The organism is Spongiactinospora rosea (assembly GCF_003315795.1).
In the GTDB taxonomy this organism is placed as follows: domain Bacteria; phylum Actinomycetota; class Actinomycetes; order Streptosporangiales; family Streptosporangiaceae; genus Spongiactinospora; species Spongiactinospora rosea.
Genome location: NZ_QMEY01000035.1, coordinates 1 through 56,772, shown reverse-complemented (window position 1 = coordinate 56,772; position 56,772 = coordinate 1). Strand labels below are relative to the sequence as shown.

The 56,772-nt window shown below is 70.4% G+C and carries 53 protein-coding genes (1 of these 53 only partly in view); 34 read left to right on the top strand and 19 right to left on the bottom strand.

All coding sequences use genetic code 11. The features are described from left to right. Positions 1-257 carry the 3' portion of a tRNA 2-thiouridine(34) synthase MnmA gene (mnmA, locus tag DP939_RS41495; protein ID WP_113986338.1) on the top strand. The gene continues 817 nt to the left of window position 1, outside the view, so only the last 257 of its 1,074 coding nucleotides appear in the window; its start codon lies off the left edge, out of view; it ends in the stop codon at positions 255-257. Between the two features lie 9 nt (positions 258-266). Here the strand turns inward: mnmA and DP939_RS41490 are convergent, their stop codons facing one another. Together DP939_RS41490 and DP939_RS41485 are read right to left on the bottom strand one after the other, a co-directional pair. Next, the gene (locus DP939_RS41490) at positions 267-701 is read right to left on the bottom strand and encodes a GNAT family N-acetyltransferase (protein WP_199565750.1); all 435 of its coding nucleotides are present in this window, start codon (positions 699-701) and stop codon (positions 267-269) included. A gap of 70 nt (positions 702-771) precedes the next feature. After that, the gene (locus tag DP939_RS41485; RefSeq protein ID WP_113986336.1) at positions 772-1,416 is read right to left on the bottom strand and encodes an MBL fold metallo-hydrolase; all 645 of its coding nucleotides are present in this window, start codon (positions 1,414-1,416) and stop codon (positions 772-774) included. A 19-nt stretch (positions 1,417-1,435) separates the two neighbouring features. Here DP939_RS41485 and DP939_RS41480 point away from each other — a divergent pair, with 19 nt between their 5' ends. From DP939_RS41480 to DP939_RS41440, 9 genes are all read left to right on the top strand, one after another. Then, positions 1,436-2,443 carry a methionine synthase gene (locus DP939_RS41480; RefSeq protein ID WP_113986335.1) on the top strand — a complete coding sequence of 336 codons (1,008 nt, stop codon included), beginning with the start codon at positions 1,436-1,438 and terminating at the stop codon, positions 2,441-2,443. Between the two features lie 101 nt (positions 2,444-2,544). Then, positions 2,545-4,875, top strand: a complete 2,331-nt coding sequence (ligA, locus tag DP939_RS41475) for an NAD-dependent DNA ligase LigA (protein WP_113986334.1) — start codon at positions 2,545-2,547, stop codon at positions 4,873-4,875. Between the two features lie 307 nt (positions 4,876-5,182). Further along, positions 5,183-7,363: a putative bifunctional diguanylate cyclase/phosphodiesterase gene (locus DP939_RS41470; RefSeq protein WP_113986333.1), complete on the top strand. Its 2,181-nt coding sequence runs from the start codon at positions 5,183-5,185 to the stop codon at positions 7,361-7,363. Positions 7,364-7,463: 100 nt separating this feature from the next. Further along, positions 7,464-7,763 carry an Asp-tRNA(Asn)/Glu-tRNA(Gln) amidotransferase subunit GatC gene (gene gatC / locus DP939_RS41465; RefSeq protein WP_111165868.1) on the top strand — a complete coding sequence of 100 codons (300 nt, stop codon included), beginning with the start codon at positions 7,464-7,466 and terminating at the stop codon, positions 7,761-7,763. Then, entirely contained in the window at positions 7,760-9,250 is a 1,491-nt protein-coding gene (gene gatA / locus DP939_RS41460) for an Asp-tRNA(Asn)/Glu-tRNA(Gln) amidotransferase subunit GatA (protein ID WP_113986332.1), read from the top strand. Before gatC ends, gatA begins: the two co-directional genes overlap by 4 nt. Positions 9,251-9,271: 21 nt before the next feature. Then, positions 9,272-10,324: an AAA family ATPase gene (locus DP939_RS41455; RefSeq protein WP_113986331.1), complete on the top strand. Its 1,053-nt coding sequence runs from the start codon at positions 9,272-9,274 to the stop codon at positions 10,322-10,324. Further along, positions 10,321-10,923 carry a DUF4276 family protein gene (locus DP939_RS41450; protein ID WP_113986330.1) on the top strand — a complete coding sequence of 201 codons (603 nt, stop codon included), beginning with the start codon at positions 10,321-10,323 and terminating at the stop codon, positions 10,921-10,923. The genes DP939_RS41455 and DP939_RS41450 overlap by 4 nt, the downstream gene beginning before the upstream one ends. Positions 10,924-10,987: 64 nt before the next feature. Beyond that, positions 10,988-12,493, top strand: coding sequence for an Asp-tRNA(Asn)/Glu-tRNA(Gln) amidotransferase subunit GatB (gene gatB / locus DP939_RS41445; RefSeq protein ID WP_113986329.1), 1,506 nt, complete (start codon positions 10,988-10,990; stop codon positions 12,491-12,493). A 505-nt stretch (positions 12,494-12,998) separates the two neighbouring features. Next, the gene (locus tag DP939_RS41440) at positions 12,999-14,861 is read left to right on the top strand and encodes a VanW family protein (protein WP_147268343.1); all 1,863 of its coding nucleotides are present in this window, start codon (positions 12,999-13,001) and stop codon (positions 14,859-14,861) included. Positions 14,862-14,873: 12 nt separating this feature from the next. Here the strand turns inward: DP939_RS41440 and DP939_RS41435 are convergent, their stop codons facing one another. After that, on the bottom strand, positions 14,874-15,995 hold the full coding sequence (locus DP939_RS41435; RefSeq protein ID WP_113986327.1) for a PQQ-dependent sugar dehydrogenase: 1,122 nt from the start codon (positions 15,993-15,995) through the stop codon (positions 14,874-14,876). 185 nt (positions 15,996-16,180) lie between these two features. Between DP939_RS41435 and DP939_RS41430 the strand changes: the two genes are divergently transcribed. The 7 genes from DP939_RS41430 (at position 16,181) to ilvC (ending at position 25,231) form a co-directional block, all read left to right on the top strand. After that, a complete protein-coding gene (locus DP939_RS41430) occupies positions 16,181-16,948 on the top strand; it encodes a MerR family transcriptional regulator (protein ID WP_113986326.1) in 768 nt (255 codons plus the stop codon). 61 nt (positions 16,949-17,009) lie between these two features. Beyond that, positions 17,010-17,582: a DUF421 domain-containing protein gene (locus DP939_RS41425; protein ID WP_113986325.1), complete on the top strand. Its 573-nt coding sequence runs from the start codon at positions 17,010-17,012 to the stop codon at positions 17,580-17,582. Positions 17,583-17,660: 78 nt separating this feature from the next. After that, the gene (locus tag DP939_RS41420; protein WP_113986324.1) at positions 17,661-18,596 is read left to right on the top strand and encodes a 2-hydroxyacid dehydrogenase; all 936 of its coding nucleotides are present in this window, start codon (positions 17,661-17,663) and stop codon (positions 18,594-18,596) included. A gap of 439 nt (positions 18,597-19,035) precedes the next feature. Then, the gene (locus DP939_RS41415) at positions 19,036-21,687 is read left to right on the top strand and encodes a putative bifunctional diguanylate cyclase/phosphodiesterase (RefSeq protein WP_225878845.1); all 2,652 of its coding nucleotides are present in this window, start codon (positions 19,036-19,038) and stop codon (positions 21,685-21,687) included. Positions 21,688-21,877: 190 nt separating this feature from the next. Then, positions 21,878-23,671 (top strand): acetolactate synthase large subunit, encoded by a 1,794-nt coding sequence (locus DP939_RS41410; RefSeq protein ID WP_113986323.1) that lies wholly within the window; start codon positions 21,878-21,880, stop codon positions 23,669-23,671. A 4-nt stretch (positions 23,672-23,675) separates the two neighbouring features. After that, positions 23,676-24,200 carry an acetolactate synthase small subunit gene (gene ilvN, locus DP939_RS41405; protein WP_113986322.1) on the top strand — a complete coding sequence of 175 codons (525 nt, stop codon included), beginning with the start codon at positions 23,676-23,678 and terminating at the stop codon, positions 24,198-24,200. A gap of 44 nt (positions 24,201-24,244) precedes the next feature. After that, positions 24,245-25,231 (top strand): ketol-acid reductoisomerase, encoded by a 987-nt coding sequence (gene ilvC, locus DP939_RS41400; protein ID WP_113986359.1) that lies wholly within the window; start codon positions 24,245-24,247, stop codon positions 25,229-25,231. 78 nt (positions 25,232-25,309) lie between these two features. Here the strand turns inward: ilvC and DP939_RS41395 are convergent, their stop codons facing one another. Together DP939_RS41395 and DP939_RS41390 are read right to left on the bottom strand one after the other, a co-directional pair. Beyond that, positions 25,310-26,137 (bottom strand): CAP domain-containing protein, encoded by an 828-nt coding sequence (locus tag DP939_RS41395; protein ID WP_113986321.1) that lies wholly within the window; start codon positions 26,135-26,137, stop codon positions 25,310-25,312. Between the two features lie 272 nt (positions 26,138-26,409). Beyond that, positions 26,410-26,961, bottom strand: coding sequence for a DUF1707 and FHA domain-containing protein (locus DP939_RS41390; RefSeq protein ID WP_113986320.1), 552 nt, complete (start codon positions 26,959-26,961; stop codon positions 26,410-26,412). 152 nt (positions 26,962-27,113) lie between these two features. Between DP939_RS41390 and DP939_RS41385 the strand changes: the two genes are divergently transcribed. The 4 genes from DP939_RS41385 to DP939_RS41370 are packed head-to-tail and all read left to right on the top strand — an operon-like array spanning position 27,114 to position 30,696. Beyond that, positions 27,114-27,761: an ABC transporter permease gene (locus DP939_RS41385; protein WP_113986319.1), complete on the top strand. Its 648-nt coding sequence runs from the start codon at positions 27,114-27,116 to the stop codon at positions 27,759-27,761. 13 nt (positions 27,762-27,774) lie between these two features. Next, positions 27,775-28,950 carry an ABC transporter ATP-binding protein gene (locus DP939_RS41380; protein WP_113986358.1) on the top strand — a complete coding sequence of 392 codons (1,176 nt, stop codon included), beginning with the start codon at positions 27,775-27,777 and terminating at the stop codon, positions 28,948-28,950. Next, positions 28,947-29,723: an ABC transporter permease gene (locus DP939_RS41375; protein WP_113986318.1), complete on the top strand. Its 777-nt coding sequence runs from the start codon at positions 28,947-28,949 to the stop codon at positions 29,721-29,723. Before DP939_RS41380 ends, DP939_RS41375 begins: the two co-directional genes overlap by 4 nt. A gap of 1 nt (position 29,724) precedes the next feature. Then, complete coding sequence (locus DP939_RS41370; protein ID WP_113986317.1) at positions 29,725-30,696, top strand: glycine betaine ABC transporter substrate-binding protein; 972 nt, start codon at positions 29,725-29,727, stop codon at positions 30,694-30,696. A 7-nt stretch (positions 30,697-30,703) separates the two neighbouring features. Here the strand turns inward: DP939_RS41370 and DP939_RS41365 are convergent, their stop codons facing one another. The 3 genes from DP939_RS41365 to DP939_RS41355 form a co-directional block, all read right to left on the bottom strand. Further along, a complete protein-coding gene (locus DP939_RS41365) occupies positions 30,704-31,462 on the bottom strand; it encodes a class I SAM-dependent methyltransferase (protein WP_113986316.1) in 759 nt (252 codons plus the stop codon). Continuing rightward, a complete protein-coding gene (locus DP939_RS41360) occupies positions 31,459-32,808 on the bottom strand; it encodes an MFS transporter (protein ID WP_113986315.1) in 1,350 nt (449 codons plus the stop codon). The genes DP939_RS41365 and DP939_RS41360 overlap by 4 nt, the downstream gene beginning before the upstream one ends. Positions 32,809-32,881: 73 nt before the next feature. After that, a complete protein-coding gene (locus tag DP939_RS41355) occupies positions 32,882-33,769 on the bottom strand; it encodes a hypothetical protein (RefSeq protein WP_113986314.1) in 888 nt (295 codons plus the stop codon). A gap of 235 nt (positions 33,770-34,004) precedes the next feature. Here DP939_RS41355 and serA point away from each other — a divergent pair, with 235 nt between their 5' ends. After that, positions 34,005-35,594, top strand: coding sequence for a phosphoglycerate dehydrogenase (gene serA, locus DP939_RS41350; RefSeq protein WP_113986313.1), 1,590 nt, complete (start codon positions 34,005-34,007; stop codon positions 35,592-35,594). A 29-nt stretch (positions 35,595-35,623) separates the two neighbouring features. Here the strand turns inward: serA and DP939_RS41345 are convergent, their stop codons facing one another. Continuing rightward, on the bottom strand, positions 35,624-36,517 hold the full coding sequence (locus DP939_RS41345) for a hypothetical protein (protein WP_158578961.1): 894 nt from the start codon (positions 36,515-36,517) through the stop codon (positions 35,624-35,626). Between the two features lie 130 nt (positions 36,518-36,647). Between DP939_RS41345 and DP939_RS41340 the strand changes: the two genes are divergently transcribed. From DP939_RS41340 to DP939_RS41315, 6 genes are all read left to right on the top strand, one after another. Beyond that, positions 36,648-37,574 carry an ABC transporter ATP-binding protein gene (locus DP939_RS41340; protein ID WP_113986311.1) on the top strand — a complete coding sequence of 309 codons (927 nt, stop codon included), beginning with the start codon at positions 36,648-36,650 and terminating at the stop codon, positions 37,572-37,574. A 2-nt stretch (positions 37,575-37,576) separates the two neighbouring features. After that, positions 37,577-38,305 carry an ABC transporter permease gene (locus DP939_RS41335; RefSeq protein ID WP_113986310.1) on the top strand — a complete coding sequence of 243 codons (729 nt, stop codon included), beginning with the start codon at positions 37,577-37,579 and terminating at the stop codon, positions 38,303-38,305. Between the two features lie 456 nt (positions 38,306-38,761). Further along, on the top strand, positions 38,762-39,892 hold the full coding sequence (locus DP939_RS41330; RefSeq protein ID WP_158578960.1) for a sensor histidine kinase: 1,131 nt from the start codon (positions 38,762-38,764) through the stop codon (positions 39,890-39,892). Further along, complete coding sequence (locus DP939_RS41325) at positions 39,889-40,488, top strand: response regulator transcription factor (RefSeq protein WP_113986308.1); 600 nt, start codon at positions 39,889-39,891, stop codon at positions 40,486-40,488. Before DP939_RS41330 ends, DP939_RS41325 begins: the two co-directional genes overlap by 4 nt. A gap of 536 nt (positions 40,489-41,024) precedes the next feature. Then, positions 41,025-41,252 carry a DUF397 domain-containing protein gene (locus tag DP939_RS41320; protein ID WP_113986307.1) on the top strand — a complete coding sequence of 76 codons (228 nt, stop codon included), beginning with the start codon at positions 41,025-41,027 and terminating at the stop codon, positions 41,250-41,252. An 88-nt stretch (positions 41,253-41,340) separates the two neighbouring features. Further along, a complete protein-coding gene (locus DP939_RS41315; protein ID WP_113986306.1) occupies positions 41,341-41,700 on the top strand; it encodes an antibiotic biosynthesis monooxygenase family protein in 360 nt (119 codons plus the stop codon). 16 nt (positions 41,701-41,716) lie between these two features. On the opposite strand, the gene DP939_RS41310 is transcribed toward DP939_RS41315, so the two are convergent. Beyond that, positions 41,717-42,823 carry a Uma2 family endonuclease gene (locus tag DP939_RS41310; RefSeq protein WP_113986305.1) on the bottom strand — a complete coding sequence of 369 codons (1,107 nt, stop codon included), beginning with the start codon at positions 42,821-42,823 and terminating at the stop codon, positions 41,717-41,719. A gap of 213 nt (positions 42,824-43,036) precedes the next feature. Between DP939_RS41310 and DP939_RS41305 the strand changes: the two genes are divergently transcribed. Further along, positions 43,037-44,725 (top strand): heparinase II/III family protein, encoded by a 1,689-nt coding sequence (locus DP939_RS41305; RefSeq protein ID WP_225878843.1) that lies wholly within the window; start codon positions 43,037-43,039, stop codon positions 44,723-44,725. A 26-nt stretch (positions 44,726-44,751) separates the two neighbouring features. Here the strand turns inward: DP939_RS41305 and cimA are convergent, their stop codons facing one another. After that, a complete protein-coding gene (cimA, locus tag DP939_RS41300; RefSeq protein WP_113986303.1) occupies positions 44,752-46,329 on the bottom strand; it encodes a citramalate synthase in 1,578 nt (525 codons plus the stop codon). Between the two features lie 271 nt (positions 46,330-46,600). On the opposite strand from cimA, the gene DP939_RS41295 reads away from it, so the two are divergent. Next, the gene (locus DP939_RS41295) at positions 46,601-47,254 is read left to right on the top strand and encodes an O-methyltransferase (protein WP_113986302.1); all 654 of its coding nucleotides are present in this window, start codon (positions 46,601-46,603) and stop codon (positions 47,252-47,254) included. 51 nt (positions 47,255-47,305) lie between these two features. Here the strand turns inward: DP939_RS41295 and DP939_RS41290 are convergent, their stop codons facing one another. The 8 genes from DP939_RS41290 to DP939_RS41255 form a co-directional block, all read right to left on the bottom strand. Further along, entirely contained in the window at positions 47,306-48,403 is a 1,098-nt protein-coding gene (locus DP939_RS41290) for a branched-chain amino acid aminotransferase (RefSeq protein ID WP_113986301.1), read from the bottom strand. A gap of 305 nt (positions 48,404-48,708) precedes the next feature. Further along, the gene (locus tag DP939_RS41285; RefSeq protein ID WP_113986357.1) at positions 48,709-49,749 is read right to left on the bottom strand and encodes a 3-isopropylmalate dehydrogenase; all 1,041 of its coding nucleotides are present in this window, start codon (positions 49,747-49,749) and stop codon (positions 48,709-48,711) included. An 87-nt stretch (positions 49,750-49,836) separates the two neighbouring features. Then, positions 49,837-50,415 (bottom strand): alkaline shock response membrane anchor protein AmaP, encoded by a 579-nt coding sequence (locus DP939_RS41280; protein ID WP_113986300.1) that lies wholly within the window; start codon positions 50,413-50,415, stop codon positions 49,837-49,839. Next, positions 50,405-51,034 (bottom strand): DUF6286 domain-containing protein, encoded by a 630-nt coding sequence (locus DP939_RS41275; RefSeq protein ID WP_113986299.1) that lies wholly within the window; start codon positions 51,032-51,034, stop codon positions 50,405-50,407. The genes DP939_RS41280 and DP939_RS41275 overlap by 11 nt, the downstream gene beginning before the upstream one ends. Then, positions 51,031-51,405 (bottom strand): Asp23/Gls24 family envelope stress response protein, encoded by a 375-nt coding sequence (locus DP939_RS41270; RefSeq protein ID WP_113986356.1) that lies wholly within the window; start codon positions 51,403-51,405, stop codon positions 51,031-51,033. The genes DP939_RS41275 and DP939_RS41270 overlap by 4 nt, the downstream gene beginning before the upstream one ends. 8 nt (positions 51,406-51,413) lie before the next feature. Continuing rightward, positions 51,414-51,602: a hypothetical protein gene (locus DP939_RS41265; protein ID WP_113986298.1), complete on the bottom strand. Its 189-nt coding sequence runs from the start codon at positions 51,600-51,602 to the stop codon at positions 51,414-51,416. Between the two features lie 40 nt (positions 51,603-51,642). Continuing rightward, positions 51,643-52,047 carry an Asp23/Gls24 family envelope stress response protein gene (locus tag DP939_RS48345; RefSeq protein WP_225878842.1) on the bottom strand — a complete coding sequence of 135 codons (405 nt, stop codon included), beginning with the start codon at positions 52,045-52,047 and terminating at the stop codon, positions 51,643-51,645. Then, complete coding sequence (locus DP939_RS41255) at positions 52,044-52,541, bottom strand: Asp23/Gls24 family envelope stress response protein (RefSeq protein ID WP_113986354.1); 498 nt, start codon at positions 52,539-52,541, stop codon at positions 52,044-52,046. Before DP939_RS41255 ends, DP939_RS48345 begins: the two co-directional genes overlap by 4 nt. A 293-nt stretch (positions 52,542-52,834) precedes the next feature. Here DP939_RS41255 and DP939_RS41250 point away from each other — a divergent pair, with 293 nt between their 5' ends. From DP939_RS41250 to DP939_RS41235, 4 genes are all read left to right on the top strand, one after another. Next, complete coding sequence (locus DP939_RS41250; RefSeq protein ID WP_113986297.1) at positions 52,835-53,611, top strand: fumarylacetoacetate hydrolase family protein; 777 nt, start codon at positions 52,835-52,837, stop codon at positions 53,609-53,611. A gap of 28 nt (positions 53,612-53,639) precedes the next feature. Next, positions 53,640-54,971 carry a glutamate--tRNA ligase gene (gene gltX / locus DP939_RS41245; protein WP_263972381.1) on the top strand — a complete coding sequence of 444 codons (1,332 nt, stop codon included), beginning with the start codon at positions 53,640-53,642 and terminating at the stop codon, positions 54,969-54,971. A 784-nt stretch (positions 54,972-55,755) separates the two neighbouring features. Further along, the gene (locus tag DP939_RS41240; protein ID WP_113986295.1) at positions 55,756-56,232 is read left to right on the top strand and encodes an SRPBCC family protein; all 477 of its coding nucleotides are present in this window, start codon (positions 55,756-55,758) and stop codon (positions 56,230-56,232) included. 343 nt (positions 56,233-56,575) lie between these two features. Next, positions 56,576-56,772, top strand: a 197-nt coding sequence (locus DP939_RS41235; RefSeq protein ID WP_147268273.1) for a transposase, incomplete at its 3' end; no start/stop codon positions are given.

Genomic DNA, 56,772 nt, shown 5'->3' with positions numbered 1-56,772 from the left:
AAGCGCTCAAGGTCGGGTCGATCACCTGTGCGCGTCCGGTCTGGAACGGCCCGGTCGCGGCCCCGGTCGAGCCCCGCGCCTGCACGGTGCAGCTTCGCGCGCACGGCGAGGTGTACGGCTGCCGGGCCCAGCTCACCGGCGACACCCTGCACGTCGAGCTGGGCACACCGGCCACCGGCGTGGCGCCCGGCCAGACGGCCGTCCTGTACGACGGCGACACCGTGATCGGATCGGCGACCATCTCGGCCGCCGCCTGAGGCCCCGAGTCAGGTTTCCAGCCGCTTGAACAGGTACACGTCCTCGTGGCCGCCGGGGACGCCGGGCACCCGGCTGATCTCGGCGTAGCCGTTCCGCTGGTAGAAACCGGGCGCCTGGAAGGTGTACGACGAGACGACGACCTGGTCGCACCCTCGCCGCCCGGCCTCCAGCTCGGCGGCCTTGAGGATCTCGCCGCCCCAGCCGTGCGCGCGGCTGTCCTCGCGGACCCAGAGCAGCGAGATCACGCACTGCGTGCCCCAGGTCCAGGCGGTCAGTCCGCCGACCAGTTCGCCGTCGTCATCGACGACCTTGACGGAGAACGAATCGCCGTAGATCGCGCCGGTGGCGGCCTCGTTGAACGCGGTCAGCTCCCGGTCGAGCCGTTGTTCGAGCTCGCGGTCGTCGCCGCCTACGGTCAGGATCGGGGAAGGCTCTGCTGTCACGCTGCCGGAGTATGGCAGCCGTGCCGGTTTAGGGGCGACCGAATTTCACCCGCCGACGGCTCCCGAAGCCTTATACGCGGACCGTCTCGCCGATCGCCAGCCTGCGGAACTCCGCCTTCTGCTCGTCGCCCTCACCGGCGAGCCAGTTGTCGACCAGCCCGAGACCGGCCTCGCTGTAGAGCGCGTCGTGCGTGGAGTACGCGCGCTCCGGTCGTACCTCGCGCAGGTAGCCGATCATCTCGGCCAGCTTCAGCCACGGGCCGCCGGTCGGTACCAGCAGCGTGTGCACCTCCACGCCGGGCACGGTGAGGGCGTCGCCCGCGTAGAAGAGCTGCTCGTCCACCAGGAACCCGACGTTCTGCACCTGCGGCAGGTCGGGGTGGTTCTTGGCGTGCAGTTCGCCGAACGCCCGGACCCGGAAGCCCGCCGTCTCGAACGCGTCGCCGTGCCGGACGGTCTGGACCTGCGCGGACACGCCCGCGTCCGATAGGACGCTCGCGACCGCGCCGCACGTCCAGATGGACAGCCCTGGCTCGGCCGCGGCGGCGGCGCGCAGCCGTTCGGGCTCCACGTGGTCGAAGTGCTCGTGCGTGATCAGCACCGCGTCCGCGCCCTCCAGGGCCGACTCCTCGCTGAACGCGCCGGGGTCGATCACCAGGACCTTGCCGTCCTTCTCCAGGCGGACGCACGCGTGTGTGAACTTGGTCAGTTCCATGGGGCCTACGCTAGCTGCCGTGAGTGAGTATCCCTGGAGTGAGGCCACGGCGACCGGAGTCGGGTCGCATCCGGGCGAGGACCACCTGGAGGCGGCGCGGGTCGTCTTCGGCGAGGTGCCGGCGCTCCCGTACCTCCCGGAGCTGCCCGCCCGGGGCGTCGGCGCGGACATGATCGGCAGGTCGGCCGGGCTGCTGGTGGAGCTGCCGGTGGAGGTCCAGCCGTCCGGATGGAGGTTCGCCGACCGGCCGGGGCGCGACGCCCGCCGGGCGCGCGACCACCTGGTCAGAGACCTCGACGGGCTGGAGGAGGTCGCCCAGGACTATGAGGGTCCGCTGAAGCTGCAGGTCTGCGGGCCGTGGACGCTCGCCGCCGCGATCGAGCTGCGGCACGGGGACAAGGCGCTGGCCGACCCGGGGGCCGTGCGCGACATGGCGGGCTCGCTGGCCGAGGGGGTCGCCGCGCACGTGGCCACGGTACGCCGGCGCGTGCCCGGCGTGACCGGCATCGTCCTGCAGGTGGACGAGCCCGGCCTGCCGGGCGTACTCGCCGGTACGGTCCCCACCGCCTCCGGCTTCGCCCGGCTGCCCGCCGCCGAGCCCGACATCGTGGCGCAGCACCTGACCACCGTGTTCGAGGCCACGGACGCGTTCCCCATCGTGCACTGCTGTGCGCCCGGGGTGCCGTTCCGGCTGCTGCGCCGGGCCGGGGCCAAGGGCGTGTCGACGGACGCGGCACTGCTGCGCCGCCGCGACGAGGACGCGATCGGCGAGGCCGTGGAGGCCGGTACGGCGCTGTTCCTCGGCGTGCTCCCCGGCACGGACGTACGACTGGCCGACATCGGCGTGATCGCCGAACCCGCGCAGCGGCTGTGGGGCAGGCTCGGTTTCCCGCCCGCCACGCTCGCCGCCCAGGTCGTGCTGACCCCCGCCTGCGGGCTGGCCGGGGCCTCGCCCCGGTACGCCAGGCAGGCGCTGGCCCGCTGCCGCGAGGCGGCGGTGGTGCTGCGCGAAGATCCGGGCGAGTAGCCCCTGGCCAGGGTCGCGGCGCGGGTTTGTCGGTGGCAGGCGGTACGTTTTTCCAGTACAGGACCGAGATCCGGCGCGGCCGACAGAGGGGAGAGGTGGCCATGAGCACCGATGCCGAAGGCGCTGACGGCGGTGTTGACCGCGATGCCGCCCGCAACGCCGACCGTGATGCCGACCGTGATGCCGACCGTGATGCCGACACTGCCGATAATGGCGTTGACGTCTCGGCGAGACGGCGGCACGCCGAGCTCGCCGAGCTGATCGACGACGCCAACTGGCGCTACTACGTGCTCGACTCGCCCACGGCGAGCGACGCGGAGTACGACGGGTGGATGCGGGAGATCCGCGCGCTGGAGGAGGCCCATCCGGCGCTGCGCACCCCCGATTCGCCCACCCAGCGGGTGGGCGCGCCGATCTCCACCGACTTCGCCACCGTGCGGCACCTGCGCCGGCTGGAGAGCCTGGACAACGCGCTGGCCGACGACGAGCTGACGGCGTGGATGGCCAGGGTGGAGAAGCTGGCCGAGGGCGACGCCGGACCATATCTGTGCGAGCTGAAGATCGACGGGCTGGCCGTCGCGCTGGTCTACGAGAAGGGCCGTCTGGTGCGCGGCGCGACCCGCGGCGACGGGCGCGAAGGCGAGGACGTGACGCCCAACGTCCGCACCATCCGCGACGTGCCCGACCGGCTGACCGGGTCCGACATCCCCGACGTGATGGAGGTGCGCGGCGAGGTCTTCCTGCCGGTCGAGGGCTTCCTGCGGCTCAACGAGCAGCTCGTGGCCGACGGCAAGCAGCCGTTCGCCAACCCGCGCAACTCCGGGGCCGGCTCGCTGCGGCAGAAGGACCCGCGCGTCACCGCGCAGCGCGAGCTGCGGATGATCACTCATGGGGTGGGCCTGTGGCAGGGCGGCGGGCGTGAGCCGCAGTCGCAGTCGGAGGTCTACGCGAAGCTGCGTGAGTTCGGCCTGCCGGTCAGCGACCTGTACCAGGTGGTCAAGGACCTCGATGGCATCAAGGAGTACATCGAGTACTACCGGGAGCACCGGCACGATCCCGCCTACGAGATCGACGGTGTGGTGATCAAGGCCGACCGGCTGGCCGTGCAGCGCGCGCTGGGCTCGACGAGCCGCGCGCCCCGGTGGGCGATCGCTTACAAATACCCGCCGGAGGAGGTCAACACCGAGCTTCTCGACATCCAGGTGGGGGTCGGGCGCACCGGGAGGGTCACCCCGTACGGGGTGATGAAGCCCGTAGAGGTGGCCGGGTCCACGGTCGAGCGGGCCACCCTGCACAATGCCTCGGAGGTGGCCCGCAAGGGCGTGCTGATCGGCGACACCGTGGTGTTGCGCAAGGCGGGCGACGTCATCCCCGAGATCGTCAAGCCGGTGACCGAGTTGCGCGACGGCTCCGAGCGGGAGTTCGTGATGCCCACGCACTGCCCCGAGTGCGGCACCGAGCTGCGCCGCCAGAAGGAGGCCGACGTCGACATCCGCTGCCCCAACGCCAAGACCTGCCCGGCGCAGTTGCGTGAGCGCATCTTCTTCGCGGCCGGGCGCGGGGCCTTCGACATCGGGTCGCTCGGCTACATCGCGGCCACCGCGCTCACCCGGCCGCTGCCGCCTACGCCGCCGCCGATCCGCACCGAGGCCGACCTGTTCGACCTGACCGTCGAGCAGTTGCTGCCGATCAGGAGCGTGGTCCTCGACCCCGACACCGGCCTGCCCAAGATCGACGAGAAGACCGGCGAAGAGAAGGTCGTCACCTTCTTCGCCAACCTCAAGGGTGAGCCGAAGAAGCTCACCCTTGAGTTGATGGAGCAGCTCGAAAAGGCCAAGCGGCGGCCGCTGTGGCGGGTGCTGGTGGCGTTGTCGATCCGGCACGTGGGGCCCACGGCGGCGCAGGCGCTGGCGGCCGAGTTCCGCGACCTCGGCCGGATCTTCGCGGCCACCGAGGAGGAGCTGGCCGAGGTCGAGGGCGTCGGGCCGACGATCGCCGCCTCGGTCAAGGAATGGTACGCGGTCGACTGGCACCGCGAGATCGTCGACCGGTGGCGGGCGGCCGGGGTGCGGATGGTGGACGACCCGCCCGCCGAGCAGCTTCCGCAGACCCTGGCCGGGCTGACGTTCGTGGTCACCGGCAGCCTTGACGACTTCAGCCGGGACGAGGCGGGCGCGGAGATCGCCAAGCGCGGCGGCAAGGCCACCGGGTCGGTGTCGAAGAAGACGAGTTTCCTGGTGGCGGGGGAGAACGCCGGGTCGAAGTACGACAAGGCGCTCCAGCTCGGGGTGCCGATCCTCGACGAGGCCGCCTTCCACCTGCTGCTCGCCGAGGGCCCGGACGCGGTCCGGCCCGAGCCGGAGCCTGAAACCGAGCCGGAGCTTGAAACAGAGGCCGAGTCCGAGGCCGAGCCTGGATCTGACGGGTCCTGAAGGTCACGACTGCGGGACGACCACAGCAGACCACGCACACCAGGCAGGCATCGGGGGCAGCATGGGAGCACAACCAGAACTCCTGTCCCGGCAAAAATTTGGTATACGAAATTTCCGAATTTTTCCCTCACTGAGGGTGACGGAATCATGACCGAACCGGCGGCGATGTAGCGCTCTGTCGTCACTCATTGGGTAAATAGTGACATTTCCCCAGAAATCCCCCGTGACGCACCGTACGCAGCCGGTTTCGCGAAGTGGCCCATAGGTCGTACCCTCCCATAGTGACCTCCAGGGGGTTTCGTTACTCATGACCGACCCGACCGACACACGCGACACCGGACCCCGCGTCGGCTCACCGCTGTGGGCCTACCTGGCCGGTGTCATCACGATCGGTTTCACGACGCTGACCGTGGCCCTGGCTCTGCTCGACCCCGCCGAGGCGGCCGGGCTCACCCGCGTACCACTGTTCTGGATGCTCGGCGTTCTGGTCGTGCTCGGCGAGTTGCGGCCGGTGATGATCTCCTCGTCGGTGGTGGTCAACGGCACCTATCCGTCGGTGATGTTCAACTTCGCCGTGCTGCTGCACTACGGGCTCCCGGTCGCGCTCCTGCTGCACGCCGTCGCGGTGCTGGTCAACGGCGTGGTCACCCGCAAGTCGTGGCACCGGGTGATGTTCAACATCGCCCAGGTCACCATGGCCGGCACCGCGGCGGCCGCGGTGCTGACCGCCTTCGGCATCCGGCCGAGCCCGCTCGCCCCCTGGGTCCCCGGCGGCGGCCACCTGATCGCCATCGTGTTCGCCGCGGCGGCCTACTTCCTGGTCCGCGCCATGCTGGTGTGCTGGGCGGTGTCCCTGCACGAGCGCCGCTCGCCGATGCGGGTGATCAAGGCCACCATCGGCCACCAGGCGCTCGTCTACACCGGCCTGCTCGGCCTGGCCCCGGTGGTGGTCGTCGTGATGACGTACTCGCCGGTGCTCGTCCCGCTGTTCGTCGCGCCGCTGGTCGCGGTCTACTTCACCGCGGGCATGTCGATGCGCCGCGACCACCAGGCCCTGCACGACGGCCTGACCGGGCTGCCCAACCGCAAGCTGCTGCTGCTGCGCACCGAGGAGGCCATCGCCGAGGCGCGCGGCGAAGACCGGGTCGGCCTGTTCCTGCTCGACCTGGACCGCTTCAAGGAGGTCAACGACACCCTCGGGCACGCCGTCGGCGACCGGCTGCTCCAGATCGTCGCGCACCGCCTCACCCACAGCGTGCGCCCCGGCGACGTGGTGGCCAGGCTCGGCGGTGACGAGTTCGCGGTACTGCTGCCGTCGGTCAGAGACGCCACCGCGGCCAGGGAGGTGGCCGCCCGGCTGCGGGTGGCGCTGACCGAACCGGTGCGCCTGGAGGGCATGACCTTCGACCTCGACGCCTCGGTCGGCATCGCGCTGCACCCCGACCACGCCCCCGACTTCCAGCTCCTGCTGCAACGCGCCGACGTCGCGATGTACCTGGCCAAGGAGGGGCGCACCGGCGTCGAGACGTACGTCGCCGACCGCGACCGCAACTCCCCGGAGCGCCTGCTGCTGCTCGGCGACCTGCGCCGCGGCCTGGACGCCGGGGAGCTGACCCTGCACTACCAGCCCAAGATCGGCCTGGGCACCGGCCGGGTCGTCGGCCTGGAGGCCCTGCTGCGCTGGGAGCACCCGGCCAGGGGCCTGATCGCCCCGGCCGACTTCGTGCCGCTCGCCGAGCAGTCCTACCTGATGCGCCAGCTCACCCAGTACGTCATCGACGCGGCGCTGAAACAGGCCGCGCAGTGGTGGGATGCCGGGCTGCGGGTGCAGGTCTCGGTCAACGTCTCGGCCCGCGACCTGCTCGACAGCGGTCTGCCCGAACGCCTGGCCGCCGGACTCGACCGCTACGGCCTGCCGCCCACCGCCATCCAACTGGAGGTCACCGAGCGGATCTTGATGACCGACCAGGCGTACGCGGCCGACATGATCCACGCCCTGGTCGGCCTCGGCGTGCCGCTCGCGCTCGACGACTTCGGCACCGGATACTCCTCGCTGGTACGGCTGCAGCGGATGGCCGTCTCCGAGGTCAAGATCGACGCGTCCTTCGTACGGCGGCTGGCCGACCCCGCCGGTGAGGACAACGCGCGCATCGTGCGCTCGATCATCGATCTGGTGCGCTCGCTCGGGCTGCGGTCGGTCGCCGAGGGGGTCGAGACCGACGAGGTCAGCAGGCGGCTCTCGGAGATGGGCTGCGACGTCGGGCAGGGCTGGTGGTTCTGCGCGGCGATGCCGGCCGGCGAGGCGACGACCTGGCTGCGCGCCCGCCGTACGATGCTGGCGCCCGCCCAGGGGCCCGCGGCGGTGTTCACCGCGGCGGGCGCGGCGGCCCGTACCGTGCCCGCGGGCGAACGCACGCCCGCGGCGGTCGGCAAGGCCGGTTTCAACGACGGGCTCACCGACGGCCTGGCGATGGCCGACCTCTGGTGAGGCGCAAGCCCCACGGGGCCCTTATCCGTTCGGCCACGGCCGGTCACTGCCCCTAGGATGGCTGTGTCCAATCGCCATTCATGAAACGGGTTAACGACTTATGTCAGCCATAACCCGCGACGAGGTCGCCCATCTGGCGCGGTTGTCCCGGCTGGCGCTCTCCGACGACGAGCTCGACCACTACGCGGCCCAGCTCGATGCCATCATCGTCGCTGTCGCCAAGGTGAGCGAGGTCGCCGCCGAGGACGTGCCGCCGTCGTCGCACGCGTTGCCGATCACCAACGTCTACCGCCCCGACCAGGTGCGCCCGAGCCTCACGCCGCAACAGGCGCTGTCCGGCGCTCCTGCCGTGGAGGACGACCGGTTCCGGGTGCCGCGCATCCTCGGGGAGGAGGCATGAGCCTGATCCGTAAGAGCGCCGCCGAGCTGGGCGCGCTGCTGGCCACGGGCGAGGTGTCCGCCGTCGAGGTGACGCAGGCCCATCTCGACCGCGTCGCCGAGATCGACGGCAAGGTCCACGCCTTCCTGCACGTGGCCACCGAGTCGGCGCTCGCCCAGGCGCGCGCGATCGACGAACGCCGGGCGAAGGGCGAAAGGCTCGGCCCGCTGGCCGGTGTGCCGATCGCGCACAAGGACGTCTTCACCACCTCCGACATGCCGACGACGGCGGGCTCGAAGATCCTCCAGGACTGGCGCCCCCCGTACGACGCGACGGTGACCCGGCGGCTGCGCGAGGCCGGTCTGGTGATCTTGGGCAAGACCAACCTGGACGAGTTCGCGATGGGCTCCTCCACCGAAAACTCCGCGTACGGCGTCACCCGCAACCCGTGGGACCTCACGCGCGTTCCCGGCGGCTCCTCCGGCGGCTCCAGCGCCGCCGTCGCCGCGTACGCCGCCCCGCTGTCCACCGGCACCGACACCGGCGGCTCCATCCGGCAGCCCGCCGCCGTCACCGGCATCGTCGGCATGAAGCCGACCTACGGTGGTTCCTCCCGGTACGGCGTGATCGCGTTCGCCTCCTCGCTCGACACGCCCGGGCCGTTCGCCCGCAACGTGCTCGACGCCGCGCTGCTGCACGAGGCGTTCTCCGGCCACGACCCGATGGACTCCACGTCGATCGACGCGCCGGTCCCCGGCGTGGTCGAGGCCGCCAGGCGCGCCGACATCGCGGGGCTGCGCGTCGGCGTGGTCCGGGAGTTCGACAGCGAGGGCTTCCAGCCCGGCGTGGTGGCCCGCTTCCACGAGACCGTCGAGCTGCTGGAGTCCCTGGGCGCCAAGGTCGTCGAGCTGTCCTGCCCGTCCTTCACCACGGCGCTGCCCGCCTACTACCTGATCGCCCCCTCGGAGTGCTCCTCCAACCTGGCCCGCTTCGACGCCATGCGGTACGGCCTGCGCGTCGGCGACGACGGTGAGCGCAGCGCCGAGGAGGTCATGGCGATGACCCGGGCGGCCGGCTTCGGCCCCGAGGTCAAGCGCCGCATCATGCTCGGCACGTACGCGCTGTCCAGCGGCTACTACGACGCCTACTACGGCCAGGCCCAGAAGGTCCGCACACTGATCGCCCGCGACTTCGAGGCCGCCTTCCACCAGGTCGACGTCCTGATCTCGCCCACCACCCCGACCACCGCCTTCCCGATCGGCGAGCGCGTGGACGACCCGATGGCGATGTACCTCGCCGACCTCTGCACCATCCCGGCCAACCTCACCGGCAACGCCGCCATCTCCATCCCCTGCGGCCTCGCCGACGAGGACGGCCTCCCGGTCGGCCTCCAGATCATGGCCCCGGTCCTCGGCGACGACCGCTGCTACCGCGTCGGCGCCGCCCTGGAAGCGGCCCTGGAATCCCGCTGGGGCGGCCCCCTGCTGTCCAAGGCCCCGGCCCTGTAACACGAGGGGAGGAACGGCGGCATGATCACCCGCATCGAGATCGACGGCTTCAAGTCCTTTCTGGACTTCCAGCTCGACATCCCGCCGTTCCTCGCCCTGGTCGGGCCCAACGCCAGCGGCAAGTCCAACCTCTTCGACGCGCTGGACTTCGCCGGCGACGCGCTTCTCTCCGCCCTCGTGCGGGAGATGGATCCGCTGCTCATCCCGCGAAGGGGCAAGCCGCAGGAGCTTTTTCACCGGCCTGGGAGAAGCGCGCCGGTCGAGTGGTTCGACCTGGTGGTCGAGGCGGAGACGCCTCTGGCCGGGCGCGACCATATCCGAGCGGAGATCCGGTCAAGCCGCGATCCGGTACGAGCCGCAGTGTGGCATGTCACGACCAGCCCGCCTTTCGCCGATCGAGAGTGGCCGGCAGAGGTGGCGTCGTGGCACCTGCACGTTCCGGAGCCGTCCGCGATGCGCCGTCCCGTCACGGCCGCGGATCGACGGGCGCTGACCGAGGACGCGGGCAACCTCGCCGCGGTCCTCGGGCGAATGGAGGGCACGGACGCGCTGGCCGATCTGGTCGTGGATCTCGCCGCCCTCATTCCCGACGTCACGGGCGTCCAGCCCGTCTTCGACCAGCGTCAGGAGGAGTGGTCGTTCGACATTCTCGTCGACCATGAGCCGGTGCCCGGCAGGCTCGCCTCTGACGGCACGCTGCGGATCCTCGCGTTGCTGGCCGCGTTGCACGACCCCGACCACGCAGGCTCGATCATGGTCGAGGAGCTGGAGAACGGCCTCCACCCGAGCCGGTTGCGGGAGCTTCTCACCCGCATTCGCCAGCGGGTGCTGTCCGGCGACTCCCGGCGTCAGGTCATCTTCACCAGCCACTCACCCGTGGTCGTCTCGGCTCTCTACGCCGAAGACCCCGGCTCGCTCGTCTTCCTCGACACCGCCTGGCGGGCCGGCGGCGGGCTGCCCCGATCGAGGGTGACGGTGGCCAGGCCGGTGCGGTCGAGCGGGGAGCCCGGTGAGTTCGTCTCCCCGCGCCAGGTGCGCAAGTACCTCAGCTCCGTCGGGCAGCTGGAGACATGAGCAGGCCGCTGGTGGCGGGTCTGATCGCCGAAGGCGAGACCGACGAACTGTTCCTGAGCCGGGTGATCTCCCGGCAGCTCCGGGCGCTGGCCGATCGGTCCGAGCGGTGCCGGATCGACATCGAACCCGTCGAGTTCGGCACCCTGCGCATGATCAAGGACGACGCGCGCATCCACGCCGCCGCCGTGGAACTGGCCGCCGACTGCCACATCGTCTTCCTGCACAACGATCATCGTGAGCGGGAGAAGGCGGAACGTCTGGCCAAGGCGCTTCAGGACGCCGGGGTCGATCGGCCCGTCATCCCGCTCGTGCCGGTCAGGGAGACAGAGGCGTGGCTGCTCGTGGATCACGGTGTCTGGGCCGCCGTTCCGGGGGCGGATCTGGGGCCGCTGCCGGCGCGCCCGCGTGATGCCGAGAAGATCGCCGATCCGAAACGCGTGCTGCGGGAGGTCCTGGCCCGTGTCTCCCACCGAGAGGTCCGTGACCACTTCGCCTTCGCCGGCGACCGGGTGGGCCTCGACGTGCTCTGCCGGTTACCGGCCTACGCCGAGTGGGTGACGGCCACCACGAAGGCCCTGGTGGACCAGGGGTTTCTCTGATGTACGTGGACGGCCGCCCGGCACACTACCGTTGTACTCACGACGACCCGAGTAAGAGGCTGAAATGACTACTGAGACGCTCATGCCGTACGACGAGGCGCTTGGGCGCTTTGAACCCGTGCTGGGCATGGAGGTCCATGTCGAGCTGGGGACGGCGTCGAAGATGTTCTGCGGGTGCAGGACGGAGTTCGGGGGGGCGCCGAACACGCAGGTGTGTCCGGTGTGCCTGGCGTTGCCCGGGGCGTTGCCGGTGGCGAACGAGAAGGCGATCGAGTCGACGATCAGGATCGGGCTGGCGCTGAACTGCTCGATCGCGTCGTGGTGCAGGTTCGCGCGGAAGAACTACTTCTATCCGGACATGCCGAAGAACTACCAGATCAGCCAGTACGACGAGCCGCTGTGCACCGACGGGTACCTCGATGTCGAGGTGGACGGGCGGATCGTCAGGGTCGAGATCGAGCGGGTGCACCTGGAGGAGGACACCGGGAAGTCCACGCATGTGGGCGGGGCGACCGGGCGGATCCAGGGGGCCGACTACTCGATCGTCGACTACAACCGTGCGGGCATTCCGCTGGTGGAGATCGTGACCAAGCCGATCGAGGGCACCGACCGGCTCGCGCCGGAGATCGCCAGGGCGTACGTCGCGGAGCTGCGCGAGCTGATGCGCGCGCTCGGGGTGTCCGACGTGCGGATGGAGGAGGGGTCGCTGCGCTGTGACGTCAACGTCTCGCTGATGCCGCGCGGCACCTCGACCTGGGGCACCCGTACCGAGACCAAGAACGTCAACTCGCTGCGCAGCGTGGAGCGGGCGGTCCGGCACGAGATCGAGCGGCAGGGCGCGATCCTCGCCGACGGCGGCCGGATCATCCAGGAGACGCGGCACTTCCATGAGGACACCGGCGCCACGACGTCCGGGCGGTCCAAGGAAGAGGCCCAGGACTACCGCTACTTCCCCGAGCCCGACCTGGTGCCGATCGCGCCCGACGCGGAGTGGGTGGAGAGCCTGCGGGGCGGGCTGCCGGAGCTGCCGCGGGTGCGGCGCGCGCGGTTGCAGGAGGAGTGGGGCGCGTCCGACCTGGACATGCGTTCGATGCACAACGCCGACGCGATCGACCTGGTGGAGGCGACCGTCGCCGCCGGGGCCGCGCCCGCCGACGCGCGCAAGTGGTGGATGGGCGAGCTGGCCCGCCGGGCCAACGAGGCCGGTTCCGCGCTGGTCGAGCTGGCGATCACGCCGGTGCAGGTGGCCCGGGTGTGCGCGATGGTGGCTGAGGGCGCGGTCAACGACAAGCTGGCCAGGCAGGTGCTTGAGGGCGTACTGGCCGGCGAGGGCGACCCCGACGAGGTCGTGGAACGGCGCGGCCTGCGCGTCGTGAGCGACGAGGGCGAGCTGTCGGCGATCATCGACCAGGTCATCGCGGACAACGCGGCGGCGGCCGACAAGGTGCGCGGCGGCAAGGTCGCCGCGGTCGGCGCGCTGGTCGGCGGGGTGATGAAGGCCAGCAGGGGCAAGGCCGACGCGGGCCGGGCCCGTGAGCTGATCCTGGCCAAGCTCGGCGTTTCCGAGTAGGCAGGGCCCCGCGGGGTCGGGCGCGCGCCTCCATAAGACGTGGAACCGGTCTTTCCGGGGTGGGCGCGCGCCGATACTTTGAGTACCTGCACGTCACAGGACCAGCAGGAGTCCCCGCCAAATCGCAGGACCGTTCAACACCGCCTGATCCCGATGCACAATGTCTTCTTTCCCCGACATCAGATCAGGGCCGTGCCGTAGGGTTGCGTGAGGAGAGGCCACGAAGCGAGAGGACGGAGGCGTGCGGAACGCCGGAGCGTCGATAGACCCGCCGACGGACCCGTTCGCTGCGATACCCCTGCCCGCTCCGCCGGAGTCCGGTGGCAAGGCCGGAAAACGCGGAAAGCGCGGAGCCGCGGAGCAGCGTTCCGAAACGTCCGACCAGGCCGATGACGGCGACAGGAAACTGCCGCCAGGCGTTTCTCCCGACATTTTCGGCGGGTTGGATTCACCGTCGGAAAGTGCCGGTGGCGCCGATTCGGGGGGCGGTTCCAAGTTGCCCCCGGTGCCGTTGCCGCCGCAGCCCTGGCCCACTTCCGGCCCGCCGGAGCGGCGTCATCCGGTGCCGCTGTCGGCGCCGGTCACCGGGGCGATGGAGGGCGATCCCGCGTTCAGCGGCGGCGCGCCCGTGCAGATCCAGATGCCCGACCCGCCGCCGCGCCGCCGCGGGCGCGGCCCGCTGCTCACGATCGTGTGCCTGCTGATCCTCCTGGCCCTGGCCTATCTCGGTCCCGCGGTCTACATGTCGGGCGCCATCCTGCCCGGCACCACCGTGGCGGGCGTCGATCTCGGCGGGCTGACCGTCACCCAGGCGGCGGAGCGGCTGCGCGAGGGGCTCGACGAGCGCAGCAAGGAGGAGATCGCCGTGCGGGCGCTGAGCGTGCCGTACGAGATCAAGCCGGAGCGCGCCGGGCTGGAGCTCGACGTGGTGGGCACCATCGAGCACGCCCCCAGCGGGTTCCCCGATCCGATCGAGGTGTGGCGCGGGCTGACCGGCACCACCGTGCTCGAACCCGAGATCGCGGTGGACTCCGCCCGGCTGCTGGAGGCCGTGGAGGACCTGGCCAAGAAGATCGACCGGCCGGTGCGCGAGGGCGAGATCCGCTACAGCGGCGTACGCCCCCGGGTCGTCGAGCCCCGTGACGGCACCGCGCTGGAGCAGAACGCCGCCGCCGAGGCGATCAAGGACGCCTACCTGTCGGAGCAGGACGGCCCCGTCCAGCTCCCGATCACCGTGGTGCGGCCCAAGATCGACAAGAAGGAGTTCAAGGAGGCGGCGGCGATGGCCCGTGCGGCGGTCGCCGCGCCCATCACGCTCAGCACCGGCGCCAGGCGCGCCCGGCTGATGCCGTCCGTGCTGGCCGCCAACCTCACCTTCGAGCCGGGCGAGAGCGGCGGGCTCGATCCCGTGTTCAACGCCAAGGCGGCGCTGGCCGCGGTGGAGAGCCGCCTGGTGGACCCGGCCAAGGCCCCCGTCGAGGCCGGTTACGACATCGTCAACGGCAAGCCCAAGCTGACCCCCGGCAAGCCCGGGCTCGGCGTCGATGCCGACGAGCTGGCCGCCGCGGTGGAGAAGGTCGTCCAGCAGGGCGGCAGCCGGACGATCCGGGTGTCGCTCGTCGAGGTCGAGCCGAGGGTGGGCGCGGCCGAGGTACGCAAGCTGGGCATCAAGGAGAAGATCAGCGAGTTCACCACCCAGCACCCCTGCTGCGCCCCCCGGGTCACCAACATCCACGCGATCGCCGACATCCTGGACGGCCACCTGGTCAAGCCGGGGGAGACGTTCTCACTGAACGAGACGGTCGGGCGGCGCGACACCGCGCGCGGCTTCGTCCCGGCCCCGCAGATCACCGCGGGCCGCCTGGTGAACGAGGTGGGCGGGGGCATCTCCCAGTTCGTCACGACGATGTACAACGCCGTGTTCTACGCCGGGCTGAAGGACGTCAGGCACACGCCGCACGAGTTCTACATCTCCCGCTATCCGGCGGGCCGGGAGTCCACGGTGTCCTTCCCGCAACCGGACTTCCAGTGGCAGAACGACTCCGACCACGGCGTACTGATCAAGACCGGCTACACCTCCACGTCGATCACCGTGTCGTTCTGGGGGACCAAGCGCTACGACACCATCAAGGCGGTGGCCACCGAGCCGCACAGTTACACCGACTTCACCCGGGAGACCGACGACAAGCCGGGCTGCATTCCGATGACCGGGCAGCGCGGGTTCACCATCGAGGTCACCCGGGTCTTCTTCAACGGCGGGAAAGAGGTCAAGCGCGATGCGCCGGTCCGCACGGTGTACCGCCCGGAGACCGACCTGACCTGCGGGCCGGCCCCCACCGAAACCCCGCGGCCGAACAGCGGCCGCTGACCCGGCCCCGGGTCAGCCTGCGGGGATGACGAGGATCCGGTCGTCGTCGGCGGCCGGGGAGCCGCGGCCGTCCTTGTTGCTGGTGGCCACCCACAGTGAGCCGTCCGGGGCGGCGGCGACCGCGCGCAGCCGCCCGTACTTTTCGTGGAAGTGGGCCACCGGCGTGCCCACGGTGCCGTCGCCGGACACCGGCACCCGCCACAGCCGCGCCCCGCGCAGCGCGCCCGCCCACAGCGAGCCGCCCGCGTACGCCAGCCCGGACGGTGAGGCCTCGCCGGTGGACCAGGTCAGGACCGGATCGACGAACCGCCCGCCGCCGCCCACGCCCTCGACCTCGGGCCAGCCGTAGTTCTGTCCCTCGCGGATGAGGTTGACCTCGTCGAAGGTGTCGGCCCCGAACTCCGTCGCGAACAGCCGCCCGGACGGGTCCCAGGCCAGGCCCTGCACGTTGCGGTGGCCGTAGCTCCACACCAGGGAGCCGTCGAACGGGTTGCCCGGCGCGGGCTTGCCGTCCACGGTCATCCGCAGGATCTTCCCGGCCAGGGAGCCGCGGTCCTGGGCGAGCGGCCGGTCGCCGACCTCCCCGGTGGTGGCGTACAGCCGCCGGTCCGGCCCGAAGGCCAGCCGGCCGCCATTGTGAATGGCGCCCTTGGGAATGCCGGAGAGAATCACCTGGGCGTCGGAAAGCTTATCGCCGGTGAGCCGGTAACGCACGATCCGGTTGTCGTCATCGGCGGTGAAGTAGAGAAAGATGTAATTGTCAGTGGCGTGGTCCGGCGAAACCGCGACGCCCATCAGGCCGCCCTCGCCCGCGGGGGAGACGCCCTCGATCGTGCCGAGCGGCGTGACGTTCCCCTGGGGGGTGACCCGGAGCAGGCGCGCCGAGTCCCGCTCGGTCACCAGCGCGTCGCCGTCCGGCAGGAAGGCGATGGCCCACGGCGCCGCCAGCCCCTTGACCAGGGCCCGCGCCTCCGGCACCCGCGAATCGCCGCCCGGGGTGCTGGTCGCGGGGCTCGCCGTGGGGGCCGGCGGCGGCGTACGCCCGGCTCCGACCTGCGTCCCCGGCGCGGCCGAACACGCCCCGAGCAGCGCCGCCGCCGTGACGGCCACCGCCGCCGGTATGCCGATCCTCATCGGGCACCTCCTCATCAACTCGCCTCTTCCCACCTCGGTCCAGGTTGCCACCCGGCGCCGCACGGCGGCGTAAACAGCCGCGGGCGGACCTGGCCGAAAGCCGGTGTTGACCCTTCCGTTACGGCAACGGCTACGGTCGAAACCAAGCGGATCGGAAAAACGGACCGGAAAAGCGGGGCTGTGAAATGGCTTGGTCGATCGCCGAAGTGGCGCGGATGTCCGGGGTGACGGCGCGTACTCTACGCCATTACCACGAAATCGGGCTTCTGATTCCCGCCAGTATCGGGACCAATGGCTACCGCTTCTACGACGAGGACGAACTGCTGCGCCTGCAGCAGATCCTCGTGCTGCGCTCGCTCGGCCTCGGGCTCCCCGAGATCCGGGCGATCGTGGACCGGCACACCGACCCCGTGGTGGCACTGCGCGAGCACCACGAACGGCTGATCACCGAACGCGACCGGCTCGACACGGTGATCGCGAGCGTCACCCGCACCATTGCCGAACTCCGACACAACCAGGAGATGGGGAGCATGCGGAAGATCAACGACCCGGAGAACCTGTTCGCCGGATTCGACGCGGAGAGCTACCGTGACGAGGCCGCCCGGCGGTACGGCGAGCACTGGGAGAACGCCGGGCAGCAGCGGCTGATCGAGTCGTCCTCGCCGGAGGAGCTTGAGCGGATGCAGCGCGAGGCCACCGCCGCGCTGGTCCGGATGGCCGGGCTGATGGAGGCGGGCACGCCGGTGGACGATCCGGCGGTGCTCACCGAACTGGACGCCCACTATGCGCAGATGTCCAGGTTCTGGACGCCGAGCGCCGAGGAGTACGCCCGCTTCGGCGCGATGCAGGCGGAGGACGAGCGGTTCCGCGCCGAGTACGAGCGCGTCGCCACCGGGCTCGCCGACTACATGCGCGACGCCATGGCGGCCTACGCCGCCGCCCGGCTGAGCTGACCGCTCGCGCCGGGTAGGCACACGGTAAGGGGCCAGGTCCAGGCCCGGGAGGAGGCCGGCCATGTGGCACGACATACTCGTCAGCGGCATCCCGCTGGCCGAGAAGGCGATCCGCACGGTCGCGGTCTACCTCTGCGTCGTCGTCCTGCTGCGCGTCATCGGCAGGCGGGACCTGGCCCAGCTCAACACCCTCGACCTGGTCGTGATGCTGCTGCTGTCCAACGTGGTGCAGAACGCGATCATCGGCGACGACGACTCCGTCACCGGCGCGATCTTCGGCGCCGTGGTGCTGCTCGGCGTCAACACCGCGCTGGCGCGGGCCGCGGCCAGGTGGTCGGGGGCCGGGCGGCTGCTCGAAGGCAGGGACACGGTCCTGGCCGAGGACGGCCGCTACGACATCGCGACCATCAGGCGGCTGGGGTTGCGGCTCGCCGACCTTGAGATGGCGATCAGGCGGCAGGGCGGCACCGGCGTGGCGGACACCGCCAAGGTGACGCTGGAGCCGGGCGGCACGGTCGTCGTCCGGCTGCGTCCGGAGGAGAAGAGCGCGTCCGTCGGTGACCTCGCCGAACTCACCGCCCGCCTGGACCGCATCGAACGCACCCTTCGCTCACTGGCCGCCCGCCCGCACTGACCCGCGCGGGTCGCGGCACCCGAAAGATGCTCAGGTTTTCCGGCGCCACCGCCGCGCCGCCCGGCTATGGTGTGCCTCATGATGATCTGGGTGCCATCGGGGGACATCGCCGCGGCTTTGGCGGATCTCCCAGGGGTGCGGTGCGCGGTCTACGACGGCCGCACGCCGCTTCCCCCCGGAGCGGAAGACGTGGAAGTGCTCGTCCCCCCGCTGCTGCCGTTGAACGACGTCCCGGGCACCTTCGCCGCCATGCCCAAGTTGCGCCTCGTCCAGACCGTGACGGCCGGGGTCGAACCGTACCTGCCGCACCTGCCCGAGGGCGTGGTGCTCTGCAACGCCCGCGGGGTGCACGACGCCGGTACGGCGGAGTGGGCGGTCGGCGCGATGCTGGCGGTGTTGCGGGAGTTCCCCGGGTTCGCGCTGGCGCAGCGGTCCGGCGAGTGGACCTACCACCACACCGGCGTGCTGGCCGACTCGACCGTGCTGATCGTCGGCTACGGGTCGATCGGGGCCGCCCTGGAGCGGCGGCTGGCCGGTTTCGAGGTGGACGTCGTACGCGTGGCCCGCGCCCGCCGCGAGGTCGAGGGCCCCGAGGGTGAGCCCGTGCTCGTCCACGGCGAGGACGAACTCCCCGACCTGCTGCCCCGCGCCGACGTCGTCGTCCTGCTCATGCCCGCCACCCCGGCCACCGCCGGAATGGTGGACGCCGCCTTCCTGGCCCGGATGCGCGACGGCGCGCTTCTGGTCAACGCGGCCAGGGGTACCGTCGTGGACACCGCCGCCCTGCTGGCCGAGCTGGAATCGGGCCGTCTGCTGGCCGCCCTCGACGTGACCGAACCGGAGCCGCTGCCGCGCGGGCATCCGCTGTGGAGCGCGCCCGGCGTGTTCATCACCCCGCACGTCGCGGGCAGCACGCCCGCCTCCGGGCGCCGGGTGAGGAAACTCATACGCGCTCAGGTCGCCCGTCACCTGGCCGGAGAACCGCTGGTCAACGTCATCACGGGCACCTACTGAAGCATCGGGACACGCCGCGGCCCGGCGCGTGGGCACGGTCGCCGGACAATGGAATCCTGACCGTGGCTGCCTTGTGACCTGCGGTGCGTACCTTGGCCTTGAAAGCCAGTAAGCGCCGCTGTGAAGCCTCATCGGTGTCCGAAGCGGCGCCGGCCGGGCGACGCCGGGCACCCCGGCGCGCACCGGCCGCCGGGCCGGGCCCGTCATCGGATCGGTGGCGACCGGGCCAGGCTGGTTATCAGATCGGTGACAACTGAACCGTTGCCGTACCCCGCGTCGGCGGAAGCGCACAGACTGTCGATGAGTTGTCGTGGCGTGTCCGACGGCGAACACACCGCGACCGGCCGGGCGAGCCGGCAAGAGCCGGCCCGGCACGGCCGACCACACTCCATAGACACCGGATGGGCAGAAGACTTTGATCCGCTGGCGAGATCCACGGGTGCCGCTCACCGCCGCCGCGGCGGTGAGTGCGGCGGGGCTCGCGGCCGCGCTGATCGCTGGCGCGTCCGCGGTGGTCGTCGGCGCGGCGGCGGGCGTGCTCGCCGCGATGTTCGCCGTGGTGTCGCTGGTCGTGGCGGGCGGGCGGATCACCCCGGGCCGCCGCCGTACGACGCTGGCCTGGCGCTGGCTCGCCGGGGGCGGGCTGGCCTGGCTGCTCGGCATCGGCCTGCGGCCGGTCGCCCAGGACGTCGCCTTCGCGATGGGCTTCGTCGATTTACCCGTGCTCGTGGGCACGGTGCTGCTCGCGGGCGGCGCGTGGCTGACCGCGGCGTCGCGCCCGCAGGGGCAGGCGCTGGTCCGGTACGTGACCGACGCCTACCTGTGCGCCGCGTCCCTCTTCGTGATCACCTGGGTGGCCGTGCTCGGCCCGGTCTACCAGGAGATCGGCGACTCGTCGGCGTTCGTCGTACCGCTGATGTCGCCGATCCTGTGCCTGCTGACCACCTGCGCGGTGGGGCCCGCGGTGATCGCGGCCCGCGCGCCGGGCTGGGCGGTCGGGCTGGCGGGGCTGGCCGCGCTCGCCGCGATCACCACGGGCGAGCTGGCCACCGCCGTGGCCCGGCTGGCCGGGGAGGACGGCGTGGCCTGGGCGCAGTGGCTCGCCCCCGTGGGGTTCCTGATGCTGGCCGCCGCGCCGTGGTGCCGCCGCGGGCCGCTGCCCGGCGAGGAGCGGGCCGACGACGGTGACGACGGCGTACGCGCGACCACCGGCCCGGTGGTGGCCGGGCTGATCGCCGGGGCCCCGCTGGCGCTGGTCGCGCTGGCCACCGGCTTCGTGCTGTCCGACGTGATCCGCGGCGGGGCGACCGCCCCGGTGCCGATGATCTCCGCGGTCATCGCCTCGGTGGTGCTGGTCATGCTGGTCCGGCTGTTCGTGCTGCTGGCCGAGAGCGCGCGGCTGCGCCGCCTGGTCGCGCTGGGCGACCGCCAGTTGCGCGAGCTTGCCGCGAGCACCGGTGACATCGTGCTGCTGTGCGACCACGAGGGCGTGCTGCACGAGGTCTGCGACGAGGTCGAGAGCGTGTACGGCTACCGTCCCGGCGACCTGGTCGGCGGCTCGATCTTCGACTACATCCACCCGGAGGACGTTCCCGGCCTGCGTACCGCGCTGCACGACATGGACCTCGACGACGACGCCCCCGAGCACGGCACCGCCTGCGTGATCGCCTGCCGGGTCCGCGCGGCCGACGGCACCTGGCGGCCGACCGAGGCCGTCGCCACCCGCCACCTGCGAGGCGAGGACCTGCTGCTGATCAGCGCCCGCGACATCACCGACCAGGAGGCGCTGCGCAACCAGGTCGCCCACCTGACCTTCCACGACGGCGTGACCGGCCTGCCCAACCGCGCCTACTTCGAGGAGCGCACCCGCGAGGTGCTGGCCGGGCGGGCGGCCGGCTGCTCGGTGATCTTCCTGGACCTCGACGGCTTCACCGCGGTCAACGACTCGGTGGGGCACGCCAGCGGCGACTACCTGCTCGCGCAGGCCGCGCGGAGGCTGCGCTCGGCCGTGCGCTCCGACGACACGCTGGCCCGCTGGGGCGGCGATGAGTTCGCGGTGCTCGTCGAGTCGCCGATCGAGGCCAAGGCCGTGGTGGACCTCGCCGAGCGGCTGGTGCGGGCGGTGTCGCAGGAGCCGTTCCGGGTGGCCGACCGCGACATCGCGCTGACCGCGAGCGTGGGGGTGGCCTTCGCCGAGGACGGCGTACCGGCCGGCGACCTGATCCGCAACGCCGACGTGGCCATGGCGAGGTCCAAGGAGCAGGGCGGACGCCGGGTCGAGGTGTTCGCCGCGCACATGCACGCCGACGTGGTCCGCCGCCTGGAACTGGCCGCCGACCTGCAACGGGCGCTGCTGGACCGGCAGTTCGCGGTGGAGTTCCAGCCGATCGTGGACCTCGCGACCTCCCGGGTGACCGCGGTGGAGGCGCTGGTCCGCTGGTGGCGGGGGAGCGCGTTCGTGCCGCCGCACGAGTTTCTGGGCCCGGCCGAGGACACCGGGCTGATCGTGCCGCTCAGCGAGTGGATACTGCGCGAGTCGTGCCGCGAGGTCGCCGCCTGGCGGGCGTCGTCCTGGGACATCGGCCTGTCCCTGAACCTCTCCGCGCGCCAGATCACCGCGCCGCGCTTCGTGGAGACGGTCGCCGAGGTACTGGCGGAGAGCGGGCTGCCGCCGAGCGCGCTGACCCTTGAGGTCATCGAGGAGATGCTGGTCGAGGACGCCGAGGAGACCATCACCCGGCTGTCGGAGCTGCGCAATCTCGGTGTGCGGCTGGCCATCGACGACTTCGGCACCGGCTATGCCTCGCTGGCGTTCCTGCGTCAGCTCCCGGTGGACATGATCAAGATCGACCCGTCGTTCGTGTCCGGGCTCGGCCGGGACGAGACGCTGAGCCTGCTGACCCGCACGATCGTGCGGCTCGGCCACGACCTCGGCCTGATCGTGGTCGCCGAGGGCATCGAACGGCCCGAACAACTGGAGCTGCTGCGCGAGATGGGCTGCACCCGCGGGCAGGGCTATCTGGTCGCCCGGCCGATGGCCGCCAGGGGCGTGGACACCCTGATGCGCACCAGCCTGCAGAGCACCGCCTGAAACACCGATCCCGAATCTTGAGACAACCGTCCCAGTAAGTTGACATTCTGGCCGCTGGAGCGGCTATGGTAGATGCCATGCTCCGCAGGGACATTCTCGTAGTACTTCGCTGGCGCGCAGGCCACTAGCGAAGCACTTCGACCTGCGCGCCGCCCCAGCGCCGCCGACTTCGGCGGGCGGGGCGTTTTTTATGCGACGAGACAGCTCATGCCCGCTCAGCCACGCAAGGAACGAGCCGATGACCGAACGGATGACAGGTGCGCAGGCACTCGTGAGGGCGCTGGAGCACGTCGGGGTCGACACGGTGTTCGGCATCCCCGGCGGCGCGGTCCTCCCCGCCTACGACCCACTCTACGACTCGACCAAGGTCCGGCATGTGCTCGTGCGTCACGAGCAGGGCGCCGGGCACGCGGCCGAGGGATACGCCCAGGCGACCGGCAAGGTCGGCGTCTGCATGGCGACCAGTGGACCGGGGGCGACGAACCTCGTCACGCCGATCGCCGACGCGTACATGGACTCGGTGCCGATCGTGGCGATCACGGGCCAGGTGGCCGCCCCGCTGATCGGTACCGACGCCTTCCAGGAAGCCGACATCTCCGGCATCACCATGCCGATCACCAAGCACAACTTCCTGATCACCGAGGCCGGTGACATCGCCCGCACGATCGCCGAGGCGTTCCACATCGCCTCCACCGGCCGCCCTGGACCGGTCCTCGTGGACATCTCCAAGGACGCGCTCCAGGCCACGACCACCTTCTCCTGGCCGCCGACCCTGCAACTGCCGGGCTACCGGCCGGTGACCCGGCCGCACTCCAAGCAGATCCGTGAGGCCGCCCGGCTGATCGCCGAGGCCAAGCGGCCGGTGCTCTACGTCGGCGGTGGCGTCCACAAGGCGCGGGCCTCGGCCGAGCTGTTCCGGCTGGCCGAGCTGACCGGCATCCCGGTCGTCACCACGCTGATGGCCAGGGGCACCTTCCCCGACAGCCACCCGCAGCACCTCGGCATGCCGGGCATGCACGGCGGCGTGGCCGCGGTGGGCGCGCTCCAGCGCAGCGACCTGATCCTGGCCCTGGGCACCCGCTTCGACGACCGCGTGACCGGCCGGCTGGACAGCTTCGCGCCGCACGCCAAGATCGTCCACGCCGACATCGACCCGGCGGAGATCTCCAAGAACCGGCACGCCGACGTCCCGATCGTGGGCGACTGCCGCGAGGTCATCACCGAGCTGATCAACGCCGTGGAGAACGAGCACCGCGAGGGCCGCCGGGGCGACTACGGCACCTGGTGGACCCAGCTCAACGGCTACAAGACCACCTACGCCCTCGGTTACGACGAGCCGGGCGATGGCGAACTGGCACCCCAGTACGTCATGGAACGGCTGAGCGCGCTGGTCGGCCCGGACGCCTACTACGTCGCGGGCGTCGGCCAGCACCAGATGTGGGCCGCGCAGTTCATCGGCTACGAGAAGCCGGGGTCGTTCATCAACTCCGGCGGCGCGGGCACGATGGGCTTCGCCGTCCCGGCCGCGATGGGCGCGAAGATGGGCCGCCCCGACGCCGCGGTGTGGGCGGTCGACGGCGACGGCTGCTTCCAGATGACCAATCAGGAACTGGCCACCTGCGCCCTGGAGGGTGTGCCGATCAAGGTCGCCGTGATCAACAACGGCAACCTCGGCATGGTCCGCCAGTGGCAGACACTGTTCTACAACGAGCGCTACTCCAACACGAACCTGCAGGCCGTCAAGCGGATTCCGGACTTCGTGAAGCTCGCTGAGGCGTACGGTTGTGTCGGGCTGCGCTGCGAGCGGGCCGAAGACGTCGACGCCACCATCAAGAAGGCGATGGAGATCAACGACGTGCCCGTCGTGATCGACTTCGTGGTGCACGAGGACGCCATGGTCTGGCCCATGGTGGCCGCGGGCACCAGCAACGACGACATCAAGGTGGCCCGGGACATGGCGCCCGTCTGGGACGCGGAGGAATAGCGATATGAGCAGGCACACGCTGTCGGTGCTCGTCGAGAACAAGCCCGGCGTGCTCGCCCGGGTCGCGGCGTTGTTCAGCAGGCGCGGGTTCAACATCGACTCACTGGCCGTCGGGCCCACCGAACACGACGACATCTCCCGGATGACGATCGTGGTCAACGTGGAGGACCTCCCGCTGGAGCAGGTGACCAAGCAGCTCAACAAGCTGGTCAACGTTCTCAAGATCGTTGAACTGGACACTTCCCTTTCGGTGCAGCGAGAGCTGATGCTCATCAAGGTCCGCGCGGACGGGGAGACCCGCTCGCACGTCCTTGAGCTGGTGCAGCTCTTCCGCGCCCGGTGCGTCGACGTCGTCTCGGACGCCGTGACCATCGAGGTCACCGGCACGCCCGACAAGCTGAGCGCCTTCATCCGGGTGCTGGAGCCGTTCGGGATCAAGGAACTCGTGCAGTCGGGCATGGTGGCCATCGGCCGCGGCGCCCGCTCCATCACCGACCGCTCCCTGCGCGCCCTGGACCGCAGCGCGTAGGACCCTTCCGCAGAGAGTTAGGAAAGGTAAGTATTTTGACCGAGATCTTCTACGACGACCAGGCCGACCTGTCGATCGTCCAGGGCAGGCACGTCGCCGTCCTGGGCTACGGCAGCCAGGGCCACGCCCACGCGCTGTCGCTTCGCGACTCGGGCGTGGACGTGCGGGTGGGCCTGCCGGAAGGGTCCAAGAGCAGGGAGAAGGCCGAGAACGACGGCCTGCGGGTGCTCACGCCGGGCGAGGCGGCCGAGGAGGCCGACCTCATCATGATCCTGGCGCCCGACCACATCCAGCGCGGCCTGTACACCGAGCACGTCGCGCCCAACCTGGTCGAGGGCGACGCGCTGTTCTTCGGGCACGGCCTCAACATCCGCTACAACCTGATCGCCCCGCCGGAGGGCGTGGACGTGGCGATGGTCGCCCCCAAGGGCCCGGGTCACCTGGTGCGCAGGCAGTTCGCCGCGGGCCGGGGCGTACCCGTCCTGGTGGCGGTGGAGAAGGACGCCAGCGGCAACGCCTGGGACCTCGCGCTCTCCTACGCCAAGGGCATCGGCGGCACCCGCGCGGGCGCGCTGAAGACGACCTTCACCGAGGAGACCGAGACCGACCTGTTCGGTGAGCAGGCGGTGCTCTGCGGCGGCGTGTCCGAGCTGATCAAGTCGGGCTTCGAGACGCTGATCGAGGCCGGCTACCAGCCGGAGGTCGCCTACTTCGAGTGCCTGCACGAGATGAAGCTGATCGTCGACCTGATGTACGAGGGCGGCCTGTCCAAGATGTACTGGTCGGTGTCCGACACCGCCGAGTACGGCGGCTACACCCGTGGCCCGCGTGTGGTCAACGCCGAGACCAAGAAGGAGATGCAGCGCATCCTCGGCGAGATCCAGGACGGCACGTTCGCGCGTCAGCTCGTCGAGGAGTTCGACGGCGGGCAGAAGCAGTTCCGCCGGTTCCGCGAGGAGCTGGCCGAGCACCCGATCGAGAAGACCGGGGCCGAGCTGCGCCCGATGATGAGCTGGCTCAAGGAGAAGTAGCCCGCTGCCCGAGCACGGCCGGCGCCCTTGGTGAAGAGGCGCCTGCCGTGCTCGTGGCATGCCGGGTCGTCCACCTGGTCAGTGGCGGGCGAAGGTCTGCGTCCAGTACATGCCACGCGAGCCCTTGACCGCTCCGCTGCCGATGTGGGTGAAGGAGCAGTTCTCGATGTTGGCGCGGTGACCTGAGGAGTTCAGCCAGGTCTTGACCACGGAGGCCGGGGTGGGCTGGCCCATGGCGATGTTCTCGCCCCAGGCCCTGATCGGGGCGAATCCGGCCGCCTTGATCCGGTCGCCGGGGCTCTTGCCGTCCTTGGACGTGTGCGAGAAGTAGTTCTTCTGCGCCATGTCGGCGGAGTGCCAGTGGGCGGCGGCGCGCAGCTTGGCGTCGTGCGTCAGGGGGGCGCAGCCCGCGCGCTTTCTGGCCTCGTTGGTCAGCCGGACGACCTCCTCCTCGACCTGCGTGCCCACCGAGCCCGCCGGGGGAGTGGGGGTGGGCGTGGGGGCGGGCTTGGTCCCGGGGGCGGAACCGCACTTCAGGCGGGCGCCCTTGGAACGGGCGACGTGGCCGTCGGTGTCGGTGACGATCGTGTAGTAGGTGCGCCAGCCCGTCGAGCAGCGGACCCCGGCGCTCACCTTGCCGTTCTTTAGGGTCGTGTGCTTCTTGGCGAGCAGCGGGTCGGGGCCGGGGCGCGCCCAGCGGAGCTGGACGCGCAGCTTGCTGGAGTCGGTGCAGCCGACGCGCGTGCCGGCGGCGCGCACGGTGGTGCCGTTGAGTTGGGGCAGGGCCGCTTGGACGCGGCAGGGGTCGTGCCCGGCCTGCGCGGGGGACGCGGCGATGACGGCCGGGGTGGTACTTACTACTGCGAGACCGCCGAGGCACGCGAGTGCCCGGATGAGTCTGCGCATGTGCTCCTCCAGGTGGTTGACGCCTGTTGGAACACGCATTCTGTCGCGAACAAACCGGACATGTCAGGATATTTCAGAGATTATTGGGGCTCCAGGTAACCCTGGGACTGCCCTCCGGCGTCGCAAACCCCGTGCTACAAGGGGTTCGCGGCCCCGGTGCGCGTTGGAAACCCGTCACAGCCGTACGACCTGCGGCGACGCCCGCGGCGGCGGGCAATGGTCAGGGGATGCCCCGCACGGCGGCGGCGGAAACCGTGCCCGGCGGACCCGGCTCAGGCGGCGAGCTGCGGCGGGGAGACCAGGAAGGCGCAGTCGCCGAAGGAGACCTCATCGCCGGGACGCACACGGGCCGGGCCGACCAGCCGCCAGCCGTTCAGCCGGGTGCCGTTGAGCGAGCCCAGGTCGATCAGCATCCACTCGCCGCCGGTCTCGCGGCGCAGCTCGGCATGGACGCGGGACACCGTGAGGTCGGACAGCACCAGGTCGCAGGCCGAACCCCGGCCCACCACATAGCGCAGCCGCTCGTCGTCGGGCAGCAGCAGCCGTTGCAGCCGGGGGCGGCGCCAGGCGCGCTGCAACCGCGAGGTGAAGTCGGAGGCCGCGCCCACGACCTCGGTGAGCATCCGCCGCAGCTTGCCGCGTGGGGGCAGGTCGGCGACCAGTTCGTCGAGCTCGCCGCGGCTGCGGGCACGCAACGCCATGTCCACACGACCGAGGAACGTGTCGTGGGACAGCCGCCCCTCGACCACGCGGTCCCGCAATTCGTTGATCGCCCGATCGCGATCACCGTCGGACGCCCGGGACGTGGGCGGCGTCGAGCTCATGCTCAAAAGTATCGGCCCACGCGGGGTTTCGTGTCCAGAACAACGTCATCGGGCGCGGTCTCGCGTGATTCCCGGGGGTTAAGTCCGAATTTACGGGAGGTTTGGAGCATGGTTGCATCACGGTAGGTAACTACGTAGCCGGGGGTAAATGAGTGAGCTTGTGGGAGTACATCGCGGACCGGAGGGATCTCCTCCTGTTCGAGGCGGTACAGCACGCCAGCATGGTGGCCCAATGCGTCCTGGTCGCGGCCGTGGCCGGAGTGCTCGCCGGAGTCGCGACCTACCGGCGGCCCCGCCTGTCCGGGCTGGCCACGTCCACGGCGGGGCTGGTGTTCACGGTCCCCTCGCTGGCGCTGCTGGGCCTGCTGATCCCCGTCCTTGGCCTCGGCGTGGCGCCGAGCGTCGTCGCGGTCACGGTCTACGCGCTGCTGCCGATCATCCGTAACACCGTCGTGGGCCTCAATGGCGTCGATTCGACACTGGTCGACGCCGCCCGCGGCATCGGCATGAGCAGGCGCCGCTCGCTGCTGCGGGTCGAACTGCCGCTCGCCTGGCCGGTGATCCTCACCGGCATCCGGGTCGCCACCCAGCTCGCGATGGGCATCGGCGCGGTCGCCGCGTACGTCTCCGGCCCCGGGCTCGGCGAGCAGATCTTCTCCGGCCTGGCCCGGCTGGGCGGGGCCAACGCCGTCAACTCCGCGCTGACCGGGACGATCGGCATCGCCGTCCTCGCCCTGCTCTTCGACGCCTGCTACGTGCTGATCGGGCGGCTGACCATCCCGGGAGGCGTACGTGCCTGAGGCCGCGGACCACATGAACGGCGGCAAGGGCGTGCCGATCGAGCTGCGCGGGGTGACCAAGGTGTTCCCCGGCGCGGGCGAGCCCGCCGTACAGGACCTGGACCTCACGATCGAGGCCGGCGAGACCGTGGTGCTGCTCGGCCCCTCCGGCTGCGGCAAGACCACCACCATGCGGATGATCAACCGGCTCACCGAGCCGACCTCGGGCGACATCCTGATCGGCGGGCGCAACGCCAGGGACATCGACCCCGACCGGCTGCGCCGGGGCATCGGGTACGTGATCCAGCAGGCCGGGCTGTTCCCGCACATGACCGTCGCGGGCAACATCGCGCAGGTGCCGCGGCTGCTCGGCTGGGACTCCCGGCGCGTGTCGGAGCGGGTGGACGAGCTTCTCGCGCTGGTCGGCCTGGAACCGGCGACCTTCCGCGACCGCTATCCGCGCAAGCTGTCCGGCGGCCAGCAGCAACGGGTCGGGGTGGCCAGGGCGCTGGCCGCCGATCCGCCGGTGCTGCTGATGGACGAGCCGTTCGGCGCGCTCGACCCGATCAACCGCGCCCGGCTCCAGGACGAACTCCTGCGCCTGCAGGAGGAACTGGCCAAGACCATCGTCTTCGTCACGCACGACGTGGACGAGGCGCTGAAGGTCGGCGACCGGATCGCGATCATGCAGCGCGGCTCCCGGGTCGTGCAGTACGCGAGCCCCGCCGAGATCCTCGCCCACCCCGCGGACGACTACGTCGAACAGTACCTCGGCGGCGGTTCGTCGATGCGGCTGCTGTCGCTGACCAAGGTCGGTGACATCGGCCTGGACCAGGTGCCGCACGCGACCGAGGACACCGACGCCCGCGACCTGCACGCCCAGGCCGAGGCCGACGGGCGCGGCTACGCGCTGGTGCTCGACCGGCAGCGCCGCCCGCGCCGCTGGGTCACCACCGCGGCCCTCGCGGGAGCCGAGGGCACGGCGGGCGAGGTCGAAGGCGAGCCCGCCGAGGTCCTGATCGGCGGGCGGACGACCCTCCAAGAGGCGCTGGAGGCGCTGCTCAACACCGACAACGACGTGGTGCCGGTGGTCGGCAGGCGGCAGGTGTACGCCGGGGCCGTCTCGCTCGGCACCGTCCAGCAGGCCATCCAGGCCATCAAGTCCCGGGAACGGGACCGCCGCCGGCGCCACCACGGGGACGGCGCATGACCCTCACCGAATCCGCCGAGCTGGCCGCGCGCGCACCCCAACCCAGGCTTGGCCGTTCCGTCTGGCTCGCGCTGGCGCCGCTGTGCTACCTCGCCATCGGCGTGGCGATGGTCGCCTACACCCAGGTGACCCCGCTGGACAGCCTCGAACGCAACTCCCTCGACCTCGGCTTCATCCTGCGGCGCACCTGGGAGCACGTCGGACTGGTGTTCTGCTCCACGCTGCTGGTGCTGGCCATCGCGCTGCCGCTCGGGGTCGCGCTCACCCGGCACGCGCTGCGCCGGGCGACGCCCGTCGTACTGGCCGTGGTGAACCTCGGCCAGGCCATCCCCGCCGTGGGCCTGGTGGTGCTGCTGGCCGTGGTGTTCCGGATCGGGTTCTGGGTCGCGGTCGTCGCCCTGGTCGCGTACAGCCTGCTGCCCACGCTGCGCAACACGATGGTCGGCCTGCAACAGGTCGATCCGCGCCTGGTGGACGCGGGCCGCGGCATCGGCATGTCCGCCGCGGGCGTGCTGTTCAAGGTCGAACTCCCGATGGCCGTCCCGGTCATCCTGTCCGGCGTACGCACCACGCTGGTGCTCAACGTCGGCACGGCGAGCATCGCCGCGTTCATCGGCGCGGGCGGCCTCGGCGACCTGATCACCGCGGGGGTGAGCACCCAGCGCAACCTCGTCCTGGTCACCGGATGCGTGCTGATCGCCGTGCTCGCGCTGCTGATCGACTGGCTGGGCGGCGTCGCCCAGCGCCACCTCTCCCCGAAAGGACTGTCCTGACATGCGCCGCGCACCGGCGCCGCTCGCGGCGCTGCTCGCCGTGCTGCTGCTCACCACCGCCTGCGGGCTGCACCCGGCCTCCGCCTTCGTCCCGCCGGTCGAACCCGGCGCCATCAAGCCCGTTCCCGGCCTCGCGGACGTGCGGGTCCGGGTGACGTCCAAGGAGTTCACCGAGCAGCTGGTGCTCGGCAAGATCGCCGTGCTGGCGCTGACCGCGGCCGGCGCGCAGGTGTCCGACCAGACCAACGTGCAGGGCAGCGTGAACGCCCGCGCCTCGCTGACCCGCGACGACGCGGACCTGATGTGGGAGTACGTGGGCACCGGGTGGGTCACCTTCCTCGGGCAGGACCAGACCTTCCCGGACGCCCGCAAGCAGTACGAGGCGACGCGCGACCTGGACGCCAAGCGGAACGACATCACCTGGCTGCCGCCCGCGGCGCTGAACAACACCTACGCGGTGGGCGTGACGCGGGAGTCGGCGGAGAAGTACGGGCTGCGGAAGATCTCCGACATCACCAAGGTGCCGCAGGCCCAGCGCACCTTCTGCGTGGACCACGAGACCTTCGGCCGCGACGACGGGTTCCTCGGCATGCTGCGCGGCTACGGGCTGGCGTACGGCAGCGACATCCGGCAGTCCGCGGTGCGGCGTACGTCGGTCGGCGTGCTCTACAACTCCATCGCCAGCGGCGTCTGCACGATGGGCATGATCACCTCCACGGACGGGCGGGTGCGGGCGCTGGACCTGGTCACGCTGGAGGACGACCGCACGTTCTTCCCGGCGTTCAACGCGTGCGTGACCGTGCGCGGGGAGCTGCTGCGGGCGCACCCGGAGATCGCCCGCATCTTCGCGGCGATCAGCGAACGGCTCACCGACGACGTGATGCGCGGCCTCAACGCCGAGGTGGACGTGGACGGCGGCGTGCCCGTGCTGGTCGCCAAGAAGTGGCTGGTCTCCCAGGGCCTGGTCACCTGACGCCGGATCAGGCGGCGGGCCTGGTCAGGCGGATCTTGGACTGCTTGTGCGGAAGCTTCTCCCAGTCGTCCATGAACCGCCCGGCCAGGCCGTGCCGGGCGGCCAGGTCGAGCAGCGTCTCGGTGCGGTAGTAGAAGTCCTCGCGGAGCACCTGGTGCTCCCTGCCCTCGGTGCGGTCGAAGGTGAAGTCGAACCACGCCCCCGGCCGCATGACCCGGCCGACGTGCGCGAAGCACTCCTCGATCACCGGCAGCGGGGAGTGGGAGAACACGCTGTGCGCGTGCACGACGTCGAAGGTCTCGTCGGGCAGGAATTCCAGGCGCAGGTCCCTGACCGGGGTGAGGTGCGGGAGCTTGGCCCGCAGGTCGTACTCCGCCAGCACCTGCTGCGCCGACATCAGGATGTCGGGGGAGATGTCGATGCCGTAGTAGTTGCCGGCGTGGAGGTGGTCGATGAACAGCCGTCCCGCGCGCAGGTTGCCGCAGCCGATCTCCAGCATCCGCATGTCCGGGCGCAGGCCGTGTTCCACCAGGTAGTCGAACTGCATGCGGCCGAGCGCGATCCAGCGCTGGTGCGACTTGCTGCCGACCGCGCCCTCCGGGTCGCGGGCGGTGTCGGACCTCATCACGGCCCGGTAGTAGCTCACGTGGTCGCGGGTGCGCAGCCGCAGCCAGGTGTCCCTGGTGAGGCGGCGCAGGTGGGGCGCGATCTTGTGGGGATTGCGCCAGGCGTACCGGAGCTGGTGAATCGGGTTGTTGCGGTTCATGACACCCTGTCCGCGGTCAGCCGATAGTTGAAGGTCATCAGGACGGCCATCAGAATGATCACCGCCGGGACCAGGCACTGCCCGATCATGATGGCGGCCTCCGCCCCCGCCGGCTGGGTCACCCGCCGGCTCGGATCGGAGGAGATGAATCCGCCCACCGTGAGCACCGCCGCGAAGATCATCGTGCCGAACGCCGACACTCCGCTCTCGATGGCCGTCCACAGCCCGGTGAACATCCCCGCCCGCCGCCTGCCGGTCGTCGCCGCGTCGGCGGCGACCACGTCGGCCAGCATGGAGAACTGCATGAGCTGGACCCCGCCCAGCCCCACGCCCGCCACCAACAGGGTCAGATGGGTGTAGACCGTGCCGAACACCGGCGTCGCCATGGCCGCGGCGGTGCCCCCGCCGAGCAGCAGCCCCGCGAGGATCATCGCGCCGCGCTTGTCCAGACGCCTGGCCAGCCAGACCCACATCGGCATGGTAAGCAGAAGCGGTATGACCAGGGCGGCGAACAGCGTGCTGGTGGCTTTGGGATCGTCCATGATGTAGGTGGCGAAATAGGGTGCGCCGGCCAGCATCACGCTGCCCGACAGCGTCTGGCTGGAGGCGATGGCGAGCAGCCACCAGAACGGGCCGTTGCCCCTGGCCGCCGAGAGCTGGGCGAACAGCGAGCCCTGCTGGGGGGCGGCGCGGATGACGGCGGGGGCGCGAGCCGTACCGAAGAACGCGCCCAGCATGGCGGCCAGCATGACCAGCGCCACGAACACGGCCATCAGCCGGTAGCTCTCCGGGGTGCCGCCGGGCCGTTCGGCGTTGACGATCGCCGGGGCGGCGATGCCGCTGATCGCGGTGGCCACGCCGACGAAGACCATGCGCCACTGCAACAGCGAGGTCCGCTCGTGGTAGTCGCCGGTCATCTCCGCCGACATGGTCTTGTAGGGCACCTCGAACACCGAGTAGGCCGTCGCGGACAGCAGGAAGCACACGCCGACGTAGATCGCGGCGGGCGCACCGGTGATCGGCGGCCCGGCGAAGGTGAGCGTGAAGGCCACCGGCAGCGTCAGCGCGCCCGCCAGCAGCCATGGACGCCGCGGGCCGAGCCGCGACCTGGTGCGGTCCGACCAGCGGCCGATCAGCGGGTTGGCGACCAGGTCCCAGGCCTTGGGCGCGGTGACGACGATCCCGGCCAGCCAGGCGGGCACGGCCATGATGTTGGTCATGTAGTAGAGCAGCAGCAGGCCGGGCACGGCGCCCCAGGTCCCCGTGCAGAAGGAACCCACGCCGTAGCCCAGCCGGACCCCCTGCGTGACCGTCCGGGTCACCGAACCCGACGCCGTTGCGTTCACGGCGCCATTAGAGCCGAACGTCACGCCGGGTGGCGAGCCGCCACCCCAGCGTGACGAAAACCGCTGCGCTTCGTCAGTCGGCCACGTCGGCGCAGACCACGTGGGCACCGATCTCGATCATCCGGCGTTCGCTGCGCGCGTCGGCCACCCGGGCCATCAGGATCGGCGCCTCGCTGGCGGCGAGTTGCGGCAGCCGGGCGCGTACGCCGCGGTGCAGATCCCGCACGACGTCCTCGGCGGCCATCATGTGCACCTTGACGTGCAGCATGATGCCGGGTGCGCCGGAGGCCGTACGCGCCTCGGAGATCCACACGTGGTGGACCAGCGGATAGTCCGCGAGGATCTGCGCGATGGCCTTGCGCAGGCCGGGCAGGATCGGGTGGGCGCAGCGGCGGTACCCCGGATCGACCTGCTGCATCGGCCCGGACAGATGCGGGCGCGGCGCCGGGATCCACGACTGGGCGGGCGCCGGTGTGGAGAACGCCGACACCGGGACGGCGGCCGCGGGCGCCGTCGTGGGCGCGCTGTGCACGGTGGCGGCCTGGCCGACCGTGGCCATCGCCCCCGTCGCGTACGCGTTCGGAGCGAGGTGCGACATCGCGGGGGTCGGTCCCGTGCGGGTCACCTGCAGGAATCGCTGCAGATCCTCGATCGGGACCGCCGCGGCCGCCGGGCCCGCGGCGTCGATCACGACCTCCCGGACGCCGGTCACCCGCTGGATGTCCAGGATGGTGTCCGCGTCACACGGCGACAGGGAGTGGCTGCCGCGGTGACGCGCGTAGGTGTGCGGGCTGGTGTAGCCGAGCAGCACGCGATCGCCCGCCTGGGTCGTGCCGAGCACGACGGAGCGGTCGGGGCGGACGGCCACCAGGATTCCTCCATCGGCGAGCGCCGACAGGAGCCGGTGAGGACTGCCGTGCTGGGCGAGCACTTCGCCGAGAGCGGGGTTCCCGATGCTCATATGACGAACGATAGGTAGTGAACCACGGCTTATCAGGGTAATCGTGAAGATTCTTTGCGAGCAATACCAAGATGGCGGCAGAACGGGTGGATTCGCCCAACCGTGGGTACACGGGCCGTAAGCCCGGCGTGAACGCCCCGCCTGGGGCGTCTCGGATGCCGGGACACTCGTGAACGCATTCACAAGCGGTCGATAGACTGCATGGCGACCCATGCCGACCAGTAAGGACCGTCCCGTGAACAAGCCCGTTGTCCTGGTGGCCGAGGAGCTCTCCCCGGCCGGCATCGCCGTACTCGGTGCCGACTTCGAGGTCCGTCAGACCGACGGAGCCGACCGCTCCCAGCTTCTCCCCGCGCTCGCCGAGGCCGACGCCCTCATCGTGCGCAGCGCCACCCAGGTCGATGCCGAGGCGCTGTCCCACGCGCCCAGGCTCCGCGTCGTGGCGCGGGCGGGGGTCGGGCTGGACAACGTCGACGTCGAGGCCGCCACCAAGGCCGGCGTCATGGTCGTGAACGCGCCCACCTCCAACATCACCAGCGCCGCCGAGCACACCGTGGCGCTCATCCTGGCCAGCGCGCGCAACGTCGCCCAGGGCCACAGCGCGCTCAAGGGCGGCGAGTGGAAGCGGTCCAAGTACACCGGCGTCGAGCTGGACGAGAAGGTCGTCGGCATCCTCGGGCTCGGCCGGATCGGGCAGCTCGTCGCCCAGCGCCTGCAGCCGTTCGGCGTCGAGCTGATCGCCTACGACCCCTTCCTGCAGCCCGCGCGGGCCGCGCAGATCGGCGTCCGCATGGTGTCGCTGGAGGAGCTGCTGGCCGAGTCCGACTTCATCACGGTCCACCTGCCCAAGTCCAAGGAGACGGTCGGGCTGATCGGCGACCGTGAGCTGCACGCCGTCAAGCCCTCGGTGCGCATCGTCAACGTCGCCCGCGGCGGCATCGTCGACGAGGCTGCGCTCTACGCGGCGCTCAAGGAGGGCCGGGTCGCCGGGGCGGGCATCGACGTGTTCGCCAAGGAGCCCTGCACCGACAGCCCGCTGTTCGAGCTGGACAACGTGGTCGTCACCCCGCACCTCGGCGCCTCCACCCACGAGGCCCAGGAGAAGGCCGGCACCCAGGTCGCGCGCAGCGTCAAGCTGGCGCTGTCCGGCGAGTTCGTGCCGGACGCCGTCAACGTCCAGGGCGGCGCGGTCGCCGAGGACGTCAAGCCGGGCCTCCCCCTGGCCGAGACGCTCGGCCGCGTCTTCACCGCGCTGGCCAGGGAGACCGCCACCAAGCTGGACATCGAGGTGCGCGGCGAGATCGCCGCCCACGACGTGCGGGTGCTGGAGCTGGCCGCGCTCAAGGGCGTGTTCACCGACGTGGTCGAGGACTCCGTCACCTACGTCAACGCCCCGCTGCTGGCCCAGGACCGCGGCGTCGCCGTCGAGCTGGTCACCAGCCAGGACAGCCCCGACTGGCGCAACGTCGTCACCGTGCGCGGCGTCCTCGCCGACGGCCGCAACGTCTCGGTGTCGGGCACGCTGGCCGGCACCCGGCAGGTCACCAAGATCGTCGAGGTCAACGGCTTCGCGGTGGAGATCGAGCCCACCGACCACCTGGCCTTCTTCGGCTACCACGACCGGCCGGGCATCGTCGGCATCGTCGGGCGCATCCTCGGCGACCACTCCATCAACATCGCGTCCATGCAGGTCGCGAGAGACGAGAAGGGCGGGCGCGCGCTCATCGCCCTGACCGTGGACACCACCATCCCGGACGACCTCCTCCCGGCCATCATGGCGGAGATCGGCGCGGACTCCGGCCGCACGGTCGACCTCGCCGACTGACCACCCGCCTGTTCACCCCGGCGGGGGGTTCACCTCGCCGGGGCCATGCGGATGATCTGCTCGCCCAGTTCGGGGGCGATGCCGGTCTGCAGCGTGCCGCTGTCGATGGGCGGCGCGCATCCGGGCGTGAACGTGACGTCCACCGGCGGCCCGTCCCGGTAGCCGAACACGAGCCGGAAGTCCACCGCGTCGTCCGGTCCGCCGCTACAGCCGTGCTCGCTCTCCCGGGCGCGCGGAGCGTTCAGCGCCTCGGCGAGCGCGGCGGCCTCCCGCGCGCCGTACCGCAGGCGGGTCGCCGTTTCCACAGGTGAGGTCCGACGGCACACGGTGACGGAGACCGGCTCGCCGGGGACCATCGTGTCCTCCTGGCCCCGCCGGCCGGTGGTGCCCTGGCAGGCGTCGGTCTGCCGGACGGGACGCCAGGTCCCGGTGCGGTAGGCGGCGGTGATGTACGCGCCGATGTACGAACCGGATGCGACGGTGCCGTTGGTGGTGATCGCGCAGGAGTTGACCTCCTCCGCGCTACCCAGCCACAATGCCGAGCCGTCGGGGTAGGCGAACCGGACCAGATAGTTGGTCATCGGACCGGCCATCGCCGTGCAGACCCCCCGCCCGGTGCCGATCGGCGTCCAGGCGATGTCCCGCGCCATCGCCCGCACCCCGGCGGTCAGCGTACGCGTACCGGCCAGCCGTTCACCGCCGGGCTTGTCGTTGACCCCCGGATAGGCACAGATCATCGCCTTCACCGGCACCCCGGGCACCAGCGCCTCCCCGGCGCCCTCCACCCGCCCCGCGACGGGCACCCAGCCGCCCGTCCCCGTGCCACCCCACCGCTGCGGACAAGCCGCCGCCACGACCGGCGCCTCCCTCACCCCTGGCTCAGGCCCGCCCATCACGAACACCGCGACCACGGCCACGGCCACCCAAAGACCTCTCACACCGCTCAGAACGTCCCCACCCCACGATCAGTTCACCCGATCCGTGACATTCGTCATGGCCGGATCGTGACAGGCGGCCGAGGCCCGCAGGCCGTACGAGCGGGAGAGTCGGGTCATGAGCGATCCGGTGGCCGCGGGAGCGGCCGTACGCCTGAAAGGGCTGCACAAGACGTTCGGTGACGTGCATGCCGTGCGCGGGGTGGATCTGACGGTCGCCCCCGGCGAGGTCCTCGCGCTGCTCGGGCCGAACGCGGCGGGCAAGACCACCACCATGGACATGCTGCTCGGTCTCACCACCCCCGACCAGGGAGAGATCACCCTGTTCGGGCGCACCCCGCGCAGGGCCACGGCGGAAGGGCTGGTCGGGGCGATGCTCCAGTCGGGCGGCCTGCTCGACGAGCTGACCGCCAGGGAGATCGTCCAGGTGATGGCGGCGCAGTACCCGCGCTCGCTGAAGGTCGACGACGCCCTCGGCCGGGCCGGCGTCGATACGTACGCCAGGGCCAGGTACGGCGGGCTCTCCGGCGGCCAGAAACAGCGGGTGCGGTTCGCGGCGGCCCTCGTCTGCGACCCCGACCTGCTGGTGCTCGACGAGCCGACCGTGGCGATGGACGTCGGCGCGCGCGCCGGTTTCTGGGCGGCGATGCGCGAGTACACCACCGGCGGGCGGACGGTGGTCTTCGCGACGCACTACCTCGCCGAGGCGCAGGACTTCGCCGACCGCGTCGTGTTGATGCGCCGGGGCCGCGTGATCGCGGACGGTTCGGTCGCGGAGATCTGCGCCAAGGTGGACGGGCGGACCATCGGCGCGGTCGTTCCCGGCACCCCTGCCGACGAGCTGCGCGCGCTGCCTGGCGTCGCCTCCGCCGTACTGCGCGGCGACCGCGCCGAACTGCACTGCGCCGACTCCGACACCGCCCTGCGCGCCCTCCTGGCCCGCGCGCCCGCGGCCCATGACATCTCGGTCACCGCGATGTCGCTGGAGGACGCCTTCATCGCGCTCACCGCGGACGAGCCGGTGAACACCGAAGAGGGGGTCTGACGATGACGATGCTGGTATGGGCGGAACTGCGGGCACTGGCGAGGAACGTCACCTTCCTGCTGGTCACCATCGGCCTGCCGGTGGTGTTCTTCCTGGTCATGTCCGAGGTGTTCGGCGACATGGACATCAGGGGCATCGACATGTCCCGGTACATGATGCTCAGCATGGCGGCCTTCGGGGCCATGTCGGTGTCGATCGCGGTCGGGACGAGGGTCGGCCGGGAACGGCTGGCCGGCTGGAACCGGCAGCTCCGCCTGACCCCGCTGCCCGGGTGGTCGTACGTAGTGTCCAAGGTGATCGTCGCACTGGCCCTGGTACTGCCGACGACCCTGCTGATCTTCCTGGCCGGCCTCGCCCTCAAGGGCGTGTCACTGACCGCCGGCCAATGGCTGGGCGCCACCCTCGCGGTCTGGCTGGGCGCACTCCCGTTCGGCGTGATCGGACTGGCCATCGGCCTCTCCGTCCGCCCCGACTCGGCGGACGGACTGGGCGTCGCCGTCTACCTGCCGCTGGCCATGCTGGGCGGCCTGTGGGTGCCGGTGGAGATCCTCCCGGGTTTCATGGCGACGTTCGCAAAGGTCCTGCCCAGCTACTGGCTGGCCGAGAACGCGCGCCAGCATCTCATCTCCGGCTCACCGGGCCTTGCCGGTCCCTTGGTGGTCCTCACCTGGTTCCTCGCCCTTGCGGCCGTCGTCGCCACTCTCTACCGCCGCGACACATCTCGTCTCTGACGGCCACACCGCAGTGGGTACCGGTGGGGTCTTGCCGGGTTTCATGGCGACGTTCGCAAAGGTCCTGCCCAGCTTCTGGCTGGCCGAGAACGCGCGCCAGCATCTCATCTCCGGCTCGCCGGGCCTTGCCGGTCTTCATATGGTTGCTCGTCGTCGCCACCCTCTATCGCCGCGACAGATCCCGTCTCTGACGGCCACACCGCAGTGGTTGCCGGTGGGGTCTTGCCGGGTTTCATGGCGATGTTCGGGAAGGTATTGCCCAGCTTCTGGCTGGCTGAGAACGCGCGCCAGTATCTCATCTCCGGCTCGCCGGGTCTTGCCGGTCCCTTGGTGGTCCTCATCTGGTTTCTCGCCCTTGCGGCCGTCGTCGCCACCCTCTATCGCCGCGACACATCCCGCCTCCGCGGGGCTCAGCACGCTGGCGTCACGGCCTTCTCAGGCCGGGAGGTGGCGGTTATGGTGACCGTGATGCCCGCCGACGGCCCGGCTTCGCGTTTCGAACCCCCCGCTCATCTCGCCTGGTCACGCCGCTTTCTCGAAGCCACCAGCGTGCAGCGGACGACCTGGGGCTGGTACGGCGTGGCCGTGGTCTTCTCGGCTCCGCTCGACCATGCGCTCGTCACCACCGTCACCTCGGCCGCCGCGCCCGCCTGGAAGGTCACCAAGGCCGGCCTGCTGCTCGCGTACCTGGCCCTCTACATCCTGGGAGCCCCGGCGGCGGCCCGCAGGTCCACGAAGTGGCGCGCCGTGTTCTGTTGCGCCATCACCGGGGTCGGCCTGATGCTCGTCCTCGGCCACGACCTTGCGGCCTGGAACCTCGCCCATCTCGTCGCCGCGCTCTCCCTGGCCCTGTGGTGGCCGGTGGCGCTCGTCGTGACCGGCGCGACGTTGCTCGTCGCCGGTCTCACCCAGGGCGGGTGGGGCCTGCTCTTTCTGATGGTGATCGTGCTCACGGTGGCCCCGCTGCGGCACGCCTGGCAGGAGTACCTCCTGCTGGAGCAGGCCCAGGCGCGGATCGCGGAGGCCCGGGTCCACGAGGATCGCGAACGGCTCGCCAGAGACCTGCACGACGTCATCGGCTCCACGCTGACCACGCTCACCGTGAAGGCCGGACTGGCCCGCCGGTTGCTTGAGGACGGCGCCGCCGGGCGGGCCGTGCAGGAGGTGCGCGACATCGAACGGCTCGGCCGCCAGGCGTTGGCCGACGTCCGCGCGACCGTGGCCGCCAACCACCGGCCGTCGCTGCCGGACGCGCTGGCCGACGCGGAGGCGGCGCTGTCCGCCGCAGGCATCCGTCCGGACGTGCGATCCTGCCCGCCCGACGTGCCGGAGCGCGTCCAGGTGGTGTTCGCCTACGTGCTGCGCGAGGGTGTCACCAATGTGATCAAGCACAGCCGGGCCGGTCGTTGTGCGATCCGGGTGACCGCGAGCACGATGGAGATCGCGGACGACGGCATCGGGGGTGCGCGGGGACTCGGGCACGGCCTGCGCGGCCTTACCGAACGGCTGTGCGCGGTGGGCGGCACGCTGACGGCCGGGCCCGGCGCGGAGGGCGGCCACCTGCTGCGAGCCGAGTTCCCGTCGTGATCAAGGTGCTGATCGCCGACGACCAGGCGCTGATCAGGGGCGCGCTGGCGGCCCTGCTCGGGATCGAACGCGACATCGACGTGGTGGCCCAGGTCGGGCGGGGCGAGGACGTACCGGGGGAGGTCCGCCGTACCGAGGCCGACGTGGTCCTGCTGGACATCCAGATGCCCGGCCAGGACGGCCTGGCGACGGCCGCCCTGCTCAAGGACATGGGGTGCCGGGTCGTCATGCTCACCACCTTCGGCCGCTCGGGCTACGTGTCCCGCGCGATGGCGGCGGGGGCCAGCGGGTTCGTCGTCAAGGACATCTCGCCCGAGCAACTGGTCGACACCGTCCGCAAGGTGCACGCCGGACTGCGGGTGGTCGATCCGCAACTCGCGGCCGAGTCACTGGCCACCGGCCCCAGTCCGCTGACCCGACGGGAGCACCAGGTGCTGCGAGCGGCCGCAGCCGGTGGCACGGTCGCCGACCTCGCCCGTGACCTCCACCTTTCCGAGGGGACGGTACGTAACCACCTGTCCGCGGCGATCGGCAAGACCGGCGCCCGTACGCGGGCGGAGGCCATCAGGATCGCCGTGGACCGCGGCTGGCTCTGAACGGTGTCGTTGTCTCACATGGTGAGATAATCGGACGGCCAGCGAGACGCACCCCGGAACGCGGGGTAGTCTTATGTGGTAATGCGCCAGGTATTCGTGATTCTTACCTGCCGCGGCGGGGCCTGACCAGGGCAGGCCGGCGACCCGCTGCGGTGCGTGCGCTTGCCGGCCGGTGATCCGCCTGAGGATCTGTGACCCGGATCCCGTTGACGGGTCGATCAAGAGTTCGTGTGTGCCCGAACTGCTTTCCCGCCCGACATTCCGCGTGCGCGTGGTCGCGTGCGCGTTCGCCCACGAGATCGAGAGAAGATCATGTACGAGATGTATCCCTGGAACCCCTCCGACGAAGAGCGTGACGAGGCCGCGGACGCCGTTCAGTTCGCGCTGGACCGCCGCGACAACGGCGGTTCGCCGACGCGCTGACATCCAGCGGCCATTCCCTGCGGACCCCCGGACACGAGGGGCGCGGTGTGGCACGATGCGTGGGGTACGTTTCGCCCCTCGTGAACCGCCGCATCGATCGAGGAAACCAGAACATGGACTCACGCGCTCGCCAGTGGAAGAAGAGCTCGCGCAGCGACGGACACTGCGTTGAGGTCACGGCCGTCGACTCGTCGGACTCCAGCCACAACAAGGCCGCCGAGGGAGAGCAGCTCTTCCTGCTCCGCGACTCCAAGAACCCGGACGGCCCCGTGCTGACCTTCACTCCCGCCGAGTGGGAGGCGTTCGTGGCCGGCGTCAAGGACGGCGAATTCGACATCTGACCGGCGCGCCGCCCGTCGGCCGGTGACACGGACCGGCGGGCGGGGGCTCTAAAGTGATCCGTGACCGTACGGAGCGGAGGAGGGCCCCATGGCATCGGTGGTCAAGATCAATGTCCTGACCGTCCCGCCGGACATGCGCGAAGAGCTGGAGCGCCGTTTCGCCGGCCGCGCGGGCATGGTCGAATCCCAGGACGGCTTCGAGTGGTTCGAGCTGCTGCGTCCGCTCGACGGCACCGACCGCTACCTCGTCTACACCCGCTGGCGCAGCGAAGAGGACTTCCAGCGCTGGCAGAACAGCCAGGCCTTCCAGCGCGGCCACGCCCAAGCCGCAGGCGAACGCCCCTCCGGCCCCCCGCAGGGAGCAGGCCACGGCCACGGCCAGGGCCCCGCCGCCACCGGCTCCGAAATCTGGTCCTTCGAGGTCATCGAAACCGCCGCCCCGAAGTAACCCCTGCCCCCCCTCATCACAGCCCTTTGAAGGGTGTGGTGTCGAGGGTGAGGTGCCATGGCTCGGGTAGTTCGAGCGGTTCGCCGAACGCGGCCTCGCTTTCGGTGGCGTAGCCCTTTTCGCCGGGGTCGCTGAGCAGGCGTACGCGTTGTTCGTAGGTGTCGATCACCAGGTAGAGCGGTACTTTCCCGCGTGCGCAGGTGGCGGGTTTGAGCTGGTGGTCGTCGTGTGAGCTGCTCGGCGACACCACCTCCACCACCAGCAACGTGTCCTCGGCGTATACGTGATCCTCGCCCCACATGCGGTGCTCTGGGGGAGCGACGACGAGGTCGGGGATGTATCGGTCGTCCTGCGGGCCGAAAAACAGCTTGGGGCCGGTCCAGGCCAGCCACCCCCGCTCGCCGATGAGCGCGAACAACTGCCTGAGCAGCAGCCACACGACAGTGCTGTGCTTCACGGTCGGCATGTCGGTCACCACGATCCGGTCATCGTGGAGCTCGACACGCATCTCCGGAAGCAGCTCACAGACCATGACGTAGCGCTCGTACTCGGCCGGGGGGCCGGGGCCGGTGCCCTCGCCACAGTCCTTGAAGGGTGTGGTGTCGAGGGTGAGGTGCCATGGCCCGGGTAGTTCGAGCGGTTCGCCGAACGCGGCCTCGCTTTCGGTGGCGTAGCCCTTTTCGCCGGGGTCGCTGAGCAGGCGTACGCGTTGTTCGTAGGTGTCGATCACCAGGTAGAGCGGTACTTTCCCGCGTGCGCAGGTGGCGGGTTTGAGCTGGTGGTCGTCGTGTGAGCTGCTCGGCGACACCACCTCCACCACCAGCAACGCGTCCTCGGCGTACACGTGGTCATCCCCCCACATCCGGCGATCCGGCCTGACGACCACCAGATCGGGAATGAACCGCGCCTCCTGCGGCCCGAAGAACAACTTGATCGCGGGCCAGATCCGCCACCCCTTCGCGGCCGCCACACCGACGAGCTGCATCAGCAGTGCGGACAAGGCGTCATTGTGCGCCCCGGTCGTTGGCATGTCGGTCACCACGATCCGGTCATCGTGAAGCTCGGCGCGCATGTCCGGAAGCAGCTCGCAGAGCTTGCCATAGCGGTCGTGGATGTAGGCCATCACCCCTCCAAGAGTGTGTTCACATCGTGTTTATATAGCTACTTAGTGTAGCGGCAAGCGAGACTGATCGCACGCCAGTTCGAGAGGATTCCAAAAGGCCGCTGCGAGCCTGATAACGATGTGGCTCATGCGCCCAGCGTGACTTGACCCGGGCTTCGCGGGTCGGAAAGCATGATCCGCCCCCTTTTGTCCCGGTCCTGGAAGGAAACTGGCGTGCGTCGCCGATCGAGTGCTGCCCTCGTGTTGTCCGCCGTCATGCTGCTGGCCGGTGGCGGGGTGGTGAGCGGGGCCGAGGCCGTGGCCGTGAAGCGGACGGTGGAGTGTCAGGGGGACTGGCTGCCCGCCACGCCGACGTCGGAGGAGGTCATGGCCGGGGAGCTGTCGTTCCTCGGGCTGCCCGCCGTCAAGGTGGGCAAGAACGTGAACTGGCGATGGAGCCCCTACAAGAACCGCTCATGGGACATGGTCTTCCACTCCCTGCGCTGGATGGGCAGGCTCGTCGCCGACTACGAGCTCAACGGCAAGGAGAGCTACCTGCGCCGGGCCCGGGAGATCGCCAAGGACTGGGTGGACGACAACCCGCGCGGCGGCCGGAACACCAGCCCCTACGCCTGGCAGGAGCACCCCATCGCGCTCCGCGCGCCCGCGCTGGTGTGCCTGAGCAAGCACGTCGGCGATGACTGGCTGAAGAAGAGCCTGGCCGAGCACGGCCGCATGCTGGCCGACCCCAGGCTCTACGAGAAGGGCCACAACCACGGCATCGACCAGGACATCGCGCTGCTCGGCGTCGGCTGCCGGTACGGCCGGGACGAGTGGTCCAAGCTGGCGATCCGGCGGCTCACCGAGACCGTGATCCTCGACGTCGACTCCCAGGGCGCGCTGCGCGAGCAGGCGCCGCGTTACGCGATCTACGTGCACCAGCGGCTCAAGGTCGCCATCGACAACATCAAGGCGTGCGACCGCGCCGTGCCCGCCCAGATCACCAAGCGCTGGAACTCCCTGGAGACCTTCATCGCGCACGCCACGCAGCCCAACGGCAACATGGTCCCGATCGGCGACGGCGGAGCCGACGTACGGCCCGCGGGCTACGACGCCCCCACGCAGAAGGTGAAGGTCTTCGGCAGCTCCGGGTACGTCTTCGGCCGCTCCTCCTGGAAGGATGAGAAGGACTCGGCGTTCTACTCGATCCGCTTCGGCCCCGGCCTGAAGTACCACGGCCACGAGGACCACCTGGGCGTCACCTACTTCGCGCAAGGCCGTGACGTGCTGGTGGACGTGGGCTTCCACTCCTACGAGAACACCCCGTACCGCCGCTGGACCATGTCACCGCAGGCGCACAATGTGCCGGTCGTGGCCGGTGCCGCGTTCCGTGGCGGCACCCCCTCCAAGCTGGTGAAGTCGTCCACCGGCGGGAGCCGGCAGAGCTACCGGCTGACCGACCGGGCGTACGGCGTGGCGCGTACGCGCTCGGTGCTGGTCAACCACGGCGATGACCTGATGGCCGTGCTCGACACCGCGGCCGGCAAGTCCAAGATCAGCAACATCTGGCACTTCGACCTCGGCCTGACCGCGGCCGCGCCCGGCGGCGGCCGGGTCGTGCTGCGGGACAAGGACTGGAAGGCCACGCTCGTGCAGGTCGCGCTGCCATCCTGCCGCCCGGTGAGCGGGCTGAAGGTGGTCAGGGGCGCGAACAACCCGATCCAGGGATGGGTCTCGCCCTCCTACCTGAAGAAGACCCCCGCGCCCGCCGTGCTCTCGCCCGCCTCGGCCGACCCGCTGCTGACCGTCGTGGTGCCCGGTGTGGGCGACCCGAAGGTGCGGTGCTCGGGCGGCAAGGTCACGGTGGAGACGGCCGGCGGCGCGGTGTCCTTCACGGCCACGCCCGCCGGCACGCTCTCCTGAGAGCCCCGCAGCGCGCCTGACCCGCGCTAGTCGCCCTCGTGCCCGGCCCGGAGCAGGCCGTACGTCACCGCCTGCTCCAGGGCCTGCCAGGACGCCTCGATGATGTTCTCGTCGACGCCGACCGTGGACCACTCTCCGGTGTCGTCGCTGGAGGTGATCAGCACGCGGGTTATCGCCTGGGTGCCGTGGGTGCCTTCGAGTATGCGCACCTTGAAGTCGGTCAGCTCCAGCCGGGCCAGCTCGGGGTAGAGGCGTTCGAGCGCCTGCCGTACGGCCTTGTCCAGGGCGTTGACCGGGCCGTTGCCCTCGCCGGTGGCCACGATGCGCTCGCCCTTGGCGTGCAGCTTGACGGTGGCCTCGCTGACCACGTCGCCGCCCGCGGGGCGCTCCACGATGACCCGCCAGGACTCGACGGAGAAGTGCCTGCGGCGGTCGCCGCCGACCGTGTCGCGGAGCAAAAGCTCGAAGGAGGCGTCGGCGGCCTCGAACGTGTAACCCTGGGACTCCAGGTCTTTGACGCGCTCGACCAGCTCCCGGGAGTCCTGCGGGCTGAGGGTGTACCCCAGCTCACGGCCCTTCAGCTCGACGGACGCGCGCCCGGCCATGTCGGAGACCAGCATCCGCATGTCGTTGCCGACCTCGGCCGGGTCGATGTGCTGGTAGAGGTTGGGGTCGACCTTGATGGCGCTGGCGTGCAGGCCGGCCTTGTGGGCGAAGGCCGACACGCCGACGTAGGGCTGGTGGGAGTTGGGCGTGACGTTGGTGACCTCGGTGATCGCGTGCGCGATGCGGGTCATGTCGGCCAGCGCCTCGCGCGGTACGAGGTCGAAGCCCCGCTTGAGCTGGAGGTTGGCCACGACCGTGAACAGGTTGGCGTTGCCCGACCGCTCGCCGTACCCGTTGGCGCAGCCCTGGACGTGCGTGACGCCCGCGCGTACCGCGGCCAGCGTGTTGGCCACCGCGCACCCGGTGTCGTCGTGGCAGTGGATGCCTAGCCGCGCCTGCGTGCCCGCCGCGGCGAGGACCACGTCGGCCAGCTCGTCGGGCAGCATGCCGCCGTTGGTGTCGCACAGCGCGATCACGTCGGCCCCGGCCTCGGCCGCCGTGCGGATGACTTCGAGCGCGTAGGCTGGATTGGACTTGTACCCGTCGAAGAAGTGCTCGGCGTCGAGGAAGACACGCTGACCCTCCGCACGAAGGTGAGAAACCGTATCGCGGATCATCGCGAGGTTCTCCGTGAGAGTCGTGCGAAGGGCCAGCTCCACGTGCCGGTCGTGACTCTTGGCGACAAGGGTCACGACCGGCGCGCCGGATTCGCGCAAGGCGGCCACCAGTGGGTCGTCGGCGGCCTTCACTCCGGCCCGGCGGGTCGCGCCGAACGCGGCGAGTTGCGCGTGCTTCAGGTCGAGCTCTGTTCGAGCGCGCCGGAAGAATTCGGTGTCCTTGGGGTTGGCGCCCGGCCATCCCCCCTCGATGAAGCCGACGCCCAGGCCGTCCAGGTGGCGCGCGACGGTGAGCTTGTCGGCCACCGTGAGGTTCAGGCCCTCCTGCTGGGCCCCGTCGCGCAGCGTTGTGTCATAGACGTGGAAGCGGTCGTCGGCCATCGGTTCGTCTCCTTGACGGTCTTTTCGCGGGTCGATCTTCGATCGCCATGTGCACGCTCCGGCAAACAAAAAGACCCCTCACGGACGTGAGAGGTCTGCGCGCCGGCGTGGTCCTGTTACGTGCCGGCGCGCCTGCCGATAATGAGCAGACCGTTCTTCATGGTGCCTAGCAGTCTGCCACATCCTCCGGCATCTGGCACATTGATCTCAGAGTCCGAGACACGGAGCGGTACGCGTGCGGGCGCACCCCCTCCCGTGCAGAATGAGCGCCATGAAGGCCACCTACCTGGATTCCGCCGTGGGCCAGTACGTCCTGGCCCACACGACACCCCCCGATGACCTGCTGGAACGCCTCGCCGTGGAGACCCGCGCGATCACCGGCGGCCACGCGGGGATGCAGATCTCCCCGGAGCAGGGGCGGTTCATGACCATGATCGCCCAGATGTCCGGGGCGGCGAACATCGTCGAGGTCGGCACGTTCACCGGCTACTCGTCGATCTGCCTGGCCCGCGGCATGGCCCCCGGGGGCAGGATGACCTGTTTCGACGTGAGCGAGGAATGGACCTCGATCGCCCGGCGCTACTGGGCGGAGGCGGGCGTGGCCGACCGGATCGAGCTGGTACTGGGCCCGGCCGCAGAGACCCTGACGCGCTTTCCCGCCGATCCGCCCATCGACCTGGCCTTCATCGACGCGGACAAGCCCGGCTACCCGGTCTACTACGAGCTGGTGATGGCCAGGCTGGCCCCGGGCGGGGTGATCCTCGTCGACAACACCCTGCGCGACGGGAACGTGGCCGATCCGACGAACGACGCCGCGAGCACGGTGGTGATGCGCGCGTTCAACGACCTCGTGCGCGGCGACGCGCGGGTGACCAGCGTGTTGCTGCCGATCGCCGACGGCCTGACGCTGATCAGGAAGAACTGACGGCCACGGCCGGGATCTCGGGCGAGTCCCGGCCGCAGGCGTGCCCTGACGTCAGCAGATCTTGTGGACCCAGTCGTGGGTGTCGGGGCGTGCGCCGTACTGGACGCCGACCAGCTCGTCGCGGAGCTTGAGCGTCACCGGGCCGGGGGTGCCGTCGCCGATCGTCCAGCCGCGGTCGGCGCCCTTGACGGTGCCGACCGGGGTGATCACGGCGGCAGTGCCGCAGGCGAAGGCCTCGGTCAGTTCGCCCGACTCGCACCCGGCCTGCCACTCCTCGATGGAGAGGCGGCCCTCGGCGACCTCCAGCCCCAGGTCGCCCGCCATGGTGATGATCGAGTCACGGGTGATCCCGGGCAGGAGCGTGCCGGTGAGGGCGGGGGTGAGCAGTTTGTTGCCGAAGACGAAGAACAGGTTCATTCCGCCCATCTCCTCGACGTAGCGGTGTTCCACCGCGTCGAGCCAGACGACCTGGTCGCAGCCGTTCTCGACGGCCTGCCGCTGGGCCACGAAGGCCGCCGCGTAGTTGCCGCCGCACTTGGCGAAACCGGTGCCGCCGGGGGCGGCGCGGGTGTACTCGGTGGACAGCCAGACCGACACGGGCTTGACGCCGCCGGAGAAGTAGGAGGCGGCCGGCGAGGCGATCACCATGTACTTGTAGGCGCGCGACGGGTAGTTGACGCCGAGCGCCGCCTGCGTGGCGATCATGAACGGGCGCAGGTAGAGGCTGTGCCCCTCGGTGGTGGGCACCCACTCCCGGTCGGTCTGCACGAGCAGTTCCAAGGACTCCACGAAGGTCTCCTCGGGCAGCTCGGGCATGGCCATGCGCAGCGCCGAGGCGTTGAAGCGGGCGGCGTTCGCGAACGGGCGGAAGGTGGCGATGCTGCCGTTGGCCTGCCGGTACGCCTTCAGGCCCTCGAACAGCTCCTGCGCGTAGTGGAAGACGGACGTTGCCGGGTCGAGGGTGAGCGGGCCGTACGGCAGCAGCCGCGCGTCGTGCCAGCCCACGCCCTCGGTGTAGTCGACCGAGATCATGTGGTCGGTGAAGTGCTGGCCGAACCCAGGGTTCGCCAGTACCTGCTCACGCTCGGCTACGGTGCGAGCATGGTCCGTGAGCTGCACGTCAAAGCTGAGCTTCTGAGCGGTGGTCATGGCGAGGTCCTTCTCTTGGATGGTCTGCCCTGACTCCATTGTGCGACGGAGGCAGGCCGTAACGGAAAGCTACTGCATAATCTGGACATTCGGCAGAGCCTGGGAGTCCAGGTTTGGGTGACCCGGCTCCCGCTGCGCCGTCTCCCGCGTGTGACGGTACATTTCACGTTCTTCGTGTGGTGTGTCACACCTTACGAAGCTCACAGCCTGTCACCTTCGGTGGTCCCGAAGACCTTCGGCCGACATGCGAACGCGCATGGCACCCCTCCCGGGTCGCCATGCGCGTGAGTGTGAGCGGCCCGGGGCTACCCGGCTACTCGTGCGGTGATGTCGTCGCCGATCCGGCTCGTACTGCGCACCGCGTCGCCGCGCTCGGCCAGGTCGTCGGCCACCGCGCGCTCGATCGCGCCCGCCGCGTCGGTGAAGCCCAGGTGGTCGAGCAGCATGCCGACCGACAGGATCGTGGCGGTCGGGTCGGCCTTGCCCTGGCCCGCGATGTCGGGCGCGCTGCCGTGGACCGGCTCGAACATGCTCGGCGCGGTGCGGTCGGGGTTGACGTTGCCGCTGGCCGCGAGGCCGATGCCGCCCGCGATGGCGGCGCCGATGTCGGTCAGGATGTCGCCGAACAGGTTGTCGGTGACGATCACGTCGAACCGCTCCGGCTGGCTGACGAAGAACATCGAGGCCGCGTCGACGTGGCAGTAGTCGGTGGTGACCTCAGGGTATTCGGCGGCGAGCCGGTCGAACGTGCGCGCCCACAGGTCGCCCGCGTAGGTCAGCACGTTGGTCTTGTGGACCAGCGTGAGCTTCTTGCGGTCGCGCCCGCGGGCCTTGTCGAAGGCGTACCGGATCACCCGCTCCACGCCGTGGGCCGTGTTGAACGACTCCTGGGTGGCGATCTCGTGCGGCGTGCCGCGCCGCATCGCGCCGCCCGCCCCCGTGTAGGGGCCCTCGGTGCCCTCGCGCACGACGACCATGTCGATGTCGCCGGGGCCGGACGCGGCCAGCGGAGTGGTGACGCCCGGGAAGAGCTTGACCGGGCGCAGGTTGACGTAGTGGTCGAGGTCGAAGCGCAGGCGCAGCAGCAGCTCGCGCTCCAGCACGCCGGGCGGCACGCTGGGGTCGCCCACCGCGCCCAGCAGGATCGCGTCGTAGTCGCGCAGCTCGGCCAGCACCGCGTCGGGCAGCGTCTCACCGGTGGCGTGGTACCGCCGCGCGCCGAGATCGTAGGTGGTGGTCTCCACCTTCGGGCCGACCGTCTGGAGCACCTTCAGACCTTCGTCGACGACCTCGGTGCCGATGCCGTCTCCGGGAATGACCGCCAGGCGGATGCTGCGAGAATCCATGCGCATACCATACCGGTTCCGTCTCGCTGCGCGAGCACGCCATCTCAGCTTGTGGACATTTCTTCGGTTGCCAGATGTTTTGCCCGGTTAGTGGATGTTTCGTGATGGCTTGGAGGGCTCTTCCAGCTTGAGCCGGACGACGGCGGGCAGCTTCTCCACCTCAAGCGCGTCGCGCATCCGCGGGATCGCCTTGCCGCCGAGGTGCCGCCGTACCTCCTCGATCGGCGAACGCTCGTCCGCCACGACCGCCAGCCGTACCCCGGGCTTCTTCCGCGTGCCGGTCAGGTCGGCCTTCGCACGCAGTATCGCAGGATGGTCGGACACATCCGACTCCAGCGCCTTGGACACGCCGTCGGCCTCGACGTCCGTCTTGCCCGTCGGTCCCTGCGCCAGCCGCAGCCCGGACAGTACGTCCTTGCGGGCCTGCGCGAACAGCCAGCGCAGCCCGAGCAGCGCGAGCACCACCGAGACCACCGCGAGCACCCACCACAGCCACGGGTTGGCCGCGAAGAAGCCGGTCACCCCCGGGCCGATCACCGGCTGGTCCCGCGCCGCCGCGCCGAACAGCCCGAGCCCTCTGGCCAGTGCGTACAGCCCGGGAAGGAGCAGCGCCAGGCCGCACAGCATCAGCCCCAGCCGGTTGCCCCTGGCCGTCTTACGTTCCATGGCGGCGGCCCTTTCCGTCGCGTACCGTCACCTTGACGTCCGGCGTGGACACGGGAGCCAGCGTGCGGATCTTCGCCGCGGCGGCCTGGCGTACCGCCTCGGTCAGCCGCGGCGCGGCCGTCAGCAGCGACGTCGTCGCCGTCACACGGACCCTTCCCCGGCGCAGCCGGGCCTTGGCCTCCCTGACCCCGTCCACGTCCTCGACCGCGTGCCGTACCGCGTTGGTGAAGCTGCGGCGCTGCATGCCCATGATCAGGTCGCGGTCGCCGCTGCGCAGCGGCACGAAACGCGGCCGTCCGGGGATCAGCGCGGCCAGCAGCAGGATGATCCCGAGCAGGGCCGCGACGGCGGCCCCTGTCAGCATCGCGGGTTCGTTCCAGTGCGCGCTCGTCGCCCACCGCCACAGCGGCTCGTACGGCACGACGCGCGCCGCGCCGCCGAACAGCGCCGAGATGATCTCGATCGCGGCGATGATCCCCAGCGCCATCAGCACCACCGAGGCGATCACCGCAGGCCACCTGCGCCACGGCCGGAACGCGTGCGCGGCGGCGTGATCGGCCCGCCTGCCGCCCTTGCGCGGCGGGGCGTCGGCCTGCGGGTACGTACCGGCCGTGCTCATCGCGACTCCCTGCGGCCCGTCTCACCGGCGCGCTGGGCCGGCACCATCGCGGTCACGTCGATGTCCACATGGCCGATGGCGAGCCCCGTCAACTGGTGGACCCTGGCCGCCACATGGCGGCGTATCCGTTCGGTGAGGGTACGCAGCGGGGCCGGGTAGGCCACGGTCACGTCCAGGGCGAGCGTGGCCAGGCCGCCGTCCACGTTGGCGCTCGTCCGCTCGCTCCACGGCACCGCGCCGCGCCGCCGTACCTCGAGCACACCGTCCACTTCACGGGCCGCGCGGGCGGCGACGCGTGAGACCACCTGGTCCGGGATGATCGTCCGGCCGCGCTGCCCCGGCGGCGCCGCCGTTGCCCTGGTGTCGGTCATCGCCTGGGTCACCGCCGCCTCGCGGCGAGCCGCGAGAGATCGACCTGGCCGCCCTCCAGCAGGTGGCCGACCAGCAGGCCGACCGCCCCGAGAACGAGGACCAGCAGGAACGCCCCCAGGCCACCGAACGCTCCGGCGAACCCGAGTGCCAGACCTACGATGAGGCCGATCATCGGCCACAGTGGGAAGGTTTCCATTCCTGCCTCCTTGAGGCTTCGGTGTGGTGTTGAGCGTGTTTCAGGTGCTCACTTGTAGATCGTCGATCCTCACGTTCACCGGCCTGCCGCCCGCCGCCTGCCCGACGGCCTCCCGTATCCGGTCGGCGATCTCGGGCAGCGGCGTGCCGTACCTGGCGGTGACCGCGATGTCCAGCCCGTCGTCCCGTAGCGCGATCCCACGGACCCGGCCGCCGGGCAGGTACGTCGCGATCGTCCCGAACGGCCCGCCGGACAGTTCCGCCACGTCCGCGCACCCCTCGACCCGGCGCGCGATGTCCCGAACCAACTCGTCCTCGGTGCCGGTGCTCGCGCCGCGTTCCCCTTCCCGGGGCGCGGACTCACCGCGCTCACCGGTCTGGACGGGCTCGGTGGGCTCGGCCGGCGGCCCGGGGGGCGTCCCCTCCGCGGGGTACCCGCCGTTCACCGGACCCGCGACTCTTCCTGCTGTTGCTGCTGGGCCCTCTTCTGCTGGTCGCCGCCCTGCTTGTCGTCATCGGGCAGGTGCACGTCGTCCACCTTGATGTTCACCTCGGTGACCTCAAGGCCGCACATGCGCTCCACCGCGGTGATCACGTTCGTGCGTACGGCGGACGCCATGTCCGGGATCGCGACCCCGTAGTCCGCGACGAGGTTCACGTCCACGGCGGCCTGCCGTTCGCCCACCTCGACCGAGACGCCCTGTGTCGTGGGCCGGTCACCGCCGCCGACCATGCCGCGCACGGCGTTCAGCGCGCGCCCGGCGGTGCCGCCCATCTCGTGAACCCCGGACACGTCGCGCGCCGCCATCGCGGCGATCTTGGCGACGACGCCGTCGGCGATCGTCGTGTTCCCCTTGCCCGACTGCAACGGCCCGGCCGCGCCGGACTCTTCGGTGCGGGCGCGGGGTACCGCTGCTTCCCTGTGCGTGGTCTCGGACACGTCGGTTCCCCCCGGCTCCTCGTACTTCCTCGTGGCCACCTCAGTGACCCCCCGAGTGCCCTCCAAGTGCGCTCAGGGCATCCCAAAAAACGCGATATATCCTCCTATTGCCGCAGGTCAGCGGCACAATCCGTACTTGATGCCCTTTTTCCCGGTAGTTTCCATGTCATTTCCCTTCGCGTACGGCCTCCTGGTCATCCGCTGGAAAGCCCCGGAGGTCCGCTGGCGGAAACCACTCGGCGGCCTCAGTAGGCTCGTGCCGTACGGCATCCGACTGTCAGGGGCGGCCACCAGTGCGCATAGCGAGGTTCACCACCGGCGAAGGTGTGACATTCGGCGTGGTCGAAGGCGGGCCCGGCGAAGAGTTCGTCGCGGCCGTGCACGGCCATCCGTTCGGCACGGTGCAGTTCACCGGTGAACGCCGGCCCCTCTCCGAGGTGCGTCTGGTCGCGCCGATGCTGCCCAGCAAGGTCATCGCGATCGGCAAGAACTACGCCGACCACGCCCGCGAGATGGGCGCCGAACCGCCGGCCGAGCCGGTGGTCTTCAGCAAGCCGTCCACCTCCGTGATCGGCCCCGGCGAGGCGATCGTCTACCCCGAGAAGCTCTCCGAACGGGTCGACTTCGAGGGCGAGCTGGCCGTGGTGATCGGCCGGCTGTGCCGCGACGTGCCCGTCGAGCGGACCGCCGAGGTGATCTTCGGCTACACCTGCGCCAACGACGTGACCGCCCGCGACCTGCAGAAGAAGGACGGTCAATGGACACGGGCGAAGGGCTTCGACACCTTCTGCCCGCTCGGCCCCTGGATCCAGACGGATCTCGACCCGGCCGACCTCGCGATCACCACGACCGTCAACGGCGAGATCCGGCAGAGCGCCCGGACCTCCCAGCTCCTGCACGACATCCCCGCGCTGATCGCCTACGTGAGCGCGGTGATGACGCTCATCCCCGGCGATGTGATCCTCACCGGCACACCGGCGGGCGTCGGCCCGCTCAGCGTGGGTGACGAGGTCGGCGTCGGCATCGAAGGAATCGGCACTCTCAGCAACCGGGTGGTCTCCCGTGATTAGGGTTCGTTTCGCCCCCTCGCCCACCGGCATGTTCCATGTCGGCGGCGCGCGTTCCGCGCTGTTCAACTGGGCGCTCGCCGAACAGTACGGCGGGCAGTTCGTGCTGCGCATCGAGGACACCGACGCCGCGCGCAACCGGCCGGAGTGGACCGAGGGCATCATCTCCGCGCTCGCCTGGATCGGCATCCACGGCGAGAACCCGGTCTTCGAGGGCCCCTACTTCCAGTCGGCCTACGAGCCGCAGCACCGCGAGGCGGTGGCCAAGCTGCTCGCCGACGGCAAGGCCTACCACTGCGACTGCACCAGGGAGCAGCTTGAGGCCCGTACCGGCTCGGAGCACCGCGGCTACGACGGCCACTGCCGCGACCGCGGACTGACCTCGGGCGCCGTCCGCTTCCGCACGCCCGACGAAGGCGTGACGGTCGTGGACGACGTGATCCGCGGGCGGCTGGAGTTCCCCAACGACGCCCAGGAGGACTTCGTCATCGCCCGCACCAACGGCTCTCCGCTGTACGTGCTGGCCAACGCCGTCGATGACATCACCCAGTCGATCACCCACGTGATCCGCGGCGAGGAGCACCTGCCCAACGCCGCCCGCCAGCAGCTGCTCTGGCCCGCCCTCGGCGCGACGCCACCGGTGTGGGCGCACCTGCCGGTGATCGTCAACGAGCAGCGCAAGAAGCTCTCCAAGCGCCGCGACAAGGTCGCCCTGGAGTCCTACCGCGACGAGGGCTACCTCGCCGAGGCGATGGTCAACTACCTGATGCTGCTCGGCTGGGGGCCGGGCGGCGACCGCGAGATCATGCCGTGGTCGGAGATGATGCCGCTCTTCAAGCTGGAAGACGTCAACTCCGCCTCCGCCTTCTTCGACGAGAAGAAACTGCGGGCGTTCAACGGCGAGTACATCAGGGCGCTGCCGCTCGCGGAGTTCATCGCCCGCTGCGACCCCTTCCTCGACCCGTCCTGGGACCGCCAGGTCTTCGCCGAGATCGCGCCGCTGGTCCAGACCCGCATCTCCGTGCTGTCCGAGGTGGTGCCCAACGTCGACTTCCTGTTCCTCCCGGAGCCGGTGTTCGACCAGGCCAGCTGGGACAAGGCCATGAAGAACTCCCCCCGCGAGATCCTCTCCGGCTACCTCGCCCGCCTGGAGACCGTCTCCTTCGACCCCGAGTCCCTGAAGACGGCTCTGGAGGAGGTCGGCCAGGAACACGGCCTCAAACTCAGCAAGGCCCAGGCCCCGATCCGCGTCGCCCTCACCGGCCGCACCATCGGCCTCCCCCTCTTCGAATCCATCCAAGCCCTAGGCCCCACCCGCACCCAATCCCGCCTCCACACCGCCCTGACCCGCCTCGCCCCCTAGCCCAACATGGGCGCAAGGTGTTGCTGGGCCCATACCTCGGCCCAATCCCCAGCTCCATCTCAGATGGGCCCAGACCATGGCCCTGTTACCGCCCCTTTCTCAGGGCGATAACAGCCGGAGCCTGCGGCTCGGTTCCGCCCACGGGTTGAATCCGGGGTCCATTCCGCAGGCTTGGCCATTGTCCGGGGTTTGGCTTCCGCCCGGACCTTCGGCCGTCCCCCTCCGGTGCCGGCAATCGCCTGGGCCCACGGCTCGGTCTGCCCACGGATGGGCTCTCGGGTTCATTCCGGAGTGCCCGGCCTTTGGTTTCCGTCTGACCCCTCGGTCACCCCTTTTCCAGGGGCCGGAACAGCTGGAGCCGATCGCGCCCTGCGGAGCGGTCGAACCTCCCCGCAGCCTGGCGTGGCCGACCTGCGCGATGTCCGATTTGAACGCTCCCATTCACACCACTTGGCGGGGCGCCACCCTGGAGTCTGCGGCTCGGTTCTGCCCAGGCGATGGGCTCCGGGCATTCCGCAGGCTTGGCCGTTGTCCGAGCCTTGGCTTTCGGCCGTCCCTTCCGCAAGGGCCGGCAATAGCTGAAGCCTGCGGCTTGGCCGTGCCCGCGGGCCGGCCCTCGGGTTCATTCCGGAGGGCCCGGCCCTTGGTTTCCGTCTGGACCGCTCGTTCGCCCCTTTCCAGGGCCGGTAACAGGTGTCCGCGTACGGGTCCATGTGCAGAGTCAGGTACGGGTAAACGTGCAGAGGTGAGCGGCGTGTCCGCTGCCGTGAGCTAAGATCCGCGCATGTCCCGTTTTGAGGTGGCCACCCCGGTTCTCGCGCCGCCAGCGGTCGTCTTCGATGCGTCCTTATCGGTCGAGTTGCACACCTCTTCTATGCGCGGCTCGCGCGAGCAAGCAGTCGCCGGGGTCACTTCCGGACAACTTGCCCTGGGCGATCAAGTCACGTGGCGGGCCCGCCACTTCGGCTTCACCTGGCACCTGACCTCGACGATCAGCGCCTACATCCGGCCCTCGTACTTCGTCGACGAACAAGTAAGCGGCCCATTTCGGTATTGGCGCCACGCGCACACCTTCGAATCGACACACGACGGCGACACCGGCATCGAGGTGACCCTCATGAAAGACATCGTCGACTTCGCCGCCCCCGCTGGCCCATTGGGCGCCGTCGCAGAGGCTCTTGTCCTGCGGCGTTACATGACCAAGCTAATCCTGCTGCGTACCGCACACATCAGGGAGATGACGGAAACCGCCATGCGGTGACACCTCCTTGCCATCGGCGGGATCAGCGGTGGCCGCGCAAGTACGGGCTGTTCGATCAGCGCAAGCAGCAAAGGGCTCCACGGTGGCCTGGCCAGGCGGAATCACCGTCACGAGTAGCTCTGCACAAGAAGCAGTACGCCGACACCTTTCCCCGGGGCTGATAATCACCTGGGCCTGTGGTTCGGTCCTGTCCATGGGCTGAGCCCCCGGTCCATTCCGGCGGGCTCAGGTCGTGGTTTCCGTCTGTGCCCTCGACCGCCGCTTCCCGGGGATTCAGCGATAGCTCGGGGTTGGATCACCCCGGGTTGGTTGGAGGCTCCTGAACCTGGAAGGGTGAGGAGCTATGGCACCACCGAGGAAGTACAGCTCTGAACTGCGTGAACGTGCGGTTCGGATGGTCTTTGAGCTTCGTGAGCAGACGGGCGAGCGGACAGGCGCGATCGCCCGGGTCGCAGACAAGCTCGGGGTGCATCGGGAGGCGTTGCGGACGTGGATCCGGCAGGCCGAGGTCGATGACGGGCAGCGTCCGGGCCGGACGAC

Coding starts and splice junctions, on each gene's coding strand:
- DP939_RS41295 (WP_113986302.1), top strand. CDS start 46,601: ATGAAGGCCACCTACCTGGATTCCGCCGTGGGCCAGTACGTCCTGGCC.
- DP939_RS41455 (WP_113986331.1), top strand. CDS start 9,272: ATGATCACCCGCATCGAGATCGACGGCTTCAAGTCCTTTCTGGACTTC.
- DP939_RS41330 (WP_158578960.1), top strand. CDS start 38,762: ATGGTGACCGTGATGCCCGCCGACGGCCCGGCTTCGCGTTTCGAACCC.
- DP939_RS41430 (WP_113986326.1), top strand. CDS start 16,181: ATGGCTTGGTCGATCGCCGAAGTGGCGCGGATGTCCGGGGTGACGGCG.
- ilvN (WP_113986322.1), top strand. CDS start 23,676: ATGAGCAGGCACACGCTGTCGGTGCTCGTCGAGAACAAGCCCGGCGTG.
- DP939_RS41320 (WP_113986307.1), top strand. CDS start 41,025: ATGGACTCACGCGCTCGCCAGTGGAAGAAGAGCTCGCGCAGCGACGGA.
- DP939_RS41265 (WP_113986298.1), bottom strand. CDS start 51,602: ATGGAAACCTTCCCACTGTGGCCGATGATCGGCCTCATCGTAGGTCTG.
- DP939_RS41315 (WP_113986306.1), top strand. CDS start 41,341: ATGGCATCGGTGGTCAAGATCAATGTCCTGACCGTCCCGCCGGACATG.
- DP939_RS41335 (WP_113986310.1), top strand. CDS start 37,577: ATGACGATGCTGGTATGGGCGGAACTGCGGGCACTGGCGAGGAACGTC.
- DP939_RS41395 (WP_113986321.1), bottom strand. CDS start 26,137: ATGCGCAGACTCATCCGGGCACTCGCGTGCCTCGGCGGTCTCGCAGTA.
- DP939_RS41275 (WP_113986299.1), bottom strand. CDS start 51,034: ATGAGCACGGCCGGTACGTACCCGCAGGCCGACGCCCCGCCGCGCAAG.
- DP939_RS41355 (WP_113986314.1), bottom strand. CDS start 33,769: ATGAGCATCGGGAACCCCGCTCTCGGCGAAGTGCTCGCCCAGCACGGC.
- DP939_RS41485 (WP_113986336.1), bottom strand. CDS start 1,416: ATGGAACTGACCAAGTTCACACACGCGTGCGTCCGCCTGGAGAAGGAC.
- DP939_RS41435 (WP_113986327.1), bottom strand. CDS start 15,995: ATGAGGATCGGCATACCGGCGGCGGTGGCCGTCACGGCGGCGGCGCTG.
- DP939_RS41285 (WP_113986357.1), bottom strand. CDS start 49,749: ATGGATTCTCGCAGCATCCGCCTGGCGGTCATTCCCGGAGACGGCATC.
- DP939_RS41365 (WP_113986316.1), bottom strand. CDS start 31,462: ATGAACCGCAACAACCCGATTCACCAGCTCCGGTACGCCTGGCGCAAT.
- DP939_RS41270 (WP_113986356.1), bottom strand. CDS start 51,405: ATGACCGACACCAGGGCAACGGCGGCGCCGCCGGGGCAGCGCGGCCGG.
- DP939_RS41310 (WP_113986305.1), bottom strand. CDS start 42,823: ATGGCCTACATCCACGACCGCTATGGCAAGCTCTGCGAGCTGCTTCCG.
- ligA (WP_113986334.1), top strand. CDS start 2,545: ATGAGCACCGATGCCGAAGGCGCTGACGGCGGTGTTGACCGCGATGCC.
- gatA (WP_113986332.1), top strand. CDS start 7,760: ATGAGCCTGATCCGTAAGAGCGCCGCCGAGCTGGGCGCGCTGCTGGCC.
- DP939_RS41380 (WP_113986358.1), top strand. CDS start 27,775: ATGAACGGCGGCAAGGGCGTGCCGATCGAGCTGCGCGGGGTGACCAAG.
- gatB (WP_113986329.1), top strand. CDS start 10,988: ATGACTACTGAGACGCTCATGCCGTACGACGAGGCGCTTGGGCGCTTT.
- DP939_RS41420 (WP_113986324.1), top strand. CDS start 17,661: ATGATGATCTGGGTGCCATCGGGGGACATCGCCGCGGCTTTGGCGGAT.
- DP939_RS41470 (WP_113986333.1), top strand. CDS start 5,183: ATGACCGACCCGACCGACACACGCGACACCGGACCCCGCGTCGGCTCA.
- gltX (WP_263972381.1), top strand. CDS start 53,640: ATGTTCCATGTCGGCGGCGCGCGTTCCGCGCTGTTCAACTGGGCGCTC.
- DP939_RS41290 (WP_113986301.1), bottom strand. CDS start 48,403: ATGACCACCGCTCAGAAGCTCAGCTTTGACGTGCAGCTCACGGACCAT.
- DP939_RS41375 (WP_113986318.1), top strand. CDS start 28,947: ATGACCCTCACCGAATCCGCCGAGCTGGCCGCGCGCGCACCCCAACCC.
- DP939_RS41340 (WP_113986311.1), top strand. CDS start 36,648: ATGAGCGATCCGGTGGCCGCGGGAGCGGCCGTACGCCTGAAAGGGCTG.
- DP939_RS41390 (WP_113986320.1), bottom strand. CDS start 26,961: ATGAGCTCGACGCCGCCCACGTCCCGGGCGTCCGACGGTGATCGCGAT.
- DP939_RS41280 (WP_113986300.1), bottom strand. CDS start 50,415: ATGGAACGTAAGACGGCCAGGGGCAACCGGCTGGGGCTGATGCTGTGC.
- DP939_RS41240 (WP_113986295.1), top strand. CDS start 55,756: ATGTCCCGTTTTGAGGTGGCCACCCCGGTTCTCGCGCCGCCAGCGGTC.
- gatC (WP_111165868.1), top strand. CDS start 7,464: ATGTCAGCCATAACCCGCGACGAGGTCGCCCATCTGGCGCGGTTGTCC.
- cimA (WP_113986303.1), bottom strand. CDS start 46,329: ATGGCCGACGACCGCTTCCACGTCTATGACACAACGCTGCGCGACGGG.
- DP939_RS41410 (WP_113986323.1), top strand. CDS start 21,878: ATGCGACGAGACAGCTCATGCCCGCTCAGCCACGCAAGGAACGAGCCG.
- DP939_RS41425 (WP_113986325.1), top strand. CDS start 17,010: ATGTGGCACGACATACTCGTCAGCGGCATCCCGCTGGCCGAGAAGGCG.
- DP939_RS41450 (WP_113986330.1), top strand. CDS start 10,321: ATGAGCAGGCCGCTGGTGGCGGGTCTGATCGCCGAAGGCGAGACCGAC.
- DP939_RS41370 (WP_113986317.1), top strand. CDS start 29,725: ATGCGCCGCGCACCGGCGCCGCTCGCGGCGCTGCTCGCCGTGCTGCTG.